Annotated in this window: 51 protein-coding genes and 1 riboswitch (1 of these 52 only partly in view); of the genes, 26 read left to right on the forward strand and 25 right to left on the reverse strand. The window is 69.0% G+C overall.

The window, feature by feature from the left end; translation table 11 throughout:
• The 3 genes in view from ON34_RS26505 to ON34_RS26515 are tightly spaced (at most 6 nt apart) and all read left to right on the forward strand, a layout consistent with a single transcriptional unit that may run on beyond the window.
• Positions 1 to 938, forward strand: the 3' portion of a protein-coding gene (locus ON34_RS26505; protein ID WP_040784551.1) for a GlnX family signal transduction membrane protein. It extends 439 nt beyond the left edge of the window; the window shows 938 of its 1,377 coding nt (coding positions 440–1,377); the start codon falls outside the window, past its left edge; the stop codon is at positions 936 to 938.
• Positions 935 to 1,918 carry a glutamate ABC transporter substrate-binding protein gene (locus tag ON34_RS26510; RefSeq protein ID WP_040784440.1) on the forward strand — a complete coding sequence of 328 codons (984 nt, stop codon included), beginning with the start codon at positions 935 to 937 and terminating at the stop codon, positions 1,916 to 1,918. Before ON34_RS26505 ends, ON34_RS26510 begins: the two co-directional genes overlap by 4 nt.
• Positions 1,919 to 1,924: 6 nt before the next feature.
• Positions 1,925 to 4,633 (forward strand): serine/threonine-protein kinase, encoded by a 2,709-nt coding sequence (locus ON34_RS26515; RefSeq protein WP_083889807.1) that lies wholly within the window; start codon positions 1,925 to 1,927, stop codon positions 4,631 to 4,633.
• Positions 4,634 to 4,640: 7 nt separating this feature from the next.
• On the opposite strand, the gene ON34_RS26520 is transcribed toward ON34_RS26515, so the two are convergent.
• Positions 4,641 to 5,864: an acetate kinase gene (locus tag ON34_RS26520; protein ID WP_040784443.1), complete on the reverse strand. Its 1,224-nt coding sequence runs from the start codon at positions 5,862 to 5,864 to the stop codon at positions 4,641 to 4,643.
• Between the two features lie 106 nt (positions 5,865 to 5,970).
• Entirely contained in the window at positions 5,971 to 8,043 is a 2,073-nt protein-coding gene (pta, locus tag ON34_RS26525) for a phosphate acetyltransferase (RefSeq protein WP_040784446.1), read from the reverse strand.
• Positions 8,044 to 8,159: 116 nt separating this feature from the next.
• On the opposite strand from pta, the gene ON34_RS26530 reads away from it, so the two are divergent.
• Positions 8,160 to 8,666, forward strand: a complete 507-nt coding sequence (locus ON34_RS26530; protein WP_040784448.1) for a nitroreductase/quinone reductase family protein — start codon at positions 8,160 to 8,162, stop codon at positions 8,664 to 8,666.
• Between the two features lie 74 nt (positions 8,667 to 8,740).
• Here the strand turns inward: ON34_RS26530 and fgd are convergent, their stop codons facing one another.
• Positions 8,741 to 9,751: a glucose-6-phosphate dehydrogenase (coenzyme-F420) gene (gene fgd, locus ON34_RS26535; RefSeq protein ID WP_040784451.1), complete on the reverse strand. Its 1,011-nt coding sequence runs from the start codon at positions 9,749 to 9,751 to the stop codon at positions 8,741 to 8,743.
• A gap of 284 nt (positions 9,752 to 10,035) precedes the next feature.
• On the opposite strand from fgd, the gene ON34_RS26540 reads away from it, so the two are divergent.
• On the forward strand, positions 10,036 to 10,794 hold the full coding sequence (locus ON34_RS26540; protein WP_174372077.1) for an HAD-IIA family hydrolase: 759 nt from the start codon (positions 10,036 to 10,038) through the stop codon (positions 10,792 to 10,794).
• Positions 10,795 to 10,943: 149 nt separating this feature from the next.
• Here the strand turns inward: ON34_RS26540 and ON34_RS26545 are convergent, their stop codons facing one another.
• Both ON34_RS26545 and ON34_RS26550 read right to left on the reverse strand, forming a co-directional pair.
• Positions 10,944 to 11,438: a MarR family winged helix-turn-helix transcriptional regulator gene (locus tag ON34_RS26545; protein ID WP_040784557.1), complete on the reverse strand. Its 495-nt coding sequence runs from the start codon at positions 11,436 to 11,438 to the stop codon at positions 10,944 to 10,946.
• A gap of 65 nt (positions 11,439 to 11,503) precedes the next feature.
• Positions 11,504 to 12,133, reverse strand: a complete 630-nt coding sequence (locus ON34_RS26550; RefSeq protein WP_040784457.1) for a type 1 glutamine amidotransferase family protein — start codon at positions 12,131 to 12,133, stop codon at positions 11,504 to 11,506.
• A 164-nt stretch (positions 12,134 to 12,297) separates the two neighbouring features.
• Here ON34_RS26550 and ON34_RS26555 point away from each other — a divergent pair, with 164 nt between their 5' ends.
• Positions 12,298 to 12,780, forward strand: a complete 483-nt coding sequence (locus tag ON34_RS26555; protein WP_040784459.1) for a DUF456 domain-containing protein — start codon at positions 12,298 to 12,300, stop codon at positions 12,778 to 12,780.
• Between the two features lie 4 nt (positions 12,781 to 12,784).
• Here ON34_RS26555 and ON34_RS26560 read toward each other — a convergent pair whose 3' ends face one another.
• Together ON34_RS26560 and ON34_RS26565 are read right to left on the reverse strand one after the other, a co-directional pair.
• Positions 12,785 to 13,660, reverse strand: a complete 876-nt coding sequence (locus ON34_RS26560) for an amidohydrolase family protein (protein WP_040784461.1) — start codon at positions 13,658 to 13,660, stop codon at positions 12,785 to 12,787.
• An 84-nt stretch (positions 13,661 to 13,744) separates the two neighbouring features.
• Positions 13,745 to 15,208, reverse strand: a complete 1,464-nt coding sequence (locus ON34_RS26565; RefSeq protein WP_245548206.1) for an FAD-dependent oxidoreductase — start codon at positions 15,206 to 15,208, stop codon at positions 13,745 to 13,747.
• A gap of 378 nt (positions 15,209 to 15,586) precedes the next feature.
• Between ON34_RS26565 and ON34_RS26570 the strand changes: the two genes are divergently transcribed.
• From ON34_RS26570 to ON34_RS26580, 3 genes are all read left to right on the forward strand, one after another.
• Positions 15,587 to 16,036: an Rv0361 family membrane protein gene (locus tag ON34_RS26570; protein WP_040784462.1), complete on the forward strand. Its 450-nt coding sequence runs from the start codon at positions 15,587 to 15,589 to the stop codon at positions 16,034 to 16,036.
• 63 nt (positions 16,037 to 16,099) lie between these two features.
• A riboswitch (SAM riboswitch) is annotated at positions 16,100 to 16,216 on the forward strand.
• A 14-nt stretch (positions 16,217 to 16,230) separates the two neighbouring features.
• On the forward strand, positions 16,231 to 16,647 hold the full coding sequence (locus ON34_RS26575; RefSeq protein WP_040784464.1) for a rhodanese-like domain-containing protein: 417 nt from the start codon (positions 16,231 to 16,233) through the stop codon (positions 16,645 to 16,647).
• Positions 16,648 to 16,693: 46 nt separating this feature from the next.
• Entirely contained in the window at positions 16,694 to 17,908 is a 1,215-nt protein-coding gene (locus ON34_RS26580) for an O-succinylhomoserine sulfhydrylase (protein ID WP_040784465.1), read from the forward strand.
• Between the two features lie 57 nt (positions 17,909 to 17,965).
• Here ON34_RS26580 and ON34_RS26585 read toward each other — a convergent pair whose 3' ends face one another.
• Positions 17,966 to 18,769, reverse strand: a complete 804-nt coding sequence (locus ON34_RS26585) for an alpha/beta fold hydrolase (protein WP_040784467.1) — start codon at positions 18,767 to 18,769, stop codon at positions 17,966 to 17,968.
• A gap of 207 nt (positions 18,770 to 18,976) precedes the next feature.
• On the opposite strand from ON34_RS26585, the gene ON34_RS26590 reads away from it, so the two are divergent.
• The 3 genes from ON34_RS26590 to ON34_RS26600 all read left to right on the forward strand — a co-directional run bounded on the left by ON34_RS26590 (position 18,977) and on the right by ON34_RS26600 (position 23,016).
• Positions 18,977 to 20,230 (forward strand): GAF domain-containing protein, encoded by a 1,254-nt coding sequence (locus ON34_RS26590; RefSeq protein ID WP_157172437.1) that lies wholly within the window; start codon positions 18,977 to 18,979, stop codon positions 20,228 to 20,230.
• A gap of 122 nt (positions 20,231 to 20,352) precedes the next feature.
• Positions 20,353 to 21,804, forward strand: a complete 1,452-nt coding sequence (locus ON34_RS33845; RefSeq protein ID WP_051023147.1) for a M23 family metallopeptidase — start codon at positions 20,353 to 20,355, stop codon at positions 21,802 to 21,804.
• Positions 21,805 to 21,918: 114 nt separating this feature from the next.
• Positions 21,919 to 23,016 carry a CaiB/BaiF CoA transferase family protein gene (locus ON34_RS26600; RefSeq protein WP_040784469.1) on the forward strand — a complete coding sequence of 366 codons (1,098 nt, stop codon included), beginning with the start codon at positions 21,919 to 21,921 and terminating at the stop codon, positions 23,014 to 23,016.
• A 374-nt stretch (positions 23,017 to 23,390) separates the two neighbouring features.
• Here the strand turns inward: ON34_RS26600 and yczR are convergent, their stop codons facing one another.
• Positions 23,391 to 24,896 (reverse strand): MocR-like transcription factor YczR, encoded by a 1,506-nt coding sequence (gene yczR, locus ON34_RS26605; protein WP_040784470.1) that lies wholly within the window; start codon positions 24,894 to 24,896, stop codon positions 23,391 to 23,393.
• 62 nt (positions 24,897 to 24,958) lie between these two features.
• On the opposite strand from yczR, the gene ON34_RS26610 reads away from it, so the two are divergent.
• Both ON34_RS26610 and ON34_RS26615 read left to right on the forward strand, forming a co-directional pair.
• On the forward strand, positions 24,959 to 25,198 hold the full coding sequence (locus tag ON34_RS26610; RefSeq protein WP_040784474.1) for a hypothetical protein: 240 nt from the start codon (positions 24,959 to 24,961) through the stop codon (positions 25,196 to 25,198).
• A 204-nt stretch (positions 25,199 to 25,402) separates the two neighbouring features.
• Complete coding sequence (locus ON34_RS26615; protein ID WP_040784565.1) at positions 25,403 to 25,954, forward strand: methylated-DNA--[protein]-cysteine S-methyltransferase; 552 nt, start codon at positions 25,403 to 25,405, stop codon at positions 25,952 to 25,954.
• 402 nt (positions 25,955 to 26,356) lie between these two features.
• Here ON34_RS26615 and ON34_RS26620 read toward each other — a convergent pair whose 3' ends face one another.
• From ON34_RS26620 to ON34_RS26630, 3 genes are all read right to left on the reverse strand, one after another.
• Entirely contained in the window at positions 26,357 to 26,638 is a 282-nt protein-coding gene (locus ON34_RS26620; RefSeq protein WP_157172438.1) for a hypothetical protein, read from the reverse strand.
• 6 nt (positions 26,639 to 26,644) lie between these two features.
• A complete protein-coding gene (locus ON34_RS26625) occupies positions 26,645 to 29,248 on the reverse strand; it encodes a helix-turn-helix transcriptional regulator (protein ID WP_040784480.1) in 2,604 nt (867 codons plus the stop codon).
• Between the two features lie 116 nt (positions 29,249 to 29,364).
• Positions 29,365 to 30,654: an adenylosuccinate synthase gene (locus tag ON34_RS26630; RefSeq protein WP_040784483.1), complete on the reverse strand. Its 1,290-nt coding sequence runs from the start codon at positions 30,652 to 30,654 to the stop codon at positions 29,365 to 29,367.
• Between the two features lie 282 nt (positions 30,655 to 30,936).
• Between ON34_RS26630 and ON34_RS26635 the strand changes: the two genes are divergently transcribed.
• The gene (locus tag ON34_RS26635; protein ID WP_245548207.1) at positions 30,937 to 31,596 is read left to right on the forward strand and encodes a hypothetical protein; all 660 of its coding nucleotides are present in this window, start codon (positions 30,937 to 30,939) and stop codon (positions 31,594 to 31,596) included.
• Positions 31,593 to 32,375 (forward strand): site-2 protease family protein, encoded by a 783-nt coding sequence (locus tag ON34_RS26640; RefSeq protein WP_040784487.1) that lies wholly within the window; start codon positions 31,593 to 31,595, stop codon positions 32,373 to 32,375. Before ON34_RS26635 ends, ON34_RS26640 begins: the two co-directional genes overlap by 4 nt.
• A gap of 312 nt (positions 32,376 to 32,687) precedes the next feature.
• Here ON34_RS26640 and ON34_RS26645 read toward each other — a convergent pair whose 3' ends face one another.
• Both ON34_RS26645 and ON34_RS26650 read right to left on the reverse strand, forming a co-directional pair.
• On the reverse strand, positions 32,688 to 33,842 hold the full coding sequence (locus ON34_RS26645) for an FUSC family protein (protein ID WP_083889813.1): 1,155 nt from the start codon (positions 33,840 to 33,842) through the stop codon (positions 32,688 to 32,690).
• A 50-nt stretch (positions 33,843 to 33,892) separates the two neighbouring features.
• Positions 33,893 to 34,336 carry a DUF3151 domain-containing protein gene (locus tag ON34_RS26650; RefSeq protein ID WP_040784490.1) on the reverse strand — a complete coding sequence of 148 codons (444 nt, stop codon included), beginning with the start codon at positions 34,334 to 34,336 and terminating at the stop codon, positions 33,893 to 33,895.
• A gap of 1,248 nt (positions 34,337 to 35,584) precedes the next feature.
• On the opposite strand from ON34_RS26650, the gene ON34_RS26655 reads away from it, so the two are divergent.
• Positions 35,585 to 36,982 (forward strand): Rv0361 family membrane protein, encoded by a 1,398-nt coding sequence (locus ON34_RS26655; protein ID WP_245548208.1) that lies wholly within the window; start codon positions 35,585 to 35,587, stop codon positions 36,980 to 36,982.
• 96 nt (positions 36,983 to 37,078) lie between these two features.
• On the forward strand, positions 37,079 to 38,131 hold the full coding sequence (locus ON34_RS26660) for a fused (3R)-hydroxyacyl-ACP dehydratase subunits HadA/HadB (protein ID WP_040784570.1): 1,053 nt from the start codon (positions 37,079 to 37,081) through the stop codon (positions 38,129 to 38,131).
• Between the two features lie 63 nt (positions 38,132 to 38,194).
• Here ON34_RS26660 and ON34_RS26665 read toward each other — a convergent pair whose 3' ends face one another.
• The gene (locus ON34_RS26665) at positions 38,195 to 39,661 is read right to left on the reverse strand and encodes a glycoside hydrolase family 183 protein (protein ID WP_040784572.1); all 1,467 of its coding nucleotides are present in this window, start codon (positions 39,659 to 39,661) and stop codon (positions 38,195 to 38,197) included.
• A gap of 292 nt (positions 39,662 to 39,953) precedes the next feature.
• Here ON34_RS26665 and ON34_RS26670 point away from each other — a divergent pair, with 292 nt between their 5' ends.
• Both ON34_RS26670 and ON34_RS26675 read left to right on the forward strand, forming a co-directional pair.
• A complete protein-coding gene (locus ON34_RS26670; protein ID WP_083889817.1) occupies positions 39,954 to 40,289 on the forward strand; it encodes an excalibur calcium-binding domain-containing protein in 336 nt (111 codons plus the stop codon).
• Positions 40,290 to 40,326: 37 nt separating this feature from the next.
• Positions 40,327 to 40,644 carry an excalibur calcium-binding domain-containing protein gene (locus ON34_RS26675; RefSeq protein ID WP_051023149.1) on the forward strand — a complete coding sequence of 106 codons (318 nt, stop codon included), beginning with the start codon at positions 40,327 to 40,329 and terminating at the stop codon, positions 40,642 to 40,644.
• Here ON34_RS26675 and ON34_RS26680 read toward each other — a convergent pair.
• Both ON34_RS26680 and fbaA read right to left on the reverse strand, forming a co-directional pair.
• Positions 40,641 to 41,759: a BTAD domain-containing putative transcriptional regulator gene (locus tag ON34_RS26680; RefSeq protein ID WP_040784576.1), complete on the reverse strand. Its 1,119-nt coding sequence runs from the start codon at positions 41,757 to 41,759 to the stop codon at positions 40,641 to 40,643. The genes ON34_RS26675 and ON34_RS26680 overlap by 4 nt on opposite strands.
• Positions 41,760 to 41,790: 31 nt before the next feature.
• Complete coding sequence (gene fbaA, locus ON34_RS26685; RefSeq protein WP_040784495.1) at positions 41,791 to 42,825, reverse strand: class II fructose-bisphosphate aldolase; 1,035 nt, start codon at positions 42,823 to 42,825, stop codon at positions 41,791 to 41,793.
• Positions 42,826 to 43,125: 300 nt separating this feature from the next.
• Here fbaA and ON34_RS26690 point away from each other — a divergent pair, with 300 nt between their 5' ends.
• Both ON34_RS26690 and ON34_RS26695 read left to right on the forward strand, forming a co-directional pair.
• Positions 43,126 to 43,782: a DedA family protein gene (locus ON34_RS26690; RefSeq protein WP_245548212.1), complete on the forward strand. Its 657-nt coding sequence runs from the start codon at positions 43,126 to 43,128 to the stop codon at positions 43,780 to 43,782.
• 52 nt (positions 43,783 to 43,834) lie between these two features.
• Positions 43,835 to 44,512 carry a DedA family protein gene (locus ON34_RS26695; protein WP_051023169.1) on the forward strand — a complete coding sequence of 226 codons (678 nt, stop codon included), beginning with the start codon at positions 43,835 to 43,837 and terminating at the stop codon, positions 44,510 to 44,512.
• On the opposite strand, the gene ON34_RS26700 is transcribed toward ON34_RS26695, so the two are convergent.
• The 3 genes from ON34_RS26700 to ON34_RS26710 form a co-directional block, all read right to left on the reverse strand.
• On the reverse strand, positions 44,493 to 45,578 hold the full coding sequence (locus ON34_RS26700) for a glycoside hydrolase family 76 protein (RefSeq protein WP_040784580.1): 1,086 nt from the start codon (positions 45,576 to 45,578) through the stop codon (positions 44,493 to 44,495). The genes ON34_RS26695 and ON34_RS26700 overlap by 20 nt on opposite strands.
• Positions 45,579 to 45,839: 261 nt before the next feature.
• Positions 45,840 to 46,526 (reverse strand): TrmH family RNA methyltransferase, encoded by a 687-nt coding sequence (locus ON34_RS26705; RefSeq protein WP_051023153.1) that lies wholly within the window; start codon positions 46,524 to 46,526, stop codon positions 45,840 to 45,842.
• 49 nt (positions 46,527 to 46,575) lie between these two features.
• Positions 46,576 to 46,914, reverse strand: a complete 339-nt coding sequence (locus ON34_RS26710; protein ID WP_040784503.1) for a DUF4190 domain-containing protein — start codon at positions 46,912 to 46,914, stop codon at positions 46,576 to 46,578.
• A gap of 89 nt (positions 46,915 to 47,003) precedes the next feature.
• On the opposite strand from ON34_RS26710, the gene ON34_RS26715 reads away from it, so the two are divergent.
• From ON34_RS26715 to ON34_RS26730, 4 genes are all read left to right on the forward strand, one after another.
• Entirely contained in the window at positions 47,004 to 48,374 is a 1,371-nt protein-coding gene (locus ON34_RS26715; RefSeq protein WP_040784506.1) for a sensor histidine kinase, read from the forward strand.
• 65 nt (positions 48,375 to 48,439) lie between these two features.
• Complete coding sequence (locus tag ON34_RS26720) at positions 48,440 to 49,093, forward strand: LuxR C-terminal-related transcriptional regulator (protein ID WP_040784582.1); 654 nt, start codon at positions 48,440 to 48,442, stop codon at positions 49,091 to 49,093.
• Positions 49,094 to 49,166: 73 nt separating this feature from the next.
• Positions 49,167 to 49,745 (forward strand): Uma2 family endonuclease, encoded by a 579-nt coding sequence (locus ON34_RS26725; RefSeq protein ID WP_040784508.1) that lies wholly within the window; start codon positions 49,167 to 49,169, stop codon positions 49,743 to 49,745.
• A 61-nt stretch (positions 49,746 to 49,806) separates the two neighbouring features.
• A complete protein-coding gene (locus ON34_RS26730) occupies positions 49,807 to 50,253 on the forward strand; it encodes a hypothetical protein (protein WP_040784510.1) in 447 nt (148 codons plus the stop codon).
• Here ON34_RS26730 and ON34_RS26735 read toward each other — a convergent pair.
• From ON34_RS26735 to ON34_RS26755, 5 genes are read right to left on the reverse strand one after another with little or no spacing between them, the layout of a single operon-like run.
• Positions 50,237 to 50,944 carry a lysoplasmalogenase family protein gene (locus tag ON34_RS26735; protein WP_040784513.1) on the reverse strand — a complete coding sequence of 236 codons (708 nt, stop codon included), beginning with the start codon at positions 50,942 to 50,944 and terminating at the stop codon, positions 50,237 to 50,239. The genes ON34_RS26730 and ON34_RS26735 overlap by 17 nt on opposite strands.
• 3 nt (positions 50,945 to 50,947) lie before the next feature.
• Positions 50,948 to 52,006 (reverse strand): beta-ketoacyl-ACP synthase 3, encoded by a 1,059-nt coding sequence (locus ON34_RS26740; RefSeq protein ID WP_040784515.1) that lies wholly within the window; start codon positions 52,004 to 52,006, stop codon positions 50,948 to 50,950.
• Positions 52,007 to 52,056: 50 nt separating this feature from the next.
• Entirely contained in the window at positions 52,057 to 52,608 is a 552-nt protein-coding gene (gene pyrE, locus ON34_RS26745; protein ID WP_040784517.1) for an orotate phosphoribosyltransferase, read from the reverse strand.
• A 2-nt stretch (positions 52,609 to 52,610) separates the two neighbouring features.
• The gene (locus ON34_RS26750; RefSeq protein WP_040784519.1) at positions 52,611 to 53,420 is read right to left on the reverse strand and encodes an SDR family NAD(P)-dependent oxidoreductase; all 810 of its coding nucleotides are present in this window, start codon (positions 53,418 to 53,420) and stop codon (positions 52,611 to 52,613) included.
• A gap of 55 nt (positions 53,421 to 53,475) precedes the next feature.
• Entirely contained in the window at positions 53,476 to 54,501 is a 1,026-nt protein-coding gene (locus ON34_RS26755; protein ID WP_051023155.1) for a TtfA family protein, read from the reverse strand.
• Positions 54,502 to 54,547: the final 46 nt, after the last annotated feature.

Below are 54,547 nucleotides of genomic sequence, written 5' to 3' on the forward strand. Positions count from 1 at the left end.
CGCCCGCGACGGCCGATGCGGATGCCCGGCTGCGCTCCGGCATAGTCACCGGCCTGCCGGTGTACTCGGGTCTGGTGGAGACCGCACGAACGAACAATCGCATCGGGTACCCGGTCGGCGCCGCGTACTTGAGCGAGGCGTCCAACCAGATGCAGACGACGCTGCTGCCCATGGCCGAGGAACTGCACAATCACCGCTCCGCCGCGGTGAGCGCCGCACAGCGCAATCACGTGCGTCCGCCCTGGTCGGCCATCGGCCTGCTGATCCTCACGCTGGGCGTGCTGGTCTGGGTGCAGCGGGATCTGGCGCGGCGTTGGCGCCGGGTGCTCAATCCCGGTCTCCTGCTCGCCTCGGCGGCGATGCTGATCCTGCTGGCGTGGACGGTGATCGCGGGCTCGGTGTCGGCGGCGGCCATGATCGACGCCCGCGACGACGGCGCGGTACCGTCGTCGCGGCTGACCGAGAGCCGGATTCTGACCCAGCAGGCGCGCGCCGCGGAGACGTTGAAGCTGGTGCGCAGGGACGCGACCGGCGACTACGACCGCACGTTCGATGCGAATATGGAGCGCTTGGCCGACCTGCTCGGCAAGTACCCCGATTCCGCGCCCGCCACCGACGACGTACGCAACGCCGTGCCCGCGCTGGACCGTTGGCGGGTAGCGCATCAGCGCATGAACGACGCGCTGGCCAAGGGCGATTTCAACGGCGCGGCCGCGGTGACGACGGGGCCGGGCCTCGCGGACGCCACCGCGCAGGTGGACGCGCTCGACAGCGCGCTGGAGCAGGGCATCGCCGAGACACGGGACACCCTGCGCGACGAGATCTCCCAGGCAGCCCGCGTACTGGACTTCCTAGGGGCAGGAGCGATGGTGCTCGGCATTCTGGCGGCAGGCTATGTCGGACTCGGCATATGGCCCCGGCTTCGGGAGTACCGATGAGATCCCCGCGCGGCATTCTGGTCGTCGTCCTGGTCGTGGTGGCGCTGGCGAGCGGCTGTGCGAGCGAGGCCAGCGCGCCGCTGGCGACCAGGACGCCCAAGTACACCGATCCTCCGCTGCCCGCCAAAGCCGTACCGGTGCTGACGGATTCGCCGGTCCCGCCGCCGCCCGGCCCGCCGCGGTGCGGAGACCCGACCGCCAGTTTGCGGCCCACCGGGGCGGGCCCCGCCGCGCGCGGACCGGTGATCGATGCGATCCGGGCGCGGGGCAGGCTGCTGGTGGGACTGGACACCGGCAGCAATCTGTTCAGCTATCGCGACCCGATCTCCGGCTCTATCGTCGGTTTCGACGCCGACATCGCCAGGGAGGTCGCCCGTGATCTGCTCGGCAGCCCGGATCTGATCGAATTCCGCAGCCTCGGCTCGGCCGAGCGCGAGACCGCCCTGCAGAACCGCACCGTCGACCTGGTCGCCAAGACCATGACCATCAACTGCGAACGGCGCGAGAAAGTCACCTTCTCCACCGTCTATCTGCACGCGAATCAGCGCGTGCTCGCGATGAAGAACTCCGGTATCCGCAGCCTGGCCGATCTGGCGGGTAAGCGGGTGTGCATCGTATCCGGCACCACGTCGCTGGATCACATCCGCCGCTTCCAGCCCGCCGCGACCATCCTCTCCGTCCCCACCTGGGCCGACTGTCTGGTCGTCCTGCAGCAGCGCCAAGTCGACGCGGTCAGCACCGACGACGCCGTCCTCGCGGGCCTCGCCGAGCAGGACCCGTACACCGAGTTGGTCGGCGGCAGCATCGCCGAGGAGCCGTACGGCATCGGCATCCCCAAGGGCCACGACGATCTCGTCCGCTTCGTCAACGGCACACTGGATCGCATCCGCGGCGACGGCACCTGGACCCGGCTCTACCAGCAATATCTGACCGCGCTCGGCCCGGTTCCCGAGCCACCCGCTCCCACGTATCAGGACTGACGGGACATGAACACACGGCCCGTCCCTGAGCCCGACCCGGACGAAACCGCCACGGGACGGCCGGGATCGGCCGATTTACTCGAGGGCGGGTTCGGCGGATCGGCCGGGCGTCATCCGGGGACCGCCGGAAAGACACCTCCGTCGGTCGGCCGCGATCCGGACGAAACACCCTCGTCCGCAGGCGGATGCAGCAAGGACGACGAAGCGGCCGCGCGGCGGGCGGGCGACGCGACATCGGACGTGCACGAGCAGCACGCGACTCCCGCCGAGGCGGCCGAGGCCACCCGCAGACAGATCGACCAACCGGAAACCAGCTCCGGCACAGTTGCATGGCAACCGGCATCGGACGCCGAGAACGCGCCTGCCACCTGGGGGCGACCACCCGCGGACGAAGGTCCCGCCACGCAAGTCGCGCGTGACGAAGGCCCCGCCACGCAAGTCGCGCGTGACGAAGGCCCCGCCACGCAAGTCGCGCGTGACGAAGGCCCCGCCACGCAAGTCGCGCGTGACGAACAGGAGGCGGCGCAGGAAGACGCGCGGCCGCCGCACTCGGGCCCTGGCTCGGCGCCGCGCACCACGGGACGCAGCGTGCGTACCCCGCGGAGCCGTCCGGCGGTACGACGGCTCGGCGCCGGACTGGTGCCCATTCCGACGGTGCCGCCCACCGACCCACGCGACGCCGTGCTCGCCGACCCGGTGGTCTCCGAGCGCAGGCGGTTCTGCTGGCGCTGCGGCAAACCGGTCGGCCGGGCGACGCCGATCCGGCCGTCCACCACGGCGGGCACCTGCGCGACGTGTGAAGCGCCGTTCGATTTCCGGCCGTCGCTGCACGCGGGCGACATGGTGGCGGGGCAGTACGAGGTCCAGGGCTGCATCGCCCACGGCGGGCTGGGCTGGATCTATCTGGCGATCGACCGCAATGTCAGCGACCGCTGGGTGGTGCTGAAGGGCCTGCTGCACACCGGCGACGCCGAAGCGCAGGCGGTGGCGATGGCCGAACGCCAATTCCTCGCCGAGGTGGCCCATCCCAGCATTGTGAAGATCTACAACTTCGTCGAGCACCCCGCGGCCGACGGCACGCCGGTCGGCTACATCGTCATGGAGTACGTGGGCGGCTGTTCGCTGTGCGACATTCTCGACAGCTACGAACGGCCGCAGCGCATGCCGGTCACCGAGGCGATCGCGTATCTGCTGGAGATCATGCCCGCGCTGGAGTACCTGCACTCGACCGGGCTGGCCTACAACGACCTCAAGCCGGACAACATCATGGTCACCGAAGACCAGGTCAAACTGATCGACCTCGGCGCGGTCGCCGCGCTGGGGGCATACGGGAACCTGTACGGCACAAGAGGATTCCAGGCGCCGGAAATCCCCAAGACCGGCCCGACCGTCGCTTCGGACATCTACACCGTCGGCCGCACGCTGGCCGTGCTCACCCTGCACGTGCCCTTGGAGCGCGGACGCTATGTCGAGGGCATCCCCGATCCTGCCGACGAGCCGGTGCTGGCGCGCTACCAGTTCTTCCATCGCCTGCTGCTCTGCGCGACCGACCCGGACCCGGAACGCCGCTTCCCCTCCGCGCGGGCGATGGCGACGCAGCTGGCGGGAGTGCTGCGCGAGATCCTCGCGCTGGAGACCGGCAACGAGCACCCGCAGCTGTCCACCGTGTTCACCCCGCCGCGCGCCAGTTTCGGTACCGAGGAACTGGTCAGCCAAACCGACGCCTACACCGACGGCCGTTCCCGCAGCAGCCAGCTCGACGCCCTCGACGTGGTGGCCGGGCTGCCGGTTCCGCTGCTGGACCCGGCCGACCCGTCCGCACCGTTGCTGGCGGCGGCGGTGCACCCGGAACCCGCACAGGCGCTCGACGCGCTGCGGGATGCGCGCGCCCGAGCCGAGGCCGATCCCGGGAACGCGCCGGAGAATCTGGATCTGGAGCTCACCCTCGCGGAGGCGCGCGTGCGGATCGACCTGCGCGAGTCGAGCACCGTCCTGGACCTGCTCGCGCACTTGCCCGAGCGGGAATGGCGGGTCAGCTGGTATCGCGGCATGGCCGAACTGCTCGACCGCGAATACGAGCGCGCTTTCGCGTATTTCGACGAGGTCTTCCGGGTGCTGCCCGGCGAAATCGCCCCCAAGCTCGCGCTCGCCGCCACCGCCGAACTCATTCTGCAGCATTGGGACACACCGGATCCCGAACAGTGGCGCGCCTATGCGGAGAACGCGTACGAGACCGTCTGGCGCACCGACCGCAGCGTGGTGAGCGCCGCCTTCGGGCTGGCCAGGCAGCTGGCCGCGAATGGCAGGGTGACCGAGGCCGTGCAGGCGCTCGACGCCGTGCCCGCGGCGTCGCGGTCTTTCACCACCGCGCGGATGACCGCCGTGCTGTTCATGCTGACCGCCGCGCCGGTGGCCGAACTGGATGAGTTCACGCTGCACATCTCGGCCTCCCGGGTGCTGAGCCTGCCGAGAGGCGAGAGTCGTGCGACGCAGATGCGGGTGCTGGTGCTCGGCGCGGCGCTGGCCTGGCTCCAAGCGGGCAACACGCCGAAGCGCCCCGACGCGACGCTGTTCGGCGCGCCCTTCACCGAACGCGAACTGCGAGCGGGCACCGAGGCGGGGCTGCGTGCCCTGGCCCGCGGCGCGCCGAACCGCAAACACCGCTACGCGCTCGTCGACCTGGCCAACGCGATTCGCGCGAAGAGCTGGATCTAGCAGGACATCAGGAATGGCCGCGATCGAGGTCGGCGACCACCTGCCGCGCGGCGCGCGCGATCGCCAGCTCTTCATTGGTCGGCACCACCAGCACCGCGACCGGCGCGTCCGACGGGGAAATACGCCGCGCGCCACGGTCTTTCGCGGTATTCGCGACCGGGTCCACTTCGATGCCGAACCGCGCGAGATCGGCGAGGGCGTCGGCACGCACCTGCGGGCTGTTCTCGCCGACTCCGGCGGTGAAGGTGATCGCGTCCACGCCGCCGAGCTCGATCAGGTACGCCCCGAGGTAACGCCGCAACCGGTGGATGTACACGTCATAGGCGAGCCGGGCGGCCTGGTCCCCGCTCTCGATGAGGCGCCGCAACTCGCGGAAATCGTTCACGCCGGACAGTCCCTTGATCCCGGAATCCCGGTTGAGCAGAGTGTCGACCTGGTCGATGTCCAGGTGCGCCGATCGCACCAGATGCGGCACGATACCCGGATCGAGATCACCCGACCTGGTGCCCATCACCAGCCCTTCCAGCGGCGTGAGGCCCATCGTGGTGTCGATCGGGCGACCGCCGCGCAGGGCGGAGGCCGACGCGCCGTTGCCCAGGTGGAAGACGATCTGATTCAGCTCGGCGGGATCACGCCCGAGCAGCTCGGCGACGCGGCCGGACACGTACTCGTGCGAGGTGCCGTGGAATCCGTACTTCCGGATGCCGTGGGCCGCCGCGATTTTGGCGTCGATCGCGTAGGTCTTCGCGGCGGCGGGCAGGCTGTGGAAGAAGGCGGTGTCGAATACGGCGACCTGCGGCACGCCCGGCAGTAGTGCGCGTGCGCTCTCGATACCCGCCACATTGGCCGGATTGTGCAGCGGCGCGAGCGCGGAGAGATCGGAGATCGCGGCGACGACGTCGTCATCGATCAGTGTGGGCCGGTAGAACACCTCGCCGCCGTGCACGACGCGATGACCGACCGCGCGCACCCCTTCTCCCACCAAATCGTGTCCCGTCTCGGCGAACGCGTCGAAGACCAAGCGCAGCCCCGCGGTGTGGTCAGCGATCCGGCCGGGACGCTCGGTGGTCTCGCCGTCGGCGTGATGCTCGATCCTCCCGTCGTCTTCGCCGATCCGCTCCACGATCCCGGACGCGGCCACCACGCTCGACTCCGGGTCGAGGAGTTGATATTTGATGGACGACGAGCCGGAGTTGATCACCAGCACCAGGTCCTCGGCCGCCTTGCTCATCGCGCCTCCCAGGACATCCGGTCGAACCGCACCGGATCGGCGCGATCGGGTGCTTCGCGATCGTTCCACGCACGCCACGATCGGCCCGGAGCCGACAGCGCCCGCATCACCCCTCCTGCGCCTGGATAGCCGTGATCGCCACGGTGTTGACGATGTCGGCCACCAGTGCGCCACGGGACAAGTCGTTGACCGGCTTGCGCAGACCTTGCAGCACCGGGCCGATCGCGATCGCGCCCGCGCTGCGCTGCACCGCCTTGTAGGTGTTGTTGCCGGTATTCAGATCGGGAAACACGAACACCGTCGCGCGGCCAGCGACCGCGGAATCGGGCAGCTTGGCGTCGGCGACGGTGGGCTCGATCGCGGCGTCGTACTGGATCGGGCCCTCCACCGGCAGTTCCGGCGCCCGCTCGCGCACCAGCTTGGTCGCGACGCGCACCTTGTCCACGTCGGCGCCGGTGCCGGATTCGCCGGTCGAGTAGGACAGCATCGCCACCCGGGGTTCGATGCCGAAGCGCGCGGCCGTCGCCGCGGAGGAGATCGCGATATCGGCCAGCTGCTGCGAGCTCGGGTCCGGCACGACGGCGCAGTCTCCGTAGGCGAGCACCCGGTCGGCCAGGCACATGAGGAACACGCTGGAGACGGTGGCGACGCCCGGCACCGTCTTGATGATCTCCAACGACGGCCGGATGGTGTGCGCGGTGGTGTGCGCGGCGCCGGAGACCATACCGTCGGCAATGCCCTGATACACCATCATGGTGCCGAAATACGAGATGTCGGCGACGGTTTCGCGGGCCCGCTCCAGCGTCATGCCTTTGTGCTTGCGCAGTCGCGCGTACTCGGCGGAGAATTCGTCCAGGTAGCCGGAGTTGCGCGGATCGAGCACCTGCGCGGCGGAGATGTCCACGCCGAGTTCGGCGGCGCGGGCGCGCACCGCGGTCTCGTCGCCGAGGATGACCAGGTCGGCGATCTTGCGCTGGAGCACCCGGCCCGCCGCGCGCAGGATGCGGTCGTCGTCGCCCTCCGGCAGCACGATGCGTTTGCGGTCGGCTCGCGCGCGTTCGATGAGCTGGTATTCGAACATCTCCGGCGTGACCACCGAACTGGGTGGAACGTCGATGCGCCGCAACAGTTCCTCCGCCTCGACGTGCTCCTCCATCAGCGCGAGCGCGGTGTCGACCTTGCGCGGGTTGCCCGCCGACATGCGGCCGCGGGTGCGGTAGGCCGCGCCCGCGGTGTCGTAGGTGCCGAGGTCGGTGGTGAGGATCGGCAGCTTGGGCTCGAGACCGGTGATCAGCCGCGCCACCGCGGGGTGCGGCAGCAGGCCGCCGTTCATGATGATGCCCGACAGCGACGGAAAGCCTTCCGCCTCGTGCGCGTTGACGACACTGAGCAGCACGTCCGAACGGTCGCCCGGTGCGATCACCACGACGCCATCGGACAACCGCTCCAAGATGTGTTCGGCCGTCATGCCGCCGACCATGATCTGCAGCGCCTCGCGGTGCAGCAATTCCGGGTCGCCGCTGTACATTTCGCCGTCGATCGCCGCGCACAGCTCGGCCATGGTCGGCGCGATCAGCAACGGGACCTCGGGCAGGGTCCAGGACGGGACGTCGAACCCGCGCAGCGCGGCGCAGACCTCCTCCAGCCGCCGCGGGTCGCAGCGGTTGGCGATGATGGCGACCAACTGCGCGTGCTCGTGGGACAACTCGACAGCGCACAGTTCGGCCAACTGCTTCACCTCATCCGGGGTGCGGCCCGATCCGCGCACCACCAGCAACACGGGAGCGCCCAGGTTGACCGCGATCCTGGCGTTGAACCGCAGCTCGCTGGGGCTGGCCACGTCGGTGTAGTCACTGCCGACCACGACCACCGCGTCGCACATCTTCGCGACCTCGTGGAAGCGCAGGACGATCTCGCTGATCGCCGCGTCCGGGTCGGCGTGCACCTGCTCGTAGGTCGTGCCGATGGCCTGCTTGTAGTCGATGTCCGCGGTGCTGTGCTCGAGCAGCAGCTCCAGAATGTAGTCCGGCTCGGTGGTCGAGCGCGTGATCGGACGGAACACCCCCACCCGTGCCGTGGTGGCGCACAGCATCTGCAGTACCCCCAGAGCCACCGTCGATTTGCCGGTGTCTCCTTCCGGAGAGGCGATGTAGACGGCTGATGGAGCGTTGTCGGCCATGCCCGTGAGCTTAGTGAACAGGCGGCAATCCGACTCGGTCGCACGACCGGTCCCCTGGTGACGTGCGGTTTCGGCTACTGCCCGCCCGAGCTGGGCCGGACCGCTATAGTCCGGGCATGGCTGAGCAGTTTCCGGATCGGCAGTGGGGTTCGAATACCAACCTATTGGCCCGCGCGGCAAGCAGATTGGCGGCGACAAAGCCGGGTTCCCGGTTGATCCGCGCCGTCACTCCGCTCGACCGGGCGATCCTGGAACGCACCGACGCCAAGTACACCCTGCTCGGCCCGATCGGCGCGCCGGTCATCCTGCTCACCACCATCGGCCGCAAGTCGGGTCAGCCGCGCACCCAGCCGCTGCTCTACGTGCACGACGGCGACACGCTCTACGTGGTCGGCAGCAACTTCGGCCAGGCACACCACCCCGCTTGGACCGCCAATCTCCTGGCGAACCCCACCGCGACGGTGGCGATCGCGGGCGAACGCATCGACGTCACCGCCACCCCCGTCGAGGGACCCGACAAAGACACCATCTTCAACCGCTTCGTCGACGTCACCGCCGCCTACGCCGCCTACCGCTCCCGCACCACCCGCGACCTGCGCATCTTCGCCCTCCGCCGGGCGTAACCGTCCCGCGAGTGGCACATGGCCGCGGCATCGGCCGAGTAGCCGTCACCGTGATGTGCCACTCGCGGACGGGCTCAGGCAAGGGCGCGCAGGCGGGGGGCCAGGTCGCGCTGGAAGAGGTCGAGGAAACGGCGCTGGTCGTGGCCGGGGGCGTGGAACACGAGGTGGTTGAGCCCGGCATCGAGGTAGGGCTTGATCTGCTCCACGGCCTGGTCGGGGTCACTTGCGACGATCCAGCGCTTGCCGATCTGCTCGATGGGCAGTGCGTCGGCGGCGGCTTCCATCTCGATCGGGTCGGTGATGCTGTGCTTCTGCTCCGCGGTCAGCGAGAGCGGGGCCCAGAAGCGCGTGTTCTCCAGCGCCAGTTCCGGATCGGTGTCGTAGGAGATCTTGATCTCGATCATCCGGTCGATGTCGTCGACGGTGCGGCCTGCCTTCGCCGCGCCCTCGGCGACCGCGGGCATCAGCTTCTCGGTGTAGAGGTCCATGCCCTTGCCCGACGTGCAGATGAAGCCCTCGCCCGCACGTCCGGCGTACCGCGCGACCAGCGGACCACCCGCGGCGATGTAGATCGGGACGCCGCCCTTGGGCACGTCGTAGATGGAGGCGCCGACGGTCTTGTAGTACTCGCCGTCGAAGTCGACGCGGTCGCCGGTCCACAGCGCGCGCATCAGGTCGACCGCCTCGCGCAAGCGGGCGAAACGCTCCTTGAATTCCGGCCATTCGCCGGTGTATCCGGTGGCGATCTCGTTGAGCGCCTCGCCGGTGCCCACCCCGAGCATGACGCGGTCCGGGTACAGGCAGCCCATGGTGGCGAACGCCTGCGCGATCACCGCCGGGTTGTAGCGGAAGGTCGGGGTGAGCACCGAGGTGCCCAGCTGGATGCGCTGGGTGCGCTCGCCGACCGCCGCCATCCAGGCCAGCGAGAACGGCGCGTGCCCGCCCTTGTGCCGCCAGGGCTGGAAGTGGTCGCTCACGGTGGCGCTGTCCAGGCCGTGTTCCTCGGCCAGCACCGCGATCTCCACGAGTTCACGGGGGCCGAACTGCTCCGCCGATGCCTTGTATCCGAGCTTGAGTTCGCTCATCTGCCACGCTCCTCGCGTATCGTTTCGCCGCCATCGCGATCCGCCCTCGACAGTAGCCAACCCGATCGTCGTGCGGTGCGGACGGCCCGCCGTGGATGATCTTCGCCGTCGCCCGGTGATCGGCCCGGGCCTCAGCAGGAGAACGTCGTGGCCCGGGCGAGGTATTTCGCCGGAATCGCCGGGCGCGGGGCCATGTTGATCATTCCCGTTTCGGTTGCGGGCCGATAGCGGATAATGGCCGCGTGACTGCGGATGACGAACCGATCCTGTCCTACCTGACCGATATGGACGGGGTGCTGGTGCACGAGGACCATCTCATACCCGGCGCCGACGAGTTCCTCGCCGAGCTGCGTGCCAACGAGACGCCGTTCCTGGTGCTGACGAACAACTCGATCCGCACACCACGCGATCTCCAGGCGCGGCTGCGGCACACCGGGCTCGATATCCCGGAGGAGGCGATCTGGACATCCGCGCTGGCCACCGCCACGTTCCTGAACGAGCAGCGCCCCAACGGAACCGCTTATGTGGTGGGCGAATCGGGGCTCACCACGGCGCTGCACGAGATCGGCTACGTCCTCACCGACAGCCAGCCCGACTACGTGGTGCTCGGCGAGACCAGAACCTACTCCTTCGAGGCGATCACCACCGCGATCCGACTGGTCGAGCGTGGCGCGCGTTTCATCGCGACCAACCCCGACCCGACCGGCCCGTCCCGGGAGGGCTCGCTGCCCGCGACCGGGTCGGTGGCCGCGCTGATCACCCGCGCCACCGGCCGCGAACCGTACTACGTCGGCAAGCCGAACCCGCTGATGATGCGTTCCGCGCTGCGCCGCATCGGCGCCCACTCCCAGTCCACGGTGATGATCGGCGACCGGATGGACACCGACGTCATCTCCGGCCTGGAAGCGGGGATGCGCACCATCCTGGTCACCTCCGGCATCTCCACCCGCGCGTCCTTCGAGGCGTACCCTTACCGCCCGACCATGGTGGTGGACTCCGTCGCCGACCTGATCGGAAAAACCAAATCCCCGTTCACCGCCTGATCGGTCGCTCCGCGCCCCATAAACCTCCGCCACCGGATGACCAGGACGACCATCGCATCGTGTTCGGCGGCTCTGTTGATCGTCCTGATCAGCAGGCGAACCAGGACTGCGGCACCCACTGGCGGCGTCGGTAGCGATTGCTCTTGCCCTCAGGGGTTATCGGCAGAGTCTTCTGCCGACGACCCGACGCCGAGCTGGTCGTCTCGAGCGGTGATCGCGTCCATGGCGGCGGAGAGCTTCGTGAGCACCTCGGCGGTCAGCGCGAGCTGTTCGGGGCCGAGTTCGGCGGCAAGGCGCTTGGCCATCACCGCGTGTTGCGGGTTGATGCGCCCGACCGCCGCGCGGCCCGCGTCGGTGACCGCGACGAGTTTCGCGCGGCGGTGCGCGGGATTGGGCCGGTATTCGGCAAGTCCCTTGTCCACCAACAGATCCGCGATGCGCTGCACGCTCTGACGGGTGATGCCCATTTCGCGGGCGATCCCCGCGACGGGCAACGGCGTGTACAGCACCGCGCCCAGCACCTGCCACCACGCGGCGGTCAACCCCGCCGGTCGCGCCAGTTCCTCGGCCAGCGCGAGGAACTGACCGTTCAAACGGAACGACGTGATCGCCGCCGTCGCGAACAACTTCTGTTCATCATCCATCTTCCGCCTCCCGCCGACCGGGTCGGCGGTCCGGCCGATCGACCGGACCGCCGACGGATCGCTACTCACGCATGCTGCGCGTCGTACGCCTCGAGCACCGCCCATCCTTCCGGATCGGCGTGCGCGAACAGCCGGTACCAGCCGTCCAGCACATGCGGCTCGTAGACGCCGAGCCTGCCCAGCACCTCGCGCGCGAATTCGAACGGCGCGCTCGCGCTGGCCGTGATCACGTCGCCGTCGGTGACGGCACGCTCCTGGACATAATGCTCGGCGCCCGCATATCCGCTGTACAGCAGGAATTCCGCGACATTGCTGGTGTGCTTGCGGTTGTCGAGCAGACCCTGCTTGGCCAGCCCGTACGTCGCGCCACAGATGGCGGCGACCGGAACGCCCGCCGCCACGAACTCGCGCGCCTTCTCCCCGAACGCGTCCAGCTCCGGCCCCATCCACGTCTCGGAGCCGGGCAGGATCAGCATCGCGCTGTCGGCGGGCGTGAGATCGGCGAGCACGACATCCGGCAGGATCCGCATCCCGCCCATCGTCGTGATCGGCTCCTGGGTCAGCCCGACCGTCTCGACCCGCCACGTTCCCGGCTCCCGATGCCAGCTCGGCTTGTTGATGTGCGCGGTGGCCGCGCCTACTTCCCAGTCGGCGAGCGTGTCGTAAACGGCCATGTGCACTGTCTTCGTGGTCATGACAGTATGCTGTCATATTTGACAGCATACTGTCAATGCATTCCGCCCGACGCCGCCATCGACGGCCACGGCTCGGCCGGATCGGAACCTCCGCTGTGCGCGGGCAACGCCGGTGCGCCAGAATCCCAGCAGCGCGAAATTCGCGGGAACGGGAGGAACCGTCAGTGAGCGTGTGGGGTGAGGTGGTCGTCGGGCTGGTGATCCTGGTCGGCCTCATCGGGATCGTCGTGCCGATCCTGCCGGGCGTCATCCTGATCTTCGGCGCCATCGCGGTCTGGGCGTTCCTGACCGGTGGAGCCACGGCCTGGACCGTTTTCGCGATCAGCACGGTGCTGCTGGTGCTCTCCGGGGTCGTCAAATACACCTGGCCGGGACGCAAGATGAAGGAAGCGGGGGTGTCCAATCGCGCGATCTTCCTGGGCGCGGTTCTCGGCATCGTCGGATTCTTCGTGATTCCGATTGTCGGGCTGTTCGTCGGTTTCGTTCTCGGCGTGTATCTTTCGGAACTCCACCGGCTGCGCGTCAACCAACAGGCATGGCGGGCAACGGTTCAGGCGCTCAAGGGCGTCGGCCTGTCCATCCTCATCGAACTCTTCGGCGCGCTGCTGGCCACCAGCGTCTGGGTCGTCGGCGCGATCGCCGCATGAGCGTTCAGCGGTCGATGGCGGGGAACGGAATCGTGTCTCCGGCTCGGCTGCCGGGCAATTCGTCGCGGCGCAGCCGCAGCGTCGGCGGTTCCGGGCGATACAGCGGCAGGGTCGGGGCCGGGTCGGTGGTGACGGTCCGCTCGCGAGCGGGAAGCCGGTAGAACGCGCGCGCGTTGTCCTCGAGCACCGCGTACATGTCGGTGCCGACCACGTCACAGATCAGGTCGACGTCCGAGTCCTGGAACGGGCGTCCCGCCCTGGTGCCGGGCAGATCGCTGCCGAACATGAGTGCTTCCGGGTTCACCGCGTGGATGCGGCGCAGGGTGTCGGCGACGTTCATGGCGACCCGACCGAAACCCGTTGCCTTGACCCGCGCCCCGCGATCGACGAGATCGAGCAGGAACGGCAGCCCCTCCTCGGACATGCCGAGATGGTCGACCGAGAGCGCGGGCAGCTTCGAGATGACGGGTTGCAGTGACGCGAGCATCGTGCCGTCGATGTAGACCTCGACATGCCAGCCGACCAATTCGTGCGCGCGCAACGCTTGCAGCGTCATGCCGGTGATGTCGGCGGCCGCGCGTTTGAGGTTGAACCGCAGCGCTCGCACACCGATGCGGTCCAGCTCGATGATCTCCTCGTCGGTGGCGTCCAGGTCGAGGCGGGTGACACCGACCCAGCCCTCGCCGAGCTCGGCGAGGGCGGCCTTCAGGTAGCTCTGATCCGTGCCCTGGAACGACCCGCTGACCACCGCGCCGCCGCTGACGTCGAACCGCGACATGCGCTTGCGGTAGTCCGCGATGGTGAACGGCTCGGGCAGGTAGCCCTCGTTTTCGGCCAGCGGGAACCGCGGGTCGAAGATGTGCAGGTGGGCATCGAACACTTGTACAGAATGCCTCAGTGTCGGATTTTCCGCTGCCACAACAGGGGTGCTGCCGTGGCGGCGGAGGTCGGCCGACGCGGGTGATCAGACCTTGTGCGGCTCGCTGGCGCGCAGCATGTCCTCGCGTTCGACGACCTTGACGCGTTCGCGGCCTTCGGGTTCGCCGAGGGAGCGTTCGTGGGCGTCGAGGCGGTACCAACCGGCCCAGGTGGTGTACGGGATGCCCTTGCCTTCCAGGAACTCGGTGACGGCCTCCGGGTCGGGCCGCTCGGCCGGGGTGAAGCCGGGGGCGTCGTCGAGCAGGCAGGCGATGGTCTCGTTGGCGTCGCCCTTGGTGTGGCCGATCAGGCCGACCGGGCCGCGCTTGATCCAGCCGGTCACGTAGGTGGCGGGCATGTAGCGGTCGGCGCCGTCGGCGTTCTCGTCGATGATCACCCGGCCCGCTTCGTTGGGCACGGTGCCCGCCTGGTCGTCGAAGGGCAAGCTGCTGATGTTCTGCGACAGGTAGCCGACGGCGCGGTACACCGCCTGCACCTCCCAGTCCTTGAACACGCCGGTGCCCTTGACGTTGCCGGTGCCGTCGAGCTGGGTGCGTTCGGTGCGCAGCCCGACGACCTTGCCGTTCTCGCCGAGCACCTCGGCGGGGGACTCGAAGAAGTGCAGGAACAGCTTGTGCGGCCGGTTACCCGGATCGCGGATGGCCCACTGCTCGAGGGTGTTGGCGACCATGTCGACCTGCTTGGAATGCCGGCGCGCGGCTTCGGAGCCCTCGTCGTAGTCGATGTCCTCGGGGTCGACGATGACCTCGATGGTCGGGGAGTGGTCGAGTTCGCGCAGTTCCAGCGGCGTGAACTTGGCCTGGGCGGGACCGCGGCGACCGAAGACGTGCACCTCGACGGCCTTGTTGGCCTTCAACCCCTGGTAGACGTTCGGCGGGATCTCCGTCGGCAGCAGTTCGTCGCCGGTCTTGGCCAGCACGCGGGCCACGTCCAGGGCGACGTTGCCGACGCCGAGCACGGCGACCTTCTCCGCGTCCAGCGGCCAGGTGCGCGGCACGTCGGGGTGGCCGTCGTACCAGGACACGAAGTCCGCGGCGCCGTAGGAGCCGTCGAGGTCGATGCCGGGGATGGGCAGGGCGCGGTCGGCGTTGGCGCCGGTGGAGAAGATCACCGCGTCGTAGAAGGCGCGCAGGTCATCGAGGGTGATGTCGGTGCCGTAGTCGATGTTGCCCAGCAGCCGCACCTGCGGCTTGTCCAGCACCTTGTGCAGGGCGGTGATGATGCCCTTGATCCGCGGATGGTCGGGCGCGACACCGTAGCGGATCAGCCCGAACGGCGCGGGCATCCGCTCGAACAGGTCGATACTCACCTCGACATCGGACTTCATCAACGCGTCCGCGGCGTAGATACCGGCCGGTCCGGCGCCCACGATCGCGATGCGGAGCGGGCGGGTCTTCGCGGTGTGCGCGTCAAGCCCGGAGGAGGAAGCCTGCGTAACCACGGAGGGCTCGCGAACACCGCCATCCGATACTGCACTCTGTTCGGTCATCTCTTACGCGCACCCTTATGGTCGAAACAATTAATGACGTCTGGCTTAGCTTAGGCTAAGTTGACGCACCGGCTCGGTCGCACCCCGTCCGGTGCGGACGCCGGCGTTGCCGGCTCGTGGCTGCACGGTGCTCCGTTCGCCGCGGCGATGAGCTGCCGATTCGCTATGACAGCAGGCTGCCGTCCCGCGATTCTATCGGGAACGTCGATGCCGCCAGGATCCGGTGCGTGAACTCGGTGGATGCCATCGAACATCACAATGGGCGCGTACCCGTTCCCGCGGGGCCTATAGCGGCCCCCGGTCAGCCGACGGACGCCGCCACCGCATTCGTCCGGGGCCGAGCGCTCGATACCCGCGCCGACCAGGGATCATCGAGCCATGACCGAGCAGCAGCCGACCGCGGGCGAGGACGACATCATCCGGGTCGATCAGACCGACAAGCGCTCCATGGTCCCGTTCATCGCGGCCGCGGTGGTCGCGGTGATCGTGCTCATCGCGATCGTGCTCGGCGGGCTGTTGTCGCCCGCTGAGAAAAATGTCACAGACGCCGACCGCATCGCCGCGGCCATCCGCAACTTCGTCGACGGCGCCAACCGCACCGGCACCGTGCCCGCGCCCGGCACCGGATGCGAGGGCTTCGACGCCGCCCGTTCACCACTGGCCGGGCAGTCCGGCGCCGGAAAGTCCGTCGAGCTCAGGAAAATCGACGACGCGATGGTGGACGGCGACAAGGGCAAGGCGACCGTGACCACGAAGGCGGACGGCACGGAGACGACCAAGACCTGGAATCTGACCAGATCCGGCGGCAAGTGGCTGGTCTGCACCTGAGCGTTCCCGCAGTGTGAACCACCGTTTGACACGGTGACCCGGGTCGGTGCAATCTCAGTCGGAGGTCATGAGAACCAGTGTCAAGCCCCGGCATTGCTGGTCGGCAACCCTCCTCCGCGGTGGGGTGCTCCGGGTGACGACCTGGCCGCGCTCCGATCCCGGGCGCGGCAAGTGCGGATTCGCAGGAGGAGTAGATGACTTACGCCGGTGACATCACCCCGCAGCAGGCATGGGATCTGTTGCGCGACAACCCCGAAGCCGTTCTCGTGGACGTGCGGACGGAAGCCGAATGGAAGTTCGTCGGCGTACCCGACACGAGCTCGATCGATCGGCCGACCGTGCTGATCGAGTGGGTCGACTCCACCGGCGCGCGCAACGAGACGTTCGTCGAGCAGTTGAAGCAGGCGCTCGCCGACCACGACCCCGAGGCGCCGGTGGTGTTCCTGTGTCGCTCCGGCCAGCGTTCGATCGGCGCGGCGATCGCCGCCACATCGGCGGGTTACCGCACCTCGTACAACGTGCTCGAAGGTTTCGAAGGTCCGCTCGACGAGTTCGGCCACCGCGGCGGCTCCGGCTGGCGTGCCCTCGGGCTGCCCTGGCGGCAGTCATGAGCGGGGCTCCGGCCTGCCCTCGGGGCTTTGTCGATGGGCGGCAGTCGTGATCACCGGCGGCGCGTTCGACAAGCCCCTGCCCGATGGCGTCGGTCCCGCGACGCTCGGTGTGCGGGGCGGCCTGCGGCGCTCCGGTTTCGAGGAGACCGCCGAGGCGCTCTATCTGACCTCCGGCTTCGTCTACGAGAGCGCGGAAGCCGCCGAGGCCGCGTTCACCGGCGAGGTCGAGCACTTCGTCTACTCCCGCTACGGCAACCCGACGGTCGCCATGTTCGAGGAGCGGATGCGGCTGATCGACGGCGCCGAAGCGTGCTTCGCCACCGCGAGCGGCATGTCGGCCGTGTTCACCGCGCTGGGAGCGCTGCTCGGCGCCGGTGACCGGCTGGTCGCCGCGCGCAGCCTGTTCGGCTCCTGCTTCGTGGTGTGCAACGAGATCCTGCCGCGTTGGGGCGTGGAGACCGTCTTCGTGGACGGCGAAGATCTCGACCAGTGGGAGCAGGCGCTGTCGGTGCCGACCGGCGCGGTGTTCTTCGAGACGCCCGCCAACCCGATGCAGACGCTGGTGGACGTGCGCCGGGTGGCCGAGCTCGCGCATGCCGCGGGCGCGAAAGTGGTGTTGGACAACGTCTTCGCCACACCCCTGCTGCAACGCGGCTTCGAGCTCGGCGCCGACGTGGTGGTCTACTCCGGCACCAAGCACATCGACGGGCAGGGCCGGGTGCTCGGCGGCGCGATTCTCGGCGGGAAGGACTACATCGACGGCCCGGTGAAAACCCTGATGCGCCATACCGGTCCGGCGCTGAGCCCGTTCAACGCCTGGACCCTGCTGAAGGGGCTGGAGACGATGCCGCTGCGGGTGCGCCATTCGGCCGACTCCGCACTGCGGATCGCCCGATTCCTGGAGGGCAACAAGGCGGTCAGCTGGGTGAAATACCCGTTCCTGGAGTCGCATCCGCAGCACGCGCTGGCGACGAGTCAGATGAGCGCGGGCGGCACCGTGGTCACCTTCGAGCTGAAGGCACCCGAGAACGAGGCCAAGAAGCGCGCTTTCGAGGTGCTGAACCGGTTGCGCGTCATCGACATCTCCAACAACCTCGGCGACGCCAAGACCTTGATCACCCATCCGGCCACCACCACACACCGCGCCATGGGCCCCGAGGGCCGCGCCACCATCGGGCTCTCCGACGGCGTCGTCCGCGTCTCGGTGGGCCTGGAAGACGTGGAAGACCTCCTCGACGACCTCGACCGAGCCCTCTCCTGACCGGCCCGGCGAGCCGGTACGGGAGAGGCGCAGGTTACGTCGCGAGGCTTCGATGTCTCACAGGAACTCGGCGAGGACTTTGTTGAAGTCCTCGGGTTCCTCGGAGAACGGCACGTGCCCGCTGCCCTCGAAGCGCACCACCTTCGCGTTCGGCAGCCGCGCGGCGATCCACGCGTCGAGCGGACCGGGGAAGATCTTGCTCTGCGCTCCGTAGATCAGCAGCGCTGGCACGGTGATCAGCGGCAGGATCGGCCGGAAGTCCGCGAAGGCCATGTCGTACCAGATGGCGCAGGCCGCCGAGGTCGGCATCTTCGTCGTCTCCGCGTACACCGCATCGATCACCTCGTCGGACGGTTCCTCCGCGAAGCAGGCGGCGATGAACGGCTTGATCACCAACGGACGGGCGTGCCGCACCGCCTGCACGAACACCGCGAGGTCGGTCTGGCTGTATCCACCTTGGAGCGGGAAATCCCAGCCTTCCCCGTCGAGGAAACGCGGTGACTGATCGACGAATGTCACCGATCGCAGCTTCTCGCAACCGAACTGCTCGACGTAGGCGAGAATCACCGCGGCGCCCATCGACCAGCCAACGAGTGCCACGTCGTCGAGCGCGAGATGGTCCAGCAGACTGCGGATGTCCCGTGCGTACTGCGCCAGGGTGTGACCATCGTCGGTCTTGCCGGAGGCGCCGTGCCCGCGTAGGTCGACGTTGATGACCCGATTGCCTTCGGCCAGCGCGGGCACGTTCTGCGCCCAGAAGGTGGTGTTCATCGTCCAGCCGTGAATGAGCACGACGGGACGACCGGCGCCGTGATCCTCGTAGTACATCGGCACGCCATCCGGCAACTCCAGGTAGGGCATCGATAACCTCCAGCTCAGGACAAATGGTGCTCACACGATGACGTGCCGGCCGGGGCGCGGCCAAGATCGCGAGGAGGGGTTGCATAGACGTTGCAGCGCAAGGCAACCCGTTGTCAGAGCGACGGCGACGTGCCTAGTCTGGTCCGAACGCCATGACCGCTCGGCGCGGCGAGCACCGGCCGGAATACCACGAGGCAAACGCATTTGGTGACCAGGCAGACGCACGTGATGCGTGCCGACGTGCGCGCCTCCTGGGATCGCGCGCAACGTCGCGGCCTGCATCCGGACCGCCATCTCCCCGAGGTCGGTCTGACCGGGGACGAGGTCAGGACCTGGCGCAGGGACCATCGGATGGCCTCGGTGTGGCCTGTGCTGTTCGCGAGTCTGGAGAGCGCCGCGTCCGAGCCGGGCCACGTGCTGTTCGGCGGCGACGCGGACGGCCATCTGCTGTGGGTGCAGGGCGATGCCGCGGCCAGAAAGGTGGCCGAGCGGGCCAACCTCGTCCCGGGAGCACGCTGGCACGAGGCCGAGGCGGGCACCAATGGCGTCGGCACCGCCCTGGCCCTCGGGCGAGCCTTCCAAGTTCGCGGCACCGAGCACTACCTGTCGATCGCCGCGGACTTCACCTGCTCGGCGGCGCCGATCCGGGACCCGGTCAGCGGCGCTGTGATCGGCGTCGTCGACGTCACCTGCAAGCTGCGCAACACGAGTCCGCTCGCGCTGCCGCTGGTCACGACGGCGGCGCGGCTCGCCGAGGCGCATCTGCGTGACCTCGCGCGGCAGCGCGATGCCGAGATCCGGACCCGTTATCTGGATCGGGTCCTCAGCCGCGTCGGCGGCCACTGCGCTCTGCTGTCGCCCGAGGGCAGGCTGTTGCATGCGGCTCCATCGGGGTGGCTGCCCGCGATCTGGCCCGCGCCGCTGCTCGAGGGCGAAACCGAACTACCCGATGGGCGGCGGGTGGTGATCGAGCGACTCGCGCCGGGTGGGCCGTTCTCCGTCCACGCTCTGCCCACGAGGTATTCCGGCGAGCAAGCTCCTCGAGTCAGCGCGCTGGGCCGTGACCGCGCCGTCCTGTGGATGGACGGGCTGGTGCACGAGCTCAGTCTCCGGCACAGCGAGCTGATGGTGCTCCTGCTCGCCAACCCGAATGGACTGTCCGCCGCGAGATTGGCCGAAGAACTGTACGGAAACGACGGAAAAGCCGTGACGGTACGCGCGGAGCTTGCCCGGCTTCGACGAATCATCGGATATCGCCTCTCCTCGGACCCGTACCGGCTCGACAGCCGCATTCGCGCCGATTTCCGGCAATTGGAATCGGATGTCGCGAAGGGCGTCGTCGGCGATCTGCGGGGCAGGTATCCGGGCCCCTTGCTGCCGGTGTCCGATGCGCCCGGGGTGCGGCGGATACGCGAGCGACTGCACCGCCGATTGGCGTCCGCTCCCCCGTCGAGCCAGTAGTCGATCCTGCCATTCCCAGGGATGAGGACCCGAGCCGCTATGGCGCAGGGCCACAATTCATCTCGGCACCAGTGCTGGGCGGGAGACGTGTCGAATGGGGCTCTGGGCAGGCGGAGGTGGTCATGACTAGCGGGGAGGTGGCGCAGCTCGCGGACAGCGAAGCGTTGGACGCGAGCGGCCACGCCGAGAACGAGCCGGGCGCGGACCGGCCCTCGACATCGACGGCCGACCGGAAGCAGCCCGACAATGCCGTCCAAGCGGCACGTCTTCTCGCCGACCTGGCACGGCACGCGCCGGGTGGTCCCACCGGGACGCCCGCGTCGGGCACCCGCGCACAAGCCGTTTCCACTTCGAGCACAACCGCCGCGGCACCGAGTGTGCAACCGCCGCCATCCACCGTGGCAGCGGTATCCAACGGCGCCGCATCGCCACCGCCCGGCGGTGTCGTCACGCCACCGCAGAGCACCGCGGCACCGTCCGGCACGCCCGCCGCGGCCGAGGCGCCGCCACCGTCAGGGATCGATCCGGAGATCATCGCGAGCCTCGCGCCCGCGGCCATGACGGCACTGCCGATGCTGGCGTCGGCGCTGGCCGGGCTCGCGGGCGGTGGATCAGGGGCGGGATCAGGCGGTTCGGCACCCGCCGCCGCCGAACCCAGCGCCGCCGCGCTGTCGCCGGAAGCACAAGAGGCATTGGACGCCTTGGAAACCCTGGCGGCCCTGTACGGCACCGACGGCACCGCGTCGGGCACTGGCAATCTGGGCTCCCGTCCGGGGGAAATCGGCGGATCAGGCGCGACAGCGACCGCGGTCAGGGCGCGGGCGCTGTTCCAGAAGAACGCGGCGAGAGCGTTCAACACGCTCGACAACGAACTCGCGCGCTACGTCTCCGGCCTTGCCGGGTCGAACAAAGCCGACCGGAAAGCGGTGATCCGGTTGGTGCGCGACGTCAATGTTCAACTGGCCGAACTCGGTCCCGCCGCCTACACCAAAGAAGGCCAGCGGAAAGCGCACCAGATACTCAGGGAAGCATTGCGGAAGGCGCAAACCATCGTCCGCGGCGGTCAGGCCAACGCGACCGAAACCGCCGCGGCGGTCGATCGGCTCACCGCCCAATACCTCAATGCCCTTGCCGGAAAACAATCGCAGCTGGGCAGCGCGTTGCCGGGTAGTGGCCGACCCCGATCGCCCCTCGATCCGGGGAGATACCGAATCAGCTCGCACTTCGGCCCCCGTGGCGGCAAGCATCACGGCGGACTCGATATGGCCGCTCCCGCGGGCACGCCCATCTACGCCGCCACCGGTGGCACGGTCGTCAAGGCGGGCAACTACGGCGACGGCTACGGCTACCAGGTGCGCGTCCGGTCCGCCGACGGCACCGAGACCATCTACGCCCACCAGACGCCAGGCAGCATCCGGGTCAAGGCAGGCGATCGAATCCCCGCGGGCACCGTGATCGGGGCCGTCGGGTCCACCGGCAACTCCACCGGCCCGCACCTGCACTACGAGGTGCGGCGTAACGGCCGCTCCATCGAGCCCATCGCCTACCTGGCGTCGCAGGGCGTTCGAGTGTGACCCGGCTCGTCGTTCCAGCGTTATTGTCATACTGTCAATACACTCCTCCCGGTGGCCTCCGGGAGGACGCACCGGCCGCCGGTGCGCTGGATCAACGACGAACCGAGGTTAGGCGTGAGCATTCCATCCACCGCCGGGCAGGGCCCGCTCGCGGGCATCAAGGTCATCGAGTTGGCCGGTATCGGCCCGGGTCCGCACGCGGCGCTGCTGCTGGCCGACCTGGGCGCCGACGTGGTGCGGGTGCAGCGCCCGGGTCAGCTCCCCGGCGGATTCGACCGGCCGCAGCTGCGCGGCCGGACCATTGTCGAGGCGGATCTCAAGGACCCGGCGGACATCGAGAAGGTGCTGCGGCTGATCGAGAAGGCGGACGTGCTGATCGAAGGCTTCCGCCCCGGCGTCACCGAGCGGATGGGCCTGGGCCCGGACGACGCGCTCGCCCGCAACCCGCGCCTGGTCTACGGCCGGATGACCGGCTGGGGTCAGCAGGGACCGCTGGCCGACCGCGCCGGACACGACATCAACTACATCTCCATCACCGGCGTGCTGCACGCCATCGGCCGTAAGGGCGAACGCCCGGTCCCGCCGCTGAACATGGTGGGCGACTTCGGCGGCGGCTCGATGTTCCTGGTGTTCGGCGTCCTCGCCGCCTTGGTCGAGCGCCAGAACTCCGGCAAGGGACAGGTGATCGACGCGGCGATGGTCGATGGCGCCCTTGCCCTTTCGCACATGATCTGGGGCATGCGCGGCTCCGGCGCCTGGTCCGATGAGCGCGGGGTGAACCTGCTCGATACCGGGATGTCGTTCTACGACACCTACGAGACCTCCGACGGCAAATACATGGCGGTCGGCGCGATCGAACCGCAGTTCTACGCGCAACTGCTCGCCGGGCTGGGGATCGACCAGGAAGGACTGCCGTTCCAACTCGATCCGGCGGGTCAGGACACGCTGAAAAAGCTCTTCGCCGAGCGCTTCCGGACCAAGACCCGCGACGAGTGGACGGAGATCTTCATCGGCACCGACGCGTGCGTCTCGCCGGTGCTCACCTTCGAGGAGGCGACCACCAACGAGCACATCACGGCCCGCGGCTCGCTTCTGAAGCTGGACAACATCACCCAGCACGCCCCCGCGCCGCGCTTCTCGCGCACTCCGAACGGGGTACCCACCCCGCCGCCGACCACGGCCACGCCGATCGAGTCGGTCTGGGCCGACTGAGCACCGAGGGCGGGGTGTCGCGCGGGACCGCACGTGCGTGTCGCCGCGACCTCCCGCCCGGGTGGTTCAACATTGCAACAAACCAACCGGTTCGACAGTTCGGCATCGCACCTGCAATACTGTCCGCGAGCAGGCGGCTTTCGAGCGCAGCTGAATTCCCTCCGGCGCCATCCGGTTCGCTCCTTGACCGCACGCTCGAACTGGAGGCCTCGACGCCGTGCGGCCTTCCGCACGCCGTCCGAGCATGACGTGGGCCGGCTCCGAGGGGTGGCCGGGCGGTCGTGCCCGGCGGCGCTCGGAAGGGTAGTACCGCCGGCTCAGGCCCTCCCTCAATCGGGGCGCAGGTGAATCATCCTCGCTTGTGCGAAATCGGTTCAGTAGCAGGTCAGCGGCGTCAACGGATCGGCGGCGCGCGGCGTCAGCGCCTGGTAGGCGGACGCGATCGCCTTGACCGCCAACCGCAAGTCGGATTCCCGGTGGGTGAACGGCAGTCGCAGGAAACGTTCGAACGCGCCCTGCACGCCGAATCGCGGCCCGGCCGCGAGCAATACGCCGTGATTCGGCGCGGTGGCGGCCAGCGCCGTCGACACCGAAGTGGGCAGCTGCACCCACACCGACATGCCTCCCGCGCCGACGGTGACGCGCCAATCCGGCAACTCTTCGGCGAGCGCGTCGAGCAGAGCGGCGCGCTGCGAACGCAAGTGGTCCCGACGACGGTCGAGGATGGTGTCGGCGTGCTCGAGCAGGTGCACGGTGGCCAGCTGGTCCATCACGGGCGTGCCGAGGTCGACGGTGGAACGGATGCCGAGCAGTTTGGTGATCAGCGCCTGGTTGGTGCGAATCCAGCCGACGCGCAGACCGCCCCAGAACGATTTCGAGGCCGAGCCGATCGTGACGATCTCGGCGCCTTTCGCGAAACTCGCGACCGGAGGCGGCGGGGCGGCGTCGCCGAGTCCCAGATCCGCCATGGATTCGTCGATCACCACGGTCATCCTGGTTTCCCGTGCGATGGCGGCCAGTTCGGCGCGGCCGTCGGCGTCGAGCAGCAGCCCGGTCGGGTTGTTGTAATCCGGCACCAGATAGGCCAGGCTGGCCGCGGTTTGCCGTGCCGCGCTGCGGATTCCGTCGAGATCCCAGCCGCCCGCCGGATCGTCCGGGCGCAGCGGCACCGGCACCGGACGGGCGCCGACATCGCGGATGGCCTCGATGGCGTTCGGATAGGTCGGGTGGTCGATGAGCACGCGGGCGGCGGGCGCGGTGAGCACGTTGAGCAGCAGGCGCATGCCGTGCTGGGCGCCGAGGGTGACCAAGATCTGGTCCGGCTCGGTCGGCAGGCCGCGCGCGCTGTAGCGGCGGGCGATCGCCTCGCGCAGCGCGAGCACACCGACCGGGTCCATGCCGTGCGTGCCGAGATAGGGCGGAATGCCTTCCAAGGCAGCGGAATACGCGTCCTGCATCTCCAGCGGGGCAGCCATGGCGGCGTAGGTCATGTCGATCGTGGGCAACTCGGGCGAGCCCATCATGGCCAGAATGCTCCTGGCCGGCTTGATGCCATCGTGCTGCACGTCGCGGGGTAACGCCACGGTGCTGCGCGAGCCCTGCCGGCTGATCAGGTAGCCGTGCTCGCGCAGCAGCGCGTAGGTGGACGTGATGGTGGTCCGGCTGACGCCGAGCGTGGCGGCGAGGTCGCGTTCGCTGGGCAGCGCGACGCCGAGCGGGGCGCGGCCATCGTGGATCAGCAGCCGGATGCCTTCGGCGAGGGCCAGATATGCCGGACGGGTGGACCGCCGTCCGGCGGAGTCCGGCTCGCCGTCGTGCACGTTCCGCCAGCTGCCCAGATCACGAGCCAGGCTGCCCGCGCCGATCACTCTCGTTGCCATGCGGTCCAGTATCGGCTGATTGGATATTTATTGGCAAGGCCAGTCGAGCGCACTCTGGCGGAATGAACGCCCTCGCCACCTTGTTCCTTGTGGCCGTTTTCGGCTATTCGATCTATCACTATGCCCCGAAACGCGACGAGCGCGCCTTCCGCCTCGAACGCTTCCACCCGGGCACACCGATGTCGGACTGGACCCTCTCGTACTACGAGGAGCAGCGGCGATACTCCGACCTCGCGGCGATCTACAGTCGCGGAGATCTGCCGGATCCGGACTGGCCCGTAACGGAGAAGCCGCGCGTGTGAGCGGCAGACGCCTCGGACCACCGGATCACGGACGCAAATCTCAGGCCAGTTCCACATAACTGGACTGTTCGTTTCGGACTTGTCGGTCCTCGGGTGCAGACTTGGCTCATGAGTGACGCCACGCGCCTCGCCTCCGCGGCCGTTCGCCCGGCAGGCGAGGTCACCGGCTCCGCCGCGGAGCCCGCGGCCTCGAGCCGTCCGGCCGTGCCAGTCGCTGCTGCGCTGTTCGATACCGCGATCGGCTGCTGCGCGATCGCGTGGAGCGGCGAAGGGGTGATCCGTTTCCAGCTCCCCGAGGCGAGCCCGGCAGCCACCCGCGCGCGCATCACCCGCCGCCGCGCCGGATACCCGGGCGAGGAGATCCGCGAAGAAGCGCCCACCGGCCCCATCGCCGAGGCCATCGCGGGCATCCGCGCCCACCTCGCGGGAGCACTCGACGACTTGCGCTGGATCCAGGTGGATACCACCGGAATTCCCGCGTTCCACCGCGCCGTCTACACCGTGACCCGCGCCATCGATCCCGGCCACACCCTCAGTTACGGCCAGGTCGCCGAGCGCGTCGGCGCACCCGGCGCCGCCCAGGCCGTCGGACAAGCCCTCGGCCGCAACCCGATCCCGCTGATCATCCCGTGCCATCGCGTGCTCGCGTCCGACCATGCGCTGCACGGATTCTCCGCCCCGGGCGGAATCGACACCAAGCAGCGGCTTTTGACCATCGAGCGCACACCGGGATTCGGCGAGCCCACCCTGTTCTGAGCCTGGAATCGGCGGGTCCGGCTGGCCGAACAGCACGCACCGACCGTGCTGGATCAGGACCAGCCTGGTAGCGGCCGACAACACGGACTCGCCGGGCGACTACGAGGCCGACCGTGGTGTGCGCGACTCCATGCGCGGTGAACCGCGGCGCCCAGGACTGGTCCGCGGTCGGCGCTTCGCCCCTCGTCATCGCGCGGGCGGCAAGAGCGAGGCGCGGCTCCCGCGAGGGCGGCCGGGCCGTCGCCACGGTTGTCCCCGATGCTGCCCAAGAGGTCCCCACGCTCGGCCACAATCCGAACGTCGGCCTGCTGGCGCCGGTCGCGGTCGCCTTGCTGACCTGCGCCGAGCCGCCAGCACGGCTCGCTCCCGGAGGCTGGGAAGCACGAACGCGGCGTCGCCGATTCAGTCGATCGGGTGTTCGCGGTAGAAATCGCAGGCTTCACCGGTGATGTAGCCGTCCATGCAGCCGAAGTACGTCTGGATGCACACGTTCGTCGAGCAACCGAGTTCGATCAGCTTGTCCCTGATCCTGGTGTAGCGCTCCTGAGGAGTCTCCGACTTCGACGGCGCCACCGTCGCCGAGGGGTGCGCCGAGCTGGTCGCCGGGCCGGGCTGACCGTCCGAGCACCCGCCTACCAAGGCCACCCCGGCCGCTAGGACACACGCCACGATGGTTGATCGCACGGTAGCTCACCCGCTCCCGGATTCGCCGCGCATCAGTGCGCCGAGTGACTCGCGGTCGGTGACGTCCATCTTGATGCAGGCACGGTAGAGGTGGCCCTCCACCGTGCGTACCGAGACGGTGAGACGGTCGGCGATCTGCCGGTTGGACAAGCCCGCCGCCACCAGGTTCGCGATCTCGCGTTCCCGCGCGGTCAGCGGCAAAGGCTGCGCGGCCTGCCGCAAGGCGGGAGTGCTCGCTCCGCCGCAGGCGGCGGCCAGTCGATTGGCCATAGCGGCGGACTCCAGCAGCCTGCGCCGGTCCCCGGCCCGCTCGTGTGCCGACGCGGCCTGTGCCGCGGCGTCGGCGGCCGACAGCATCGCGCCGATCCGCTCGAATTCGGCCGCGGCGGCGTCGAGTCCGGGACCGTCGTGGGCGGCCAGCGCCACCGCGTGCCGCGCCTGCGCCTGCACCAGGCGCCCTTCCACCCGAGCGGCCAGGTCGGCCAGTCGTCCCGCCACGGAGTGGTCGCCGAAGCGGGCCGCCGTGTGCAGGGCGATGGCCTCGATCGCGTGCTGATGCGCTTGAGCCGCCGCGTCGGCGGCGCCCACCGCGATCCGGATGGCCGGAGAGACGGTGCCTTCGGCCGCGGCCAGCCAGGCGCGGGCGACTTCCAATTGCGGCTCGTAGACCGCGCTGTGGCGGCCGCCGCGCGCGGTCGCGTGGGCGATCGACTCGGCGGCCTCGGTGGCGCGGCCGAGCGCCGAATACGCTTCCGCCAGCCGGATTCGCGCGGGGAACATCCAGGCGGCGGCCCCCTCGGCGGCCAGTGCGGCCAGCGCCTGTTCCAGATGCTCGATGCCGTCGTTGAACCGGCCCTGCGCCACGTCGACGGTGCCCTGAAGGATCTTCGACATACCCCAGGCCAGGTACTGGCCGGGCGAGGAGTAACCGAAATACGCTGCCGCGCAACGGCGTGCGGCCTCCAGGTCGCCGGTGAAAGTCAGCGCGAGCACCTCGGCGTGCGTCGACATGAAGCGGTTGAGCCCGTCGATGTGCTCCTCCACCTCGTGCCCGCGTGCCGCGTACTGTCTGGCCGCTTCGCCCTTGCCCATCAACGCCAAGGCCAAGCCGCCGCCGAACGAGGCCCACCACACCGCCCACGGCGGCGCGTCCTTCGTGGACATGACCGTCTCGGCCTCGGCGACCGCCTTATCGATGTTGTTCTCGTTGACCCAGCTGGCCGACGCGAGACCGGTGAAGATGGCCGCGATCTTCGGATGCCGCACCTTCCCGCGCACCAGCGTAAGCACCTCGTCGGCGCGGTCGGCATCGCCCATGGCCCACAACAGGTTCGCCACCCTGGTACTGCCCCAGCGCGCGAGCTGCACCTCGTCGAGCTGATCGGGGTCGAAGCTGGCCAGCGTGCGTTCGGCCTCGATCCGGTGGCCCTGCCACAGCAGGGCGCGCGCCAGCAGGTCGGCGGCCTCCACGCCGCCGCGTCGTTCCACCGCGGCCCGCGCGAAGCGTTCGCCCAGCGGCAGATTCGCCAATCCGATCGCGTCGGCGGCGGCCGCCTCGAACAATTCCAGATCCGCGGATTTATCGCTGTCCAAGGCCAATTCGGCCAAGCGGATCCGGTCGGCCGCGGATTTGATCGGACGTTCCTTCAGCGAGGAATACAGGCGGCCGCGCAAGCGCCGCGCGGAGGCGATGCCGAGCCGTCGCCGGATCACCTCACCGAACAGCGGGTGGTTGTAGCGCACGCTCAGCTCTTGCGTATTCTCCACCACCTTGATCACGCCACGGGTTTCGGCGGCTTCCACCGCGTCCTCACCGGCCAATTCGGCGAGCACGTCCAGATCGATCGGCTCGCAGAAGGTCAGCAGTTCCAGCACCCGCAGCACCGACTCCGGCAGCTGCTCGACCCGGTCCTCGAGCAGCGCGGCGAGTTCCGAGGTCACCGCGGCACGCCCCCGCAGCTGCCAAACGCCGTTGACCTGGCGCAACGTGCCCGCCTCCAGCGCGCCCTCGACCAAATGCCGGAGGAACAGCGCGTTTCCGGCGGAGGACTCCCACATCAGATTGGCGGTGAACCCCTCCAGCTGCCCGCCGAGCATCGACTCCACCAGCTCCACGCTCTGACGCTGGGTGAACGGGCGCAGGTCGATGCGCGTCAGGTGCCCGTCTTTCCACAGCGAGGTGATCGCGTCCGGCACCGGGACCCCGCTGCGGACGGTGACCACGATGTGCGCGGCTTTGTCGATGGCCAGCTGGAGCAGCAGGGTGGCGGAGAGCTGGTCGAGCAGGTGCGCGTCGTCCACACCGATCACGGTGTGCCCGTCGGCGAGCAGCGCCTCGCGCGCCGCCGACATGAACGTGACCGGATCGTGCGCCGTATAGACCCCGACCATGTGCGCGAATACGCCCAGCGGAATGCTGCGCGCCGACTCGGTGCCCGCCACCCAGCGGATATTGCCGCCGATCGCGGCGGTGGCGTGCCGGGCCAAGGTGGTCTTGCCGACTCCGGCATCGCCGGTGAGGACCACCCCGACGTGCTCCGGACCGGTCAGCGCCGCGCGGATCGCCTCGAATTCGCTTTCGCGCTCGATCATCGGCCAGTTCCGAGCCATGCTCTAACTTTAGAGCTTGAACGATCATGATCGAAGCCGAGCGGGCCCGATAACCATGGTGAATTTGTGGTGAACCCCGCCGAATTTGCGCTCACCGCGCGGAATTCGAACCGGTTCTAGCCGAGGACGTCGTGCCGGACGATGGTCTGGTCCCGGCCCGGTCCCACGCCGATGCAGGAAATCCGGGCGCCGGACAGCTCCTCCAGCCGCAACACGTACGCCTGCGCGTTGGCGGGCAGTTCGTCGAAGCTTCGCGCGCCGGAGATGTCCTCCCACCAACCGGGCATTTCCTCGTAAATCGGCTTCGCGTGATGGAATTCGGTCTGCGTGGTCGGCATCTGCTCGACCCGCTCGCCGTCGACCTCGTAGGCCACGCAGATCGGCACCGTCTCCAGACTGGAGAGAACGTCCAGTTTGGTGAGGAAGTAATCGGTGATGCCGTTGACCCGCGTGGCGTAGCGGGCGATCACCGCGTCGAACCAGCCGCAGCGCCGGGCGCGGCCGGTGGTGACGCCGACTTCACCGCCGGTCTTGGCCAGGTAGGCGCCGGACTCGTCGAACAGCTCGGTCGGGAACGGCCCGGAACCGACCCGGGTGGTGTAGCACTTCAGGATGCCGAGCACCGTATTGATCTTGTTCGGCCCGATGCCCGCGCCAACCGCCGCGCCGCCCGAGGTCGGGTTCGACGAGGTGACATACGGGTAGGTGCCGTGGTCCACGTCCAGCAGGGTGCCCTGCGAACCCTCCAGCAGCACGGTCTCGCCCCGCTCCAGCGCCAGATTCAGCTTCAGCCGGGTATCGGCGATCCGGTGCTTGAAGCTGTCGGCCTGCTCGAGCACCTCGTCCACCACCTGCTGCGGGTCCAGCGCGCGGCGGTTGTAGATCTTGACCAGCACCTGGTTCTTGAACTCGAGCGCGGCCTCGACCTTCTGGGTGAGGATCTTCTCGTCGAGCACATCCGCGACCCGCACCCCCACACGGGCGACTTTGTCCTGGTAGCACGGGCCGATACCGCGTCCGGTGGTACCGATCTTCTTGTTGCCGAGGAAGCGTTCGGTGACCTTATCGATGGCCACGTGGTACGGCATGATCAGGTGCGCGTCGGCCGAGAGCAGCAGGCCGGAGGTGTCGACGCCACGGTCTTCCAGCCCGGCCAGCTCGGCGAGCAGCACGCCGGGATCGACGACGACGCCGTTGCCGATGACATTCGTCACGCCCGGGGTGAGGATGCCGGAGGGGATCAGGTGCAGCGCGAAATTGTCGCCGTTGGGCAGCACCACGGTGTGACCCGCGTTGTTGCCGCCTTGGTAGCGGACCACCCAGTGCACCCGGCCGCCGAGCAGATCGGTTGCTTTGCCCTTCCCCTCGTCGCCCCACTGGGCGCCGATCAGGACGATTGCCGGCATGGTCGTGTTCTCCTACGGTTCGACAGGCAACACGGACGTGTTGCAGCTACCTGCCGTACTGAGGCGGTGGCCGGAAGCACAGTCTAGCCGACCCGTCCCAGGCGGCATCGCGTCGGATCTCGTCGTAGGCTCGACACCCGTGTGGTCACGGCCGGGCAGGGCTATGGTTGCACGGCACGCCGCGCGGCAGCGCGGCGTGCACAGGCGAGCCCTGGCGGGTTCACCTGGAAGTGGCGAGGGGCCCGACGGTGTCGGCTCGAACCGAGGAGGGTGTACGGCAGCTTGAGTACCCATGTTCTCCGCTGCGACAGCGCACCCGTACCCATCGCGCTCGCGGCACTGCCGACCACGCAAACCGCCGCCATTCCCGATCCCGCCGAGATCGACGAGCTGCTTCCCGTGCTGGCCGCCGACAGCCTGCCGCGGCTGATAGTGCTGGGCGAGGACGCCGCACTGGCCGCGGTGCTCACCCACCTGATGCGCACCGAACGGCTGCACGTGGAGATCGGCTACGTGCCGGTCGAGAAGACCTACGCCTCCCGCGCGTACCAGACCGGCACCGGCAACGCGGCGGCCAAGCGCGCCATCGAGGGTCGCGGCGTCCAGACACCGCTGATCCGGGACGACACCGGCACGGTGCTCGTCGGCCGCGCGGTGATCACCGGCGTCGAGGGCGCGAAGCTGGAGGGCGAAGCCTACGTCGACGACACCCAGCTGTTCTCCGGGAAAGTGACGGCCATGATCGTCTCGCCGTCGCTCGAACTGCCCGGTGTGCGGGCAACCGTGCGTAAGCGCATCCGCAAGCGCCGCTGGGTCGAGGGGCGGGCCGCGCAGCTCGGCACCCCCGGCGCGATCGTGACCAGAGACGGCATTCGCACCGACCGCCCGGTGCCGCGCGCGAGCTTCTACCGTCACCACGAGTCCTGGCACCTGGTGCGATGAGCGCGCCATTCCCGATCAATCGCCGATCGCGCGCCGTCCGGCCGAGCCCGGTGTTCCTGCTCGTGGTACTTCTCACGGCGGTCGGCGGCGCGCTCGCCTGGGACGCCCCCGTGGATTCGACCAGGGCCAAGGCCGGGGTGTTCGTCTTCGTGGTGTTCGGCTGGGTCGTCACCCTGTGCCTGCACGAATTCGCGCACGCGTTCACCGCGTGGCGCGCAGGCGACCGCGAGGTCGAACTGCGCGGCTATCTCACCCTGAATCCGTTGAAATACAGCCATCCGCTGCTGTCGATCGTTCTTCCAATGGTGTTCATCGCGCTCGGGGGGATCGGCCTGCCCGGCGGCGCGGTCTACGTGCACACGCACAACGTCTCGCCGCGGACGCAACGAATCATCAGCGGCGCCGGGCCTGCCGTGAACGCGCTGTGCGCGGTGCTGCTTCTGGTTGTGGTCCGGATCTGGGGCAGCACCGAAGCGCATCCGGCGTTCTGGTTCGGCCTGAGTTTCCTTGCGTTCCTCCAGATCACGGCAACCCTGCTGAATCTGATCCCACTGCCCGGACTGGACGGCTACGGGATAGTCGAACCGTCCCTGAGCTACCAGACCCGGCGCTCGCTCGATCAGTTCAAGCCGTTCGGCATGCTGATCCTGTTCGCACTGCTCTTCACACCCGCCATCAACGAGGTGTTCTTCGACGCGGTGTACGCGCTGTTCGAATTGTCCGGCGTGCCGTCGAATTGGTCGCGGTTCGGGGGTTATCTGACCCGCTTCTGGACCTGATTCCGGGTCACCGCACGCGCAGCAGCACAAGGCCGCCCGGTCGAATCGACCAGGCGGCCTTGGCTTCTTCGCTCGCGTCCGGCCCATCCCCGCCCCCAGCCACCACACCCTGGCTGGTAGGCCATTCCGTCCGCGTGCGAAGCGGTCGACCGCGATACCCCGCCAACCCGCGGTCACATCGCAAAACTACGGCGCTACTGCGCGCGGAACACGGGTAGCGCACTACCCGAAGCTCGACTCGCCGCCGCGGGGCCGCCGGACGCGTACCACTTTGTCCGGCACAAATGTCCGATTACCGCTGAGTAGTTCGGCTCAGACTTCCGGCCGCACGTACGGGTGCTTGACCGTCGGCGGCAGCAGCGCAATCGCCGAGATACGTTGCATCCCACACACCTGCATCAGGTCGACCAGCGTCGAACGCACCTGCGCGAACACGACGTGCGCCGAAAGCCCCGCACCGGCAACCAATTCCGGGCGCGCACCCTTCGCCACCGAGCGCAGTACGCGGGCGGCCTCGGCGCGGTCGGGCTGCTCGCCCGGGTCGGCGAGCATCATCCGGCGCACCACGTCCACGGCTTGGCCGAGGCGCTCCACCTCATCGATCAAGCCAGGATGGAGGATTTCGTCGTCGCGGACCAGAGTCAGCGAGCGCCGCAACAGGACTCGGGTGTTGCGGATCGCGTTGTCCAGCGGGTCCGCGGTGGCCCTGATGCGTTCCAGGCGGGAACGGGAGTTCCAATACAGCGGGGAGATCCGGCTGATCTCGCGGCCGCCCTCCAGGGTGGCGCGCAACGAGTCGATCTGCGGTTGGGTCGCGCGAACCGCGGTGAGGGCGCGGTGCACCTTCTCCGGGTCCTGCTCGAGCAGTCCATCGGCGCACTCGGTGATGGATTTGCCCATCACGGCGAGAATGTCCGCCGCCAACGCCCTGGCCCGCCGCACCGGATGCAGGGGAATCGCGGCCACCACGACCACGCCGACCAGACCGCCGACCAGGGCGTCGATCATGCGGGAGAAGCCGCCGCCCACCGAGGGCGGCAGCAACGTCGCGACCAGCACGGCGGAACCGGCCGCCTGCATGGTGATGATGGAACCGCCGTCGAGGAACACCGCCGCGGCCATGGCGACCGCGACCACGAACGCGATCTGCCAGACACCGGTGCCCGCGCGGGAGATGAACAGATCGCCGATGCCGATGCCGACCGCGACGCCGACCACCAGTTCGACCGAGCGACGCAGCCGGGCGCCGAAGGAGATGCCGATCGACACCACGGCGGCCGTGGGCGCGAAGAACGGCAGCGTATGGCCGATGACGTGATGGGCGAGAAACCAGGCCAGCGCAGCGCCGACCGCGCATTGGATGATCGGCAGCGTCGAACGCCGCAGCCGCGCCCACGAAGCGCGCAGCCGAGCCACGCCGCTCGCGCGGGCGGTCCCGACGCGGGAATTCGGGTCGAGCCCAGCCATCACCCGAACGCCACCCTCATCGAATCCCTACGCGATACTGCTGTCACTGCTCAGTCGAGGCCGAGTTCCCCGGCCGCACGCGGGTCGCAGTCTTCCAGCAGGTCCAAGCAGCGCGCGTACTCTTCGGTCTCGCCGATCGCCTTCGCCGCGCGGGCCAGCGCGCCGACGCTGCGCAGGAAACCGCGGTTCGGCTCGTGGCTCCACGGCACCGGGCCGAAGCCCTTCCAGCCGTTGCGGCGCAACAGGTCGAGGCCACGGTGGTAGCCGGTGCGGGCGAACGCGTACGCCGCGACGATGTCGTGGTTGACCGCCTCGTCCTGGGCTTCGCCGCGGGTCAGCGCCGCCTCCGCGAGGTGGGCCCAGGCGATCGAGGCGGCCGGATGATCGGCCGCGACCCGCACCGGATCGGCGTTGTCGCCGAGCGCGTCCTCGGCGTCGGAGAATTCGGGTAGCAGTACCGGTTGCGGTCCGAGCAGGTCACCGAACGAGGTCATGCGGACATTCTGCACCGGAGGCCGATTCAGTCGATAGGCGGCTGCCTCGCCTCCGCTCGGCCCGGCGCGGGCTATTGACGGACTTCGTCCGACAGCGCCCCCTTCTGCGGCCGCCTCTGACCCCACTCGGCCCGGCGCGGGCTATTGACGGACTTCGTCCGGTTGCGCCCATTAGGCTGGCCGTCGAGTTCCACAGTTCCACCTGAGCGAGGGGTGTGCGTGTCCGACCCGAACGACGAGAAGAATCCGGCGCGGGATAGCGCCGGACCGGCTGACTCGGCCGGGGCCGACGCACGCCCCGACGCCGCCGCCGACCGCACTCCGCCCGCCGGGAAAGGCGCTGCGACACCCTCCGCCGCACCCACGGAGCGGATCCCTCAGGCAGCGCGGCCGTCGAGGACCTGGGCAGCGTGGACCGCCCCGGCATCGCCGCGTGCCTCGGACGAATCCGCCGCGGCGGTAAAGGGTTCCACGGCGGGTCAGGGCGGCGGCCCTGCGTCCGGTGCAACTCGAGGTGGCGAGCAGGGGCAGGCTCCCGGCTCCGCGCCAGCGAACTCGACCGCATCCGGACCGGCGGGCACCCCCGCCAAGAGCACCGGCTCCGCGAAACAGCCCAGCTCAGAGCCCGCTGGCGGCGCGAACAACCCGGCCCCAGGAACCACCGACACGGCGACCGGCGCGAACTCCGCCGCTCGCCCCGCAGCCGCGTCCGGAAACCCGGGCGCTCCCGGAACGCCCGCGGCCCGACCGGCAACCGGCGGCCCATCCGCACCGGGATCCGGTCCCACAAGCACGAAGGGGCCTGCCTCCGGCACGACACCGAGCAAGCCCTCAGCGGGCGCAGCCGCCAAGTCTGCGGGTGCACCTGGCAGCACGGATGAATCGAAGACTCCCCCTTCGGCGTCCGCGAGTTCGCCCGCGCCCGCGGCACCGGGCACGAAACCCCGCGCAGACCAGACCGAAGACGGGTCGCCCACCGGACCGGCGAGCGCCTCTGGACCCGAACGGGCAGCGAACGCACCTGGCGGAGCGGAGACCGGCAAGGCCGACTCGGCGAGCGGAAAGACGGATGCCGGTGCGGGACCACGCTCCGGTTCCGGCGCGTCGGCCGAAGTTCCGGGCCGACCCTCGAGCCAGGATGCGGAAACGGCGGCGATCGAACGGAAGACCGCACCCGGTGGCAGGGACGCGGGCGCACCGAATGCCGGTTCCGCCGCGGGCGCAGCTGCGTCCGACGACCGCACCCAGGTGATCAGGCGGGATCAACTCCCGTCCAGTTCGGCGGCCACCGGCAACCCCGCCTCGAAAGAGGCTGCCGCGCCGGATCAGCCGGTCAAGGACAAGCCAGCTCCCGCCGCCGACGCGAAATCCGGACCCGCGAGCGCACCGACTGCCGGTTCCGCACCGGGTGGGGCAGCGGCCGGGGACCGCACCCAGGTGATCAAGCGGGATCAACTCCCGTCCAGTTCGGCGGCCACCGGCAGCCCCGCCTCGAAAGAGGCAGCGCCGCCGAAGAACCAGCCGGTCAAAGGCAAGCCAGCTCCCGGCGACGCGCAGTCCGCGGCCGGTTCCAAGACCGGGACACCCGCACCGACAGGGACAGGTTCGTCGGGAACCGCGGCCGACGCTCCTGACGCCGAAGCGAAGACGGCGGCGATCCCACAGGACGATCCGAGCCGAGCGGGCGGAGACGCCGCGACCGTCGTGATGCGCAAGCCGTCGAGCGCGGCAGGTCCGCAAGCGGCAGCACCCACCGAGCCCGAGGAGCAGAATCCCCCGGGTTCGGAGGACGTGACCATGGCGATGCCGGTGGTCGACCTGGACGACGCCAAGACAGTCGCGCTGCCGATCCAGCGGCCCGCCGACGGTGGCCGCGCCGGAACCGATCGGGTCGTCCCGCCCGCGGCGGGCCCGGTGCCGATCACGAAGCCGCCGAGCACCCCGCGCCCCGCGGGCGGTCCCAAGCAGCCCGGACCACACGGTCCGTCGGCACCGCCGCAGCACGGACCAGGAGTCGAAGAGACCCGCCCGTCCCCGCAGCGCTCGCCGGGCGCTCCCCGACAGGTGGCGACGGCCCCGTCGCCCGCGGACGTTCAGCAGACCGTGCCCGCGCACTCCCTGGGCGGTCCGCCGCAGCGGCCGATCGCGCCGCCGCAGCGGATCGCTCCGCCGCCGCAGCCCGGCACCGCGCCGCCGGACACCACGCGGCCCAATCGGCGGCTGCTCGTGCTGGGCGGGGCGGCCGTACTGGTGGTCGCGCTGGTCGCGGTGATCGTGGCGTTCGTCACGATGTCCGGGGACAACTCCCCCGAGGCGCAGGTGCGGACCACCATCACCGACTACACCAATGCCTTGAAGACCGGTGACCTGGCCACCCTGCGGTCGACCACCTGCGGTCCGCTGCACGACTTCTACCAGGGCATCCCGGATGACCAGTTCGCCGGTGTGCACAAGCTGTCGGTGGAGCGCAAGAACATCCCGGTAGTGGACAGCATCGACGCCATCCGCATCACCGACGACACGGCCCTCGCGCAGGCCACGGTGTACACCGAGGCAGACCCCGGCAAACGATCGCAACGCACGTTCGACCTGCAACGCACCGGCGACGGATGGAAGGTCTGCGACCCGCCCTCCGGGACCCAGTAACCCGCCAGCGTGATCGGCCGAGCCGCATCGATGCAGGTCGCACGCGTCACACTTACCTGGTCAACGGTCCGGCTCGGCAGTAGCATGGCCCGGATCATGGGCAGGGAACAGACTATGGCGCGGCCGGAGTTCGACGCGGTTCCGGCAACGCCGGCCGGACAGCGCTTCCGGGTACACGATCACTATGAGGTCGGCCGGGAGAAGGTCCGGGAGTTCGCCCGTGCGGTGCAGAACCAGCACGCGGCACATCAGCACGAGGCCGACGCACGCGCGCTCGGCTATCCCGGGATCATCGCTCCGCCGACTTTCGCGTCGGTGGTCGGGATGGCCGGAACCAGGGCACTGCTCGATTCGGTGCTCATCGAGTACGACCTGTCCCAGTTCCTGCAAACCGACCAGGTCTTCGAGGTCTACCGTCCGATCCTGGCCGGCGACCGGCTGACCAGTGAGATCGTGATCGAGTCGATCCGCAGATTCGGCGACAACGACTTCATCGTGGTGCGGTTCGCCCTGATCAACCAGCACGACCAGGTCGCCATCGTCGGATCGACCACGATCGTCGCGCGCCGCGGCGCCGAGGTCGACGCCAACCTGGCCGACGTGATCGAGAACATCATGATGCACGGGCGTCCGGCCGACTCCGATTTCGCCCACGGTGACGCTCTGATCCCGCTCGGCGTGAGCCCGCTGGCCGAGCCCACCGATCCCGAGATCGCGCCGGTGCACACCGTGCCCGCGTTCGACGATTTCGGCCCCGGCGACCTGCTGCCGGTCGGCAGCTTCCGACTGACCCGAGGCGACCTCGCCAACTACGCCGGCGTCTCCGGCGACGCCAACCCGATCCACTTCAGCGACCACGCCGCGCAGGTGGCCGGGCTACCCACGGTGGTCGCGCACGGCATGTTGACCATGGGCCTCGCAGGCGGCTACCTGACCTCCTGGCTGGGCGATCCGACCGCCATCCGCAAGTTCAGCGTCCGCTTCTCCGGCTTCGTCCCGGTCGCCGCCGACACGGCGAGCACAGTGGAGTTCACCGGCCGCATCAAGTCGCTCGACGCGAACACGCGAACCGCCACCATCCTGCTCGGCGGCACCGCCGAAGGACGCAAACTGTTCGGCCGCGCACTGGCCGAGGTCCGGCTCCGTTAGACTCCGCCATGGCCGTTCCCCGCCGACGCCGTTCGATTCACCAGCCCTCGCGTCCCGACCGGCTCACTCATCGAGCACCGAGTGCATCAGATAGACGTTGTAATCGCTCCAGGTCGACAGGGTGAAGTAGAAGTCCGGGCCCGACGACCAGGGGTGAATGAAACCGCCGTACAGCTCGGGGTAGTTCAGCACGCTCACTGTCGGCGTGCTCTCCGACCACGCGCCCTGCGGTGAATCCGATTCGCGGACGACGATGGCGGCCTTGGCGGTGTCGAGGTAGCTCATTTGCCAGACGTTGCGGGCGGCGTCGTAGCGCACCGAGAGTTCGCCTGCCGGGCCGTTCACTATCGGTGTGGCCGAGGCGAATCCACCGACGGGGGTCCAGGTGCCGTCCCGCCAGTACTGGTAGGCGGTGGTGTTGAGGATCTGATCCTGAGGTACCCGGGCGAGCCCGACCGCGCCGAGGCGGGTATTGGGGGTGCCGAACATGTACACGTACCCGCCGTGCGGAACCATCGCGCTCACTTGAAAATTGGCGAGGCCGAAGATGTTGTCCCAGCGGGCGTGCGGGTCCTTGGTCCAGGTCTGGCCGTGGTCGTCGGAGTAGGCGATGCCGCCGTAGTTGGTGAAGAACGTGCCGGGCGCGCTGTTCCAGGTCCGGATGGACATGTAACTGAGGTACTGCCGATCGCCGAGCGCGAAACCCGAAGTGGGAATCGTGGTGACCTCGACGTTGTCCAGCTTGCGGCTGGAGAGCACCTCGGCGGCGTGGCAGCGGTCGTCGGTGACCATCCGGTCGTAGGTCATCCCGTCGGTGAGGTCGCGGTCGGTGCTGAACGCCAGCACGTTGCTGCGCCAATCCAGCCCCATGCCGCCCGGCGGATGGAAGCCGCGGCCGACAGTGTCGCCGAACACGGTCGTGATCTCACCCGGCGCGCTCTCCCACATGATGCCGAGATCGGTGCCGTCCACCTGCCAGCGTTTGTCGGTGCGGTTCACCGAATGCGCGCCGGTCAATTTGGCCACCTCGCGTGCGGGGCTCAGGCGCGGCGCGGGCCGGGCGGGCGACTGCGCCGCCGACTCGACCGGCGGCTGCACAGGTGGCGGTGGCGGCGGCACCGGACCCGGGTCCGGGCCGGGGCCGGGGAGGGCGAAGTAGAAAGGCTTGGGATTCAGCAGGATCTCCGGAATCCCGAGCTGCGCGGCGAGACCGGGTGGCGCGCCGGGCAAGTCGGTGAGGTCCGGGCACGGGTTGGTGCACGGGTCCGGCGGCAGCTCCATCCGCGTCCGCTTCGGCGCGGGCTCCGGCGCCGCGGGCGGGAGCACGGTGACGACCGGATACGGAATCGGCACCTCGAGCGTCTTGGGCACCAAGGGCTCGTGGGTCGGCACCGGGTCGCTCGCGCACGGACCCACGCCCACCGGACCGTCGGTCACTTCCGGCGCCGCGGCGGCAGGTCCATCGGTGTAGACGAGCATTCCCGCGCCGACCACCATGGCGCCGACCGCGGCCAGCATTCGCATCGCCATCGCCAACCCCTCGAAATCCGTTGCGGACACGAACCTTGCGGACACGAACCAGCGGATCGACCCTACCTGCTTCGGCTTTCGAAATCCGGCGCGACGACACACCAAATAAAGAGGAATATTCTGCTCAATTTGCCGAAGGGAAGCAGGCGGTCCTGCTAGCGTCCACACCACGACGACTCCTGTCGGGGAGAGTGGTTGTCCGCCCGATGCCCATGGCGTGGGTGGTTGATTCGAAACCATTGCCGCCGAACGTGTCTGCCACGCTCGGCGCTGGACGCGAGGACTCGTGACCATGAAGACCACACTCCTGCGAACCCTGCCCGGCCTCGCCTCGGCCTGCCTGCTGGCCACCACATTGCTGGCCGCGGGGTCGTCCGTTGCCGCGGCCGATCCGCTGGGCGAACTGTTGTGCGGCACCGGCTCCGCGCAGTTCTGCGCACCGACTGCGCCACCGCCGGTCAACCCGCCCCAGGCGAACAACCCACGGCAGCCGGGCAATCAACCGCAGGCGCCTTACTACAAGAACTGCACGGAGGTCCGCAACGCGGGCAAGGCGCCCCTGTTGCGCGGACAGCCGGGCTACGCACCGCACCTGGACCGGGACAACGACGGAATAGCCTGCGAGTGAACGGCACAGCGGCCGATCCCGGGAGCAGGATGGAGGGGTGAGTAACTCAGTTCGTCGCGTCGCGCCCGCGATCGGGGCGGCGCTGCTGGCGGCCGGGGCATGCGTCCTCGTGCCGCCGGTGGCGTCTGTCCCGCAATCGGCCGTCGCGATCGCGGGACCGCACGACGACCATCCGATCCCGCACAATCGCTCCGGCCCCAGGGAAGACCACTCGTCGCCGGAGGAATCCGAGTCGCACAAGATCTACACCGATTGCGACCAGGTCCGCGCAGAGGGCGTCGGCCCGCTGTATCGCGGGCAGCCCGGCTTCAATGCGCAGCTGGACCGGGACGGCGACGGGATCGCCTGCGACTAGTGCAGGGCCTGGAAGGTCAGGATCGTCGCGCCGATCCGGATCTGGTCGCCGTCGGCGAGCAGCGTGCCGTTCTCGATCGGGTCGTCGTTGACGAAGACGCCGTTGGCCGAATGCAGGTCCTTGATCAGCAGTCCGGCGCGGCTGGGCATGATGTGCGCGTGGTAGCGGCTGGCCCGTGGATCCTCCAGGACCAGGTCGTTGTCGGTCATCCGGCCGATGCGCAGACCGCCCTGCGCGATCGCCACCATCCGGCCGTTCGGCAAACGCAGCTGACCGCTGCGCACCGCGCGCGGCACTTCGGTGACCGTCTCGGTCATCGCCGCGGCCAACCGCTCGACCTGACGGAGTTCGACCGTGTTCAGCGGCTCCTGCCGCAGCACCCGCTGTTCCAGATCGATCAGCGCCGGTCCCGGATCGATGCCCAGTTCGTCGGCGAGCACCCCGCGCACCTTCCGGCACGCTTCCAGCGCGTCCGCCTGACGCCCGGACAGGTACAGCGCGGTGATCAACTGACCCCACAGCGGTTCCCGCAGCGGATGCTCGGTGGTCATCGCGACCAGCTCGCCGATCACCGACGACGCGCGCCCGCAGGCGATTTCGGCGTCGATCCGCGCCGAGGCGGCCAGCAGCCGCTCCTCGTCCATGGCGGTGGCGAAGCCGTCGGCGAATTGCAGACCGGCCAGATCCGCCAGCGCCCGGCCGCTCCATTCGCGCAGCGCCGCGGCGAACAGCTGGGCCGCGCCCGCGTGATCGCCCGCCTCCGCGGCGCGAGCGCCCTTCTCCCGCGCCGCCTCGAAACGGCCCAGGTCGCAGGCGCTCTCCTCGATCTCCAATCGGTACCCGGACGACTCGGTGCGCAGCACCGTAGCCGGGTCGACTCCGGAATTGCGCAGCGCCTTGCGGATATTCGAGACGAAAACCTGCAGGCTGGCGGCATAGGAGTCGGGCGGATCCTCGTTCCACACCATGTCCGCGAGAGCGGCCGACGACACCGCGCGCCGCCGGTTCACCGTGAGCGCGGCGAGCAGAGCTCGCGGTTTGGGCCCGCCGACCGCCACCGGCTCACCGCCGACGAGCAGCCGCACGGGCCCGAGCACGCGCACATCCAGACTCATGTGCACCAAGCCCCTGACGGGTGTACCAGGGTCAGGCGCTGATCGAGCGTCCGGCGGACTTCAGGTCGTTGCACGCCTCGACGACGCGCGCCGCCATCGCCGCCTCGGCCTTCTTCAGGTAGCTGCGCGGGTCGTAGGTCTTCTTGTTGCCCACCTCGCCGTCGATCTTCAGCACGCCGTCGTAGTTGGTGAACATGTGCCCGGCGACCGGCCGGGTGAACGCGTACTGGGTGTCGGTGTCGACGTTCATCTTCACCACGCCGAAGCGCAGCGAGTCCTCGATCTCGGACTTCAGCGAGCCGGAGCCGCCGTGGAAGACGAAGTCGAACGGCTGCGCGTCGGCGGACAGGCCGAGCTTGGCCGCGGCGACGCGCTGACCCTCGGCCAGCACCGCGGGCTTGAGCACCACGTTGCCCGGCTTGTACACGCCGTGCACATTGCCGAAGGTGGCCGCGAGCAGGTACTTGCCGTTCTCGCCCGCGCCGAGCGCGTCGATGGTCTTCTCGAAGTCCTCCGGCGAGGTGTAGAGCTTCTCGTTGATCTCGGCCTCGACACCGTCCTCTTCGCCGCCGACGACGCCGATCTCGACCTCGAGGATGATGTTGGCCGCGTGGGTGGCTTTCAGCAGCTCCTTCGCGATCTCCAGGTTCTCGTCGATCGGGATCGCGGAGCCGTCCCACATGTGCGACTGGAACAGCGGGTTCTGCCCGGCGTTGACCCGCTCCTGGGAGATCGCGAGCAGCGGGCGAACGAAGGTGTCCAGCTTGTCCTTCGGGCAGTGATCGGTGTGCAGCGCGATGGTCACGTCGTACCTTGCAGCCACGACGTGCGCGAACTCGGCCAGCGCGACCGCACCGGTGACCATGTCCTTCACGCCCTGGCCGGAACCGAATTCCGCACCGCCGGTGGAGAACTGGATGATGCCGTCGCTGCCAGCGTCCGCGAAGCCCTTGATGGCCGCGTTGATCGTCTCCGACGACGTGCAGTTGATGGCCGGGAAGGCGAAGGAGTTGGCTTTGGCCCTACCGAGCATCTCGGCGTAGACCTCCGGAGTCGCGATGGGCACAGTAAGACCTCCGTAGTTGTTGCGGCAAAGACCTATTTTGTCAGTGTTCACCCTAAGGCAGCGGTGTTTCGCCTGGTATGCAGGGATGGAGTGGATAGTTGACTCGCGAGTAATTTCGCGCACAGCGCGAGCATTCTCAGGCGGAGCCGGTACTGTGGGGCCGGTAATTTGCGCTGGCAGCTTCCGACGCGGTGGCAAGCGATGCAGGCCAGCCGTATCGGGACAGGAGGCCACGTGATTCTGCAGGCAGCGACAGAATCGGTGACGAGCAACCTCGCGCTGACCGAGTTGCTCGACCCGATGCACCTGCTCACGGAGACGTGGCTGAAGAACGCGGTGCTGCCCGCCATCCTGGTGATCGTCTTCATCGAGACCGGCCTGCTGTTCCCGCTGCTGCCCGGCGACTCGCTGCTGTTCACCGGCGGCCTGCTGGCCGCGCAGCCGAATCCGCCGGTGTCGATCTGGGTGCTGGTGCCCGCCACCGTGCTCGTCGCGTTCGCGGGTGACCAGTCCGGGTACTGGATCGGCCGGGCGATCGGGCCCGCGCTGTTCCACAAGGAGGACACCCGGTTCTTCAAGAAGCACTACGTGACGGAGACGCACGAGTTCTTCGAGAAGCACGGACCCAAGACGATCATCCTGGCCCGTTTCGTGCCGATCGTGCGCACCTTCATGCCGGTGCTGGCCGGTGTGTCCAAGATGGACTACCGCAAGTACGTGGCGTTCGACATCGTCGGCGCGCTGCTGTGGGGCGGCGGTGTCACGGTGCTCGGCTACTTCCTGGGCAATGTCGCGTTCATCCGGGACCACGTCGAGGCGATCTTCCTGCTCATCGTGTTCGTGTCGATCCTGCCCGGCATCACCGCGGTGGCGAAGAAGCTGCTCGGCCGCGGCGCGCCGGAGGCCGAGACGCCCGAGGCCGAGCTGACCGCCTCCACGAGCGAGCCCTCGCGCTGAGCCGGTGTCGACGGCGCCTGCGCCCCTAGCTGTGGGCAGTTTCGATCCGCTGATGTCGGCGGGCCCCGCGCTCGTCTGGACAGTGGTGCTGACCTTCGTCTTCCTGGAATGCGCCGTGATCCTCGGGCTGTTCCTGCCGGGCGACTCCATGCTCATCACCGCGGGCATCGTGATGGCCTCGCACTCCTCCGGTGAGCGGCACGTGTGGGCGCTGTCGCTGGGCGCGATGGTCGCGGCGATCGCGGGCAATCAGGTGGGATACGTGATCGGGCAGCGCGCCGGTCAGCATCTGGTGGCCCGCAAGGACGGCAGATACATCAACGTCCGCAACCTGCAACGGGTGGCGGAGTTGCTGCATCGGCACGGGTTCGTCGCGGTGCTGGTCGCGCGGTGGATTCCATGGGTGCGGACGCTGTGCCCGTCGGTCGCGGGCGCGGCGCGCATGGACCACCGCAAGTTCACCGTGGCCAGCACCATCGGCGCGATCGTCTGGGCGCCGGTGCTGTTGCTCATCGGCTACTACGCGGGCAGCTTCCTGGAACGGGTGCCGTGGCTGATGCCGATCGTGATCGGCACGCTGGTGGTGGGGCTGATCGTCGGAACGGTGCTCGGCGTGCGGCACTACCGGCAGGAGATGTCCCGGCCCGCCGAGGACTTCGACCTGGACGACGCGCCGACCGTCGTGCTGGAGGCCCAGCCCTGCCCCAGGATCACAGACCCGCGGCGCTGACCTGGTAGGCCGCCTCCATCAGCATCCAGCCGGACAACTGCACGGACAGATCGCGCTCGGGCACCTTGGAGGAGGTCACCGAACCGCCGGGGGTGAAGTATCCGGCTCCGGCGCTGCCACCGGGCAGTTGCGCCGGCTTGTTCCAATCGTGCCCGAACAGCGGCTCCCCCTCGACCTCGAGCCGGTTGGACCAGGCCGCCGTCGCGGATGCGCGCACGATCGCGGCCGCCGCGCGGCGATCGGCCAGTCGTGCGGGGTCCTCGCCGGGCAGCATCACCGCCACCACCGCCAGGTAGCGGGCCAGGATGCCGTTGAACAGTCCGCCGTCACCGCCGCCGCCACCGTGCACGACACCGTCGGTGGTCATGTGCTCTTCGACGGCCGCCAGCAGCCGGTGCACCCGGTCGATGTGCCTGGCCTCGCCGGTCTGCACGGCCAACTCGGTTTCCAGGCCGAGCGCGACGCCCTGGCAGTAGCTGAAGACGGGACGCTCGATCTCCCCGGAGGGCAGGTGGATGCCGTCCAGGATCAAGCCGGTCTCCTGGTCGCGCAGTGTCGCGTCCAACCAGTCGGCCATCTCCTGGGCACGCTGGATTCGCCCGAGGCGCACCAGCGCGATGGCGGCGGGGCCGTTGGCGGGCGCGTTGAAATAGTCCGAGCCGATGCGCCACGGCAGTCCACCGCCGATCTGCGGCTGCCAGCCCTCGTAGAGGGTTTTCTCCAGCGCGATCAGCGCGCTGCGCACAGTGGTGCCCTGGGTGCGCTCGGCCCGTTCCAGCGCGATCGCCAGCCAGGCCATGTCGTCGTAATAGCGGTTGGTCCAGCCGGTGAGATTGCGGAGGCGGTGCGAGCGCGCCAGTGCGGCAAGTCGCTTGCGGCGCAGGGGAGTCGGCACCCGGTTGGCGGCGTCGGTGGCACAGTCGATCAGATGCGCCTGCCACCAGTAGTGCCAGGAACCGAAGACGCGCTCGCGCTTGGTGGCCGGCCAGCCCACCACGCCCAGCGCTGTGCCCGGCAGCGCCCACAGCGCGCGCAGGTGACGCGAGACGATCGCGGATTCGGCCATGTCGGCACGTTCGGACCACAGTGTCGCGGGAGCGACGGCGTCCCGGCCCGCCCGTGACAGGCCGGTCGGCGGGTGCGGTGCCGCGGAGGCCGCTTCGGCGTGCTCCGCGTGCGGCACGTCGAGATCGTCGCTCCGCGAGGTCATGATTCAATGGTGCCAGCATTGAACGCATTTATGCGTCCGATTTGTTACGAAAGCGATGTGAAATCGTGGCGATTCGCTTCGTAACCGCAAGATCTCCTGTTCAGGCGCTCGTCGCCGTCACCAAGCTGTCGTGAGATCGGCGTGTTGCCGAATCCACGCGTGCATCGCGATTCCCGCGGCCACGCCCGCGTTGATACTGCGGGTGGAGCCGAACTGCGCGATCGACACCGTCATCACGGCGGCCTGCTTGGCGTGGTCGGTGACCCCGGGACCCTCCTGGCCGAACAGCAGCAGGCACTCACGCGGCAGCGTGACCGTCTCCAGCGGGACCGAACCCGGCACGTTGTCGACGGCGACCACGGTGAGGCCCGTGCGTTCGCTGAAGGCCAGCAGTTCCCCGATATCCGCGTGATGCTCGATGTGCTGGTAGCGATCGGTCACCATCGCGCCGCGCCGGTTCCAGCGCCGCCTGCCCACGATGTGCACGGCCGCGGCCGCGAAGGCGTTCGCCGTGCGGACCACCGTGCCGATATTCGCGTCGTGCCCGAAATTCTCGATCGCGACGTGGAACGGGTGCCTCCGCCGATCGATGTCGGCGATGATCGCCTCGCGAGTCCAGTATCGGTAGGCGTCCACCACATTGCGGCGGTCGCCGCCCGCCAGCAACTCCGGATCCAGCCGCGGATCCTGCGGCGGCGGCTCGGCGTGCTCGACGTCCCACGGACCGACGCCGTGCGAGTGCGCACCCCACTCCGTCGGCCCGGGTAGGTCCTGGTCCGTCGCGTCCGGCACGGGGTGGCTCACGTCGATGATGCTAGTTCCGGCCACCACGCCGACGACGGGTGGCCGGGGCTCAGTAGCTGGACGAGCTTCCCGCGAAGACGCCGATCACGCCGAGCACCACGAAAAGCACGACGATCAACAGGCTGAGCACCAGCAGCACCGTCGCGATGATGCCGCAGATGTAGCCCGCGTTGACGTTCCCCCGGCCGCCGATGGCGCCACCGGACGCGTCGATCTCGTTGAGTGCGCGCTTGCCCATCACCCAGGCGAACGGGCCCATGATCTGGCACAGCACGAGGCTCAGGATGCCCAGGATCAGGATCGTGGTGGCTTGCGGATGGTCCGGAGGCGGTCCGTAGGCACCGTAGGCTGGGTAGCCGTACGGCGGCTGCTGCGGCGGGTAGCTCATCCGCAGGATGGTAGCGGTGTGGCTGGCTACACCACCATTCGGCGGCCATCTCCATCGAACGTTCGCGCCCCGGCGACAACCATGGAGTCATGACCGAGACACACGCCGAATCGACCCTCGTACTGGAGCCGCCACCAGGTGAGCCCGAACCGGCTGAGCACGTGCTGCGCACCGCGCTGCTCGCGCCGCTGCGTGCCCGGTTCTGGAAGGAACTCGTCTATGTCCTCACGGTTTTCGTGCTCGGTTGCGCGGCCGTCGCCTACCTGTTCTTCGGTTTCGGCGGCGGGCTGTACGTCGCGATCACCATCATCGGCCTGCCGGTGCTCGCGGTGGTGCTACTCGGCGGCCGGGCCTGGGGGCGGATCTACCGTGCGCTGGCCAGGGACCTACTCGGCGTCACCGTCACACCGCCACCACCGTTCGCGCCCGCACGCGGCGTGATCGCATTTCTCAAGGGCGCGTTGACCGATCGGGTGAGCTGGCGGGCAGTGCTGTTCCTGCTCGCGCAAGTGGTGCTCGGCGTGGTGGTCGGGTACCTGGTGCTCGTCACGGTGGCGATGACCATGTTCACCGCGCTCTCCCCGATCCCGTGGGCGCTGGTCCACCCGACCAATGTCGACGAGAACGGTGTCGAGCACCAATCCATTTTTCAGCTCGGCGATTTCTACGTCGACAGCTGGCCGAAGGCGCTCGGGTTCGCGTTGCTGGGCGTCCTGGGTTGCCTGGTGCTGCCCTGGTTGGTGCGCGGCGTCTGCTGGGTGCACGGACTGCTCACCATGGCCCTGCTCAGCGCGACGGCGCGCGACCGCAGGGTGATCGAATTGCAGGAGAGCAGGCGGACCGCGGTGGAGGATTCCGCGGCCACACTGCGCAGGCTGGAACGCGACCTGCACGACGGGACGCAGGCCAGACTGGTCACCATCGCGATGGCGCTGGGGCGGGCCGAGGACCGGCTCGCGGCGGGCGGCGATCCCAGCGACCTGATCGCCGACGCGCACGCCAGCTCCAAGGAGGCGCTCACCGAGCTGCGCGAGCTGGTACGCGGAATCCACCCGCCCGCACTGGAACTGGGTCTCGAACCGGCCCTGGAGACGCTGACCGCGCGCTGCTCGGTGCCGGTGGAGCTGCGGGTGCACCTGCCCGAGCGCCCGAGCCCGGCCATCGAGGCGATCGCGTACTTCTCGGTCGCCGAGCTGCTGACCAACGTGGTGCGGCACGCGCATGCCACCCGTGCGTGGGTGTCGGTGCTGCCGGGCGACGCGCGTACCATCGCGGTGACCGTGCGCGACAACGGAATCGGCGGCGCGGTGGCGCCTATGGACGGCGCGATCGGCGCGGGCAGCGGGCTGTCCGGTCTCGCGGCGCGAGCCCGCACCGTGGACGGAACGCTGACCGTGCAGAGCCCGGCGGGCGGACCGACCGTGGTGACCATCGTGTTGCCGCTGGCTGGGTCGCGATGAACGAGCGACTCGACAACACAGCGCGCGTCGCGCCTGACGGAGCCCAGCGCCAGCGGGGCGCAGCGATGAGCGACGGACTGCGCGTGGTGATCGCCGAGGACAGCGCCATTCTGCGCGACGGACTCGCCGGGCTGCTCGCCGAACGCGGTCACGAGGTGGTCGCCATGGTCGGCGACGCGAGCACGCTGGCCGACGTGGTGGGCGCGCACAATCCCGACGTCGTCGTGGTGGACGTGCGAATGCCGCCCAGCTACACCGACGAAGGGCTGCTCGCCGCCATCGAGTTGCGCCGCAAGTACCCGATGACCGGCGTGCTGGTGTTCTCCCAATGGGTCGAAACCCGCTACGCGACAGAGCTTCTCGCGGGCGGTGCGAGTGGCGTCGGCTACCTGCTCAAAGACCGGGTCGCCGACGTCAGGGAATTCGTGGAGGCGCTGCACCGCGTCGCCACGGGCGGCACCGCACTCGACCCGGAGGTGGTGAGCCAATTGATGGGCGCATCGCGTCAGCAGGATTCGCTGGCCCGCCTGACCCCGCGTGAACGCGAGGTGCTCGAGCTGATGGCCCAGGGGTTGTCCAACAACGCCATCGCCACCGCCCTGAACGTCACCGAACGGGCGGTGGAGAAGCACATCGGCAACATCTTCACCAAGCTCGACTTGCCGCCGTCGGATACGCATCACCGCCGCGTGCTGGCGGTATTGCGACTCAAAGGGTGACGGGGCTCTGTTTCGTCGGCTTGCTGTGCAAGACTGGCCACAACGCGGTAGCCGTGCGGGGAGGGAGGAAGCGATGACCGTCGAAATGCACTGGCCTGATCATCTGCTGACCCTGGAGGACTGGATCGCGCTGCCAGAGGACAACAGCCGTAGTTACGAGCTTGTCGAGGGGGTTCTGGTCGTGTCACCGAGGCCGGTCTTGCGCCACCAGTTTGCGGTCTGGCAACTGGCTGCTCAACTCCATCCCCAGCTGCCGGGGGAGCTGTGCGCGGTAACCGAGGCCGAGGTGGTCATTGATGCGGCGTCGCCGCCTACCGTGCGCGTGCCGGATGTCATGGTGGTCCAGAACACGGCCCTAGAGCGCGATCTCGCCCGCGCTGAACCCGAGGATGTCGTGCTCGCCGTCGAGATCCTCTCCGACGGTTCCCGCCGCACCGATCGGGTGACCAAGTTCTTCGAGTACGCCGACGCCGGTATCGAGCACTACTGGTTGGTCGATCTCGACAAGCCCATCAGCTTGGCTGCCTATCACCTGATCGATGGGAACTACGAGTTGGTCGCGGAGCAGTCCGGCCAGGTGACGCTCGACCTCGCCGGAACACCGATCACCCTCGATATAGCCGCGCTGACCAGCCCTCGCACGGCCCAATAGTGCTCCGCACCGGGTGCGACGGACTTATCCTGGAAGTCTGGCACTCGGGGCGGAGGCTGGCATGGATCACGAGCGGATACTGCGTACGGTGCTCGGGGTAACGGCCGGGTATCTGGTGCTGCTGGCGTTGTGGCTGGGGTGGGTGGTGCATCGGACGCCGCCGGGGACCGTGCCTTTTCAGATCGTCGCGTTGGTCGGGTTGTTCGGCTCGTGCGCGGGGATCGGGATGATTCTGGCGGCGCGACCGTCGAAGGCGGACCGGAAACTGTGGCGGCACGGCGTGGAAGGGTGGGCGACCGTCGAGGGCGTGCATCCGCTGGAGCGCACCGACCACTCCACCGAACTCACCGAACTGGATCTCGAGTTGACCGTGCCGGGGTCGGAAAGCTACCGGGGGACCATTGTTTTCGACGTGACCCCCGCCGACAAATCCCGCTTCGCGGTCGGTGAGGTCCTCTCGATCCGCGTCGATCCGGCGAACCGGGACCGCATCATTCTGGTGTTGTGACCAGGGTCCGCGCATGCGCCTTCGGATCGGCGAGCAGATACTGCGCGGCGGCATAGGTCGCGAGGATGACACCTTCGGTCATCCGGCGGGATCGCTCGCCGCGCGCGAACAATCTCCGCAGCACGATGAGCCCGTCGGACACGGTGAACAGCAGCGCGCCGAGACCGAGGCGGCTGCGCGGGTCGGCACCGGGAACATTCACGCCCGCAAGGTTTTTCGCGGCGGGCGCCAGCGCCGGATCGGAAGCCAGCACGGCCGCGGTGCCCAAGGTGACGCCGTAAGCCGCCAGCGGTGCGGCCACCGACGGCGCTTTCGCCCGCAGCAACCCGATCGCACCCAGCCAAGCGGCCACGCGAGGCACCACCGCCGCGGAGGTGGGCCTGCCGCCGTTGCGCCACCACAGCGCCGAGTACCCGGCCTGCATCACCGCGAACGACGACGCGCCCGCGATCAGCCGGCGGTCGTCGTCCGGGTCGATGAGCAAGATGTCGCCGACCGTCGCCGCGCCGAGCGACCCGATCAACACGGTGCGATCGGTGTGCGGCAACTCGGCGCCCTGGGTTGCCACGTCGGCCGCCAGCAGCGGCATCAGCAGCGGCTTCGCGATCCACTGCGCCTTCTCCCGCCCGGTGACCGCACCGTAGACGGTGACCGCCGCCGCGACGAGGAACCCGGCTCGAAACGGGCGCATCGGCTAGAAGCTCGCCTCGGCCGGTGCGGGCGGCAGGGTGACCACTTGGCCCGCGTAGCTCAGACCCGCGCCGAAACCGAGCAGCAGCGCGGTCTGGCCGCCCTTGGCCTTGCCGGTGACCAGCATCTCTTCGATCGCGAGCGGGATGGAGGCGGCCGAGGTATTGCCGGTGTTCTCGATGTCGCCCGCCATCGGGACGTCGTCGGCCAGGCCGAGGTTCTTCTTCATCAGCTCGTTGATGCGGGCATTCGCCTGATGCGGCACGAAGACCTCGATGTCCTCCTTCGCCACGCCGGACACTTCCAACGCGGTGGACAGCGCCCGCGGCAGGGTGACCGCGGCCCAGCGGAACACCCGCGGTCCCTCCATCCGCAGCGACATCCGGCCGACCGGCTCGAGCTCCGGATCGAGACCCTGCATGGACTGGGCCCGGTGCATGTACTCGAGGAAGTCGATGTCCTGCATGATCGCGGCGGCGTTCTCACCGTCGCTGCCCCACACGGTCGGCGAGATGCCGTTCTCCTCGCTCGGGCCGACCACCACCGCGCCCGCGCCGTCACCGAAGATCATCGCGGTGCCGCGGTCGGTGGGATCGAGCCCGACGGTCATCGTCTCCGCGCCGATGAGCAGGACATATTCGGCCGAGCCGGAGCGGATCATGTCCGCGGCCACGCCGAGGCCGTAGCCGAAGCCGCCGCAGCCGGAGGTCAGGTCGAAGGCGGGGATGCCGTTCATCCCAATGTCGTAGGCCACCTGCGGCGCGCCGTGCGGGGTCAGCGTCAGCCAGCTGGAGGTGGCCAGGATCAGCGCGCCGATCTTGGACCGATCGATGCCGCTGTTGACGATCGCGCGCTCGCCGGCCGCGGCGGCAATCGACCGCAGCGTCTCGTCACCGCTGATCCAGCGCCGGTTGCGGACGCCGGTGCGCTCGTAGATCCACTCGTCGGTGGAATCCAGCACCTCGCACACTTCGGCATTGCTGACCAGGCGTTTGGGTCGATAAGCACCGATTCCGAGCATCGCAACGTTCTCGCGACTTCTATTGACTGCAATGCTCACCACTGGTGACTCACACGACCCTTCACCTTTTCGAACTCAGACCATCGACCAGGTTATCCCAGGGCGAGATCCTTCAGGCCGAGGATCGACCGGTACTCCAGTCCCTCCGCGGCGATCACCTGATCGGCGCCGGTTTCCCGGTCGACGACGGTGGCGACGCCGACAACGGTAGCGCCTGCCGCGCGTAACGCGCGCACCGCGGTCAGCGGTGAATTGCCGGTGGTGGTGGTGTCCTCGACGACCAGAACCCGCTTGCCCGCGACGTCCGGGCCCTCGATCTGGCGCTGCATGCCGTGCGACTTCGCGGCCTTCCGCACCACGAAGGCGTCGATCGGACGCCCCGGCGCGTGCATCACGGCCAGCGCGACCGGGTCGGCGCCCATGGTCAGGCCGCCGACCGCGTCGAAATCCCAGTCCGCGACCAGCTCGCGCAGCAGCTTGCCGATCAGCGGGCCCGCGCCGTGGTGCAGGGTGGCGCGGCGCAGGTCGACGTAGTAGTCGGCCTCCTTGCCCGAGGACAGCGTGACCCGGCCGTGCACCACCGCGAGCTCGCGCACCAGCGCGGCCAATCTATCCCTGTCGTTGGTAATCGCCTGATCGATCATGTCTAAGTCCTTCCGCGTGCGTTGAACAGCCCGCGATTCAGTCGGGCCGCCAGGGTTCGCGGGATCATTCCGCCGACGGTAGTGAGCGCTTTGTACTGCATACCGGGCACGCTGAGCACCCGATCCTTCTCCAGATCGCGCAGCGAGCCGGCGACTACCTGATCGACGCTCAGCCACAGCGCTTTCGGCAGCGACGACATCTCGATACCGGCTCGCTCATGGAATTCGGTGTGCACGAATCCCGGGCACAGGGCCTGGACTCGCACTCCGGTTCCGGCCAATCCGCCTGCCAACCCTTCCGTGAAGGATACGACGTAGGCCTTGGACGCCGAATACGTCGAGCCCCGTCCGGGGATGAGGCCCGCCACGCTGGCCACGTTGACCACGCAGCCCTTCGCCGCGGCGATCATCGACGGCAGCGCCGCCCTGGTGAGCTGGACCACCGACGTCACGTTGACGTCCAGCTGCGCCTGCAACTGCTCGGGCGGCACCGTCCAGAACTCTCCGGAGTGCCCGAATCCAGCGTTGTTGACCAGGAATTCGACGCCGTCGGCCAGCCGCGCCGCGACCTGATCGCGGTCGGGGCCCCGCGCCAGATCCGCGACGAGCACCTGCGAGCGAGTGCCGAAGCGGTGCTCCAGGTCGGTCGCGAGGGCCGCGAGACGCTGCTCGTTCCTGGCCACCAGCACCAAGTCGTAGCCGAGCGCGGCCAGCCGACCGGCGTAGCCGTGACCTATCCCCGAGGTGGGTCCGGTGACCAAGGCCACAGGGCGGGTGGCGCCGGGCAGACGAGGATGCGGGTACTCGGTCATGACAGCGCGATCGGTCGTCGCCGTGCGGGCCCGGCTGCGCTGGGCGCGCGGCCGGTCACTTCGGCACGGGTCCCTGATACGGCCGGAACCCTGGGTGGAACGGGCCGCCGGGCGGGTCGGCCGATCGATCGCCTCCAGCGGGCCGGTTTTCCGCGGCGGGCCGCGCGTCGCGCTCTTCCCGCGCCAGGTCGTCCTCGCCCGCCCAGTCGTCTTCGCGGACGCGGGCGCGCGCGTCCGGCACCACGGCGAGCGAAGGACGCCGCGGAGGTTCCGGCCTGGACTCGTCGGCCGGGGTCAGCGGCGCGCGTTCGTTCGCGTAGACGTCCTCGTCGAACGGCCGCTCGTCGCTCGCCGACTCGCCGCGCACCCGCGGCGGTTGCGGCCTGGCCGGACCGTCGTCCTCGCCGTCCCGCGCACGCTCGCGTGGACGCGGACGGCTCGGGTCGTGCCCCGCTCCGTCGAAGCGCGGCTCGCTGACCGGCGGCAACACGTGCAGCAGGCCGGACAGGCGCAGCACCGCGTCGATCGCGCTCTCCCAGTCCTTCGGGGAGGTGCCGACCGACAGCATGCCCAGTGTCCAGTTGCCCTCGCTCCAGAGCATCTGCACGGTGTCCGGCAGGTTCTCGATGAAGGCGACCATGCGCTGATCGACGGCGTGCCTGGCGATTTCAGGGTTGGTCGCGAAGACCACCCGGCCCCCGATGGCGCCGAGCAGTTCCAGATCGTGGTCCTTGGGCGGCGCGGCGGTCTTCAGCCGCATGTCCACGTCGATGTCCGAGCCGATCTGCCTGCGGACGGCGACCAGGGTCGCGGCGTCCTCCAGGTCGAACAGAACGAACTTCTCGCCCTTACGGATGCCGGAGACCACGTCGACCGCGGACAGATAGCCCAGTTTGGCCATCGCGCCACGCCGCCACGTGGACGGCAGCGCGGGCTCGACGGACACGTAGGTGTAGCCCTGGGACTTCGCCCAGACCTGTCGCGCGTGACCGGTCCGCTGCCGCTGGAGCCGATCGAAATACAGCAATACGATCGCGCCCACGAGCGCGATCGCCGCCAGTCCGAACCAGATTGCCGTCATCGCCGCCTAGCCTAACGGGCACGGCCGGACATAGTCCGTCATTGCC

It is taken from the genome of Nocardia pneumoniae NBRC 100136, from assembly GCF_000308755.1.
Lineage (GTDB): Bacteria > Actinomycetota > Actinomycetes > Mycobacteriales > Mycobacteriaceae > Nocardia > Nocardia pneumoniae.

Bases quoted from the DNA above. Each gene is read 5' to 3' on its own strand.
- ON34_RS26510 (WP_040784440.1), top strand. From the start codon at position 935: ATGAGATCCCCGCGCGGCATTCTGGTCGTCGTCCTGGTCGTGGTGGCG.
- ON34_RS26515 (WP_083889807.1), top strand. From the start codon at position 1,925: ATGAACACACGGCCCGTCCCTGAGCCCGACCCGGACGAAACCGCCACG.
- ON34_RS26520 (WP_040784443.1), bottom strand. From the start codon at position 5,864: ATGAGCAAGGCGGCCGAGGACCTGGTGCTGGTGATCAACTCCGGCTCG.
- pta (WP_040784446.1), bottom strand. From the start codon at position 8,043: ATGGCCGACAACGCTCCATCAGCCGTCTACATCGCCTCTCCGGAAGGA.
- ON34_RS26530 (WP_040784448.1), top strand. From the start codon at position 8,160: ATGGCTGAGCAGTTTCCGGATCGGCAGTGGGGTTCGAATACCAACCTA.
- fgd (WP_040784451.1), bottom strand. From the start codon at position 9,751: ATGAGCGAACTCAAGCTCGGATACAAGGCATCGGCGGAGCAGTTCGGC.
- ON34_RS26540 (WP_174372077.1), top strand. From the start codon at position 10,036: ATGGACGGGGTGCTGGTGCACGAGGACCATCTCATACCCGGCGCCGAC.
- ON34_RS26545 (WP_040784557.1), bottom strand. From the start codon at position 11,438: ATGGATGATGAACAGAAGTTGTTCGCGACGGCGGCGATCACGTCGTTC.
- ON34_RS26550 (WP_040784457.1), bottom strand. From the start codon at position 12,133: ATGACCACGAAGACAGTGCACATGGCCGTTTACGACACGCTCGCCGAC.
- ON34_RS26565 (WP_245548206.1), bottom strand. From the start codon at position 15,208: ATGACCGAACAGAGTGCAGTATCGGATGGCGGTGTTCGCGAGCCCTCC.
- ON34_RS26570 (WP_040784462.1), top strand. From the start codon at position 15,587: ATGACCGAGCAGCAGCCGACCGCGGGCGAGGACGACATCATCCGGGTC.
- ON34_RS26575 (WP_040784464.1), top strand. From the start codon at position 16,231: ATGACTTACGCCGGTGACATCACCCCGCAGCAGGCATGGGATCTGTTG.
- ON34_RS26585 (WP_040784467.1), bottom strand. From the start codon at position 18,769: ATGCCCTACCTGGAGTTGCCGGATGGCGTGCCGATGTACTACGAGGAT.
- ON34_RS33845 (WP_051023147.1), top strand. From the start codon at position 20,353: ATGACTAGCGGGGAGGTGGCGCAGCTCGCGGACAGCGAAGCGTTGGAC.
- yczR (WP_040784470.1), bottom strand. From the start codon at position 24,896: ATGGCAACGAGAGTGATCGGCGCGGGCAGCCTGGCTCGTGATCTGGGC.
- ON34_RS26610 (WP_040784474.1), top strand. From the start codon at position 24,959: ATGAACGCCCTCGCCACCTTGTTCCTTGTGGCCGTTTTCGGCTATTCG.
- ON34_RS26625 (WP_040784480.1), bottom strand. From the start codon at position 29,248: ATGGCTCGGAACTGGCCGATGATCGAGCGCGAAAGCGAATTCGAGGCG.
- ON34_RS26630 (WP_040784483.1), bottom strand. From the start codon at position 30,654: ATGCCGGCAATCGTCCTGATCGGCGCCCAGTGGGGCGACGAGGGGAAG.
- ON34_RS26640 (WP_040784487.1), top strand. From the start codon at position 31,593: ATGAGCGCGCCATTCCCGATCAATCGCCGATCGCGCGCCGTCCGGCCG.
- ON34_RS26645 (WP_083889813.1), bottom strand. From the start codon at position 33,842: ATGGCTGGGCTCGACCCGAATTCCCGCGTCGGGACCGCCCGCGCGAGC.
- ON34_RS26650 (WP_040784490.1), bottom strand. From the start codon at position 34,336: ATGACCTCGTTCGGTGACCTGCTCGGACCGCAACCGGTACTGCTACCC.
- ON34_RS26660 (WP_040784570.1), top strand. From the start codon at position 37,079: ATGGGCAGGGAACAGACTATGGCGCGGCCGGAGTTCGACGCGGTTCCG.
- ON34_RS26665 (WP_040784572.1), bottom strand. From the start codon at position 39,661: ATGGCGATGCGAATGCTGGCCGCGGTCGGCGCCATGGTGGTCGGCGCG.
- ON34_RS26670 (WP_083889817.1), top strand. From the start codon at position 39,954: ATGAAGACCACACTCCTGCGAACCCTGCCCGGCCTCGCCTCGGCCTGC.
- ON34_RS26680 (WP_040784576.1), bottom strand. From the start codon at position 41,759: ATGAGTCTGGATGTGCGCGTGCTCGGGCCCGTGCGGCTGCTCGTCGGC.
- ON34_RS26690 (WP_245548212.1), top strand. From the start codon at position 43,126: ATGCACCTGCTCACGGAGACGTGGCTGAAGAACGCGGTGCTGCCCGCC.
- ON34_RS26695 (WP_051023169.1), top strand. From the start codon at position 43,835: ATGTCGGCGGGCCCCGCGCTCGTCTGGACAGTGGTGCTGACCTTCGTC.
- ON34_RS26700 (WP_040784580.1), bottom strand. From the start codon at position 45,578: ATGGCCGAATCCGCGATCGTCTCGCGTCACCTGCGCGCGCTGTGGGCG.
- ON34_RS26710 (WP_040784503.1), bottom strand. From the start codon at position 46,914: ATGAGCTACCCGCCGCAGCAGCCGCCGTACGGCTACCCAGCCTACGGT.
- ON34_RS26715 (WP_040784506.1), top strand. From the start codon at position 47,004: ATGACCGAGACACACGCCGAATCGACCCTCGTACTGGAGCCGCCACCA.
- ON34_RS26720 (WP_040784582.1), top strand. From the start codon at position 48,440: ATGAGCGACGGACTGCGCGTGGTGATCGCCGAGGACAGCGCCATTCTG.
- ON34_RS26725 (WP_040784508.1), top strand. From the start codon at position 49,167: ATGACCGTCGAAATGCACTGGCCTGATCATCTGCTGACCCTGGAGGAC.
- ON34_RS26730 (WP_040784510.1), top strand. From the start codon at position 49,807: ATGGATCACGAGCGGATACTGCGTACGGTGCTCGGGGTAACGGCCGGG.
- ON34_RS26735 (WP_040784513.1), bottom strand. From the start codon at position 50,944: ATGCGCCCGTTTCGAGCCGGGTTCCTCGTCGCGGCGGCGGTCACCGTC.
- pyrE (WP_040784517.1), bottom strand. From the start codon at position 52,608: ATGATCGATCAGGCGATTACCAACGACAGGGATAGATTGGCCGCGCTG.
- ON34_RS26750 (WP_040784519.1), bottom strand. From the start codon at position 53,420: ATGACCGAGTACCCGCATCCTCGTCTGCCCGGCGCCACCCGCCCTGTG.
- ON34_RS26755 (WP_051023155.1), bottom strand. From the start codon at position 54,501: ATGACGGCAATCTGGTTCGGACTGGCGGCGATCGCGCTCGTGGGCGCG.